Source organism: Rhodococcus sp. 14-2483-1-2 (assembly GCF_002259405.1).
GTDB lineage: Bacteria > Actinomycetota > Actinomycetes > Mycobacteriales > Mycobacteriaceae > Rhodococcoides.
Map to the genome: position 1 here is coordinate 115,343 of NZ_NPFW01000017.1, position 56,354 is coordinate 171,696.

The 56,354-nt window shown below is 65.5% G+C and carries 55 protein-coding genes (2 of these 55 running past the window's edge); 27 read left to right on the forward strand and 28 right to left on the reverse strand.

Features of this window, described 5'->3' with window-relative positions:
* Positions 1–249, reverse strand: the start of a protein-coding gene (gene glpX / locus CH295_RS15935) for a class II fructose-bisphosphatase (RefSeq protein ID WP_094741260.1). The gene continues 792 nt to the left of window position 1, outside the view; 249 of the gene's 1,041 nt are visible here — the first part of the coding sequence; the start codon lies at positions 247–249; its stop codon lies off the left edge, out of view.
* 135 nt (positions 250–384) lie between these two features.
* Here glpX and CH295_RS15940 point away from each other — a divergent pair, with 135 nt between their 5' ends.
* On the forward strand, positions 385–957 hold the full coding sequence (locus CH295_RS15940; protein ID WP_037191411.1) for a DUF4245 domain-containing protein: 573 nt from the start codon (positions 385–387) through the stop codon (positions 955–957).
* On the opposite strand, the gene CH295_RS15945 is transcribed toward CH295_RS15940, so the two are convergent.
* From CH295_RS15945 to CH295_RS15955, 3 genes are read right to left on the reverse strand one after another with little or no spacing between them, the layout of a single operon-like run.
* The gene (locus tag CH295_RS15945; RefSeq protein ID WP_037191413.1) at positions 954–1,175 is read right to left on the reverse strand and encodes an exodeoxyribonuclease VII small subunit; all 222 of its coding nucleotides are present in this window, start codon (positions 1,173–1,175) and stop codon (positions 954–956) included. The genes CH295_RS15940 and CH295_RS15945 overlap by 4 nt on opposite strands.
* A gap of 14 nt (positions 1,176–1,189) precedes the next feature.
* Positions 1,190–2,452: an exodeoxyribonuclease VII large subunit gene (xseA, locus tag CH295_RS15950; RefSeq protein WP_052047730.1), complete on the reverse strand. Its 1,263-nt coding sequence runs from the start codon at positions 2,450–2,452 to the stop codon at positions 1,190–1,192.
* The gene (locus CH295_RS15955; RefSeq protein ID WP_037191417.1) at positions 2,449–3,051 is read right to left on the reverse strand and encodes a lipid droplet-associated protein; all 603 of its coding nucleotides are present in this window, start codon (positions 3,049–3,051) and stop codon (positions 2,449–2,451) included. Before CH295_RS15955 ends, xseA begins: the two co-directional genes overlap by 4 nt.
* Positions 3,052–3,172: 121 nt before the next feature.
* Between CH295_RS15955 and CH295_RS15960 the strand changes: the two genes are divergently transcribed.
* Positions 3,173–4,180, forward strand: coding sequence for a 4-hydroxy-3-methylbut-2-enyl diphosphate reductase (locus CH295_RS15960; RefSeq protein ID WP_037191419.1), 1,008 nt, complete (start codon positions 3,173–3,175; stop codon positions 4,178–4,180).
* Positions 4,181–4,267: 87 nt separating this feature from the next.
* On the opposite strand, the gene CH295_RS15965 is transcribed toward CH295_RS15960, so the two are convergent.
* Both CH295_RS15965 and CH295_RS15970 read right to left on the reverse strand, forming a co-directional pair.
* Complete coding sequence (locus CH295_RS15965; protein ID WP_037191420.1) at positions 4,268–5,389, reverse strand: DUF6542 domain-containing protein; 1,122 nt, start codon at positions 5,387–5,389, stop codon at positions 4,268–4,270.
* Positions 5,390–5,409: 20 nt separating this feature from the next.
* A complete protein-coding gene (locus CH295_RS15970) occupies positions 5,410–6,576 on the reverse strand; it encodes a DNA recombination protein RmuC (RefSeq protein WP_094741261.1) in 1,167 nt (388 codons plus the stop codon).
* A 122-nt stretch (positions 6,577–6,698) separates the two neighbouring features.
* Between CH295_RS15970 and CH295_RS15975 the strand changes: the two genes are divergently transcribed.
* A complete protein-coding gene (locus tag CH295_RS15975; protein ID WP_094741262.1) occupies positions 6,699–7,889 on the forward strand; it encodes an exonuclease SbcCD subunit D in 1,191 nt (396 codons plus the stop codon).
* Positions 7,886–10,894: an AAA family ATPase gene (locus CH295_RS15980; RefSeq protein WP_094741263.1), complete on the forward strand. Its 3,009-nt coding sequence runs from the start codon at positions 7,886–7,888 to the stop codon at positions 10,892–10,894. Before CH295_RS15975 ends, CH295_RS15980 begins: the two co-directional genes overlap by 4 nt.
* Here CH295_RS15980 and CH295_RS15985 read toward each other — a convergent pair.
* The 6 genes from CH295_RS15985 to CH295_RS16010 all read right to left on the reverse strand — a co-directional run bounded on the left by CH295_RS15985 (position 10,876) and on the right by CH295_RS16010 (position 17,477).
* Positions 10,876–12,162 carry an AI-2E family transporter gene (locus tag CH295_RS15985; protein WP_094741264.1) on the reverse strand — a complete coding sequence of 429 codons (1,287 nt, stop codon included), beginning with the start codon at positions 12,160–12,162 and terminating at the stop codon, positions 10,876–10,878. The genes CH295_RS15980 and CH295_RS15985 overlap by 19 nt on opposite strands.
* 51 nt (positions 12,163–12,213) lie before the next feature.
* The gene (locus CH295_RS15990; RefSeq protein ID WP_094633909.1) at positions 12,214–12,711 is read right to left on the reverse strand and encodes a methylated-DNA--[protein]-cysteine S-methyltransferase; all 498 of its coding nucleotides are present in this window, start codon (positions 12,709–12,711) and stop codon (positions 12,214–12,216) included.
* Positions 12,708–14,174, reverse strand: coding sequence for a DNA-3-methyladenine glycosylase 2 family protein (locus CH295_RS15995; RefSeq protein ID WP_037191429.1), 1,467 nt, complete (start codon positions 14,172–14,174; stop codon positions 12,708–12,710). Before CH295_RS15995 ends, CH295_RS15990 begins: the two co-directional genes overlap by 4 nt.
* 57 nt (positions 14,175–14,231) lie before the next feature.
* On the reverse strand, positions 14,232–14,402 hold the full coding sequence (locus tag CH295_RS16000) for a YbdD/YjiX family protein (RefSeq protein ID WP_072692145.1): 171 nt from the start codon (positions 14,400–14,402) through the stop codon (positions 14,232–14,234).
* Positions 14,403–16,676 carry a carbon starvation CstA family protein gene (locus CH295_RS16005; RefSeq protein ID WP_037191430.1) on the reverse strand — a complete coding sequence of 758 codons (2,274 nt, stop codon included), beginning with the start codon at positions 16,674–16,676 and terminating at the stop codon, positions 14,403–14,405. It lies immediately after the preceding gene.
* 159 nt (positions 16,677–16,835) lie between these two features.
* Complete coding sequence (locus CH295_RS16010; protein WP_094741265.1) at positions 16,836–17,477, reverse strand: TetR/AcrR family transcriptional regulator; 642 nt, start codon at positions 17,475–17,477, stop codon at positions 16,836–16,838.
* A gap of 104 nt (positions 17,478–17,581) precedes the next feature.
* On the opposite strand from CH295_RS16010, the gene CH295_RS16015 reads away from it, so the two are divergent.
* Positions 17,582–19,012 (forward strand): MFS transporter, encoded by a 1,431-nt coding sequence (locus CH295_RS16015; RefSeq protein ID WP_094741266.1) that lies wholly within the window; start codon positions 17,582–17,584, stop codon positions 19,010–19,012.
* A gap of 4 nt (positions 19,013–19,016) precedes the next feature.
* Here CH295_RS16015 and CH295_RS16020 read toward each other — a convergent pair whose 3' ends face one another.
* Positions 19,017–20,198: an ROK family transcriptional regulator gene (locus CH295_RS16020; RefSeq protein ID WP_094741267.1), complete on the reverse strand. Its 1,182-nt coding sequence runs from the start codon at positions 20,196–20,198 to the stop codon at positions 19,017–19,019.
* 142 nt (positions 20,199–20,340) lie between these two features.
* Here CH295_RS16020 and edd point away from each other — a divergent pair, with 142 nt between their 5' ends.
* From edd to CH295_RS16055, 7 genes are all read left to right on the forward strand, one after another.
* Complete coding sequence (gene edd / locus CH295_RS16025) at positions 20,341–22,164, forward strand: phosphogluconate dehydratase (RefSeq protein ID WP_094741268.1); 1,824 nt, start codon at positions 20,341–20,343, stop codon at positions 22,162–22,164.
* A 30-nt stretch (positions 22,165–22,194) separates the two neighbouring features.
* Entirely contained in the window at positions 22,195–22,812 is a 618-nt protein-coding gene (gene eda / locus CH295_RS16030) for a bifunctional 4-hydroxy-2-oxoglutarate aldolase/2-dehydro-3-deoxy-phosphogluconate aldolase (RefSeq protein ID WP_094741269.1), read from the forward strand.
* Between the two features lie 79 nt (positions 22,813–22,891).
* Entirely contained in the window at positions 22,892–23,221 is a 330-nt protein-coding gene (locus tag CH295_RS16035; protein WP_094741270.1) for a CD225/dispanin family protein, read from the forward strand.
* 48 nt (positions 23,222–23,269) lie between these two features.
* Positions 23,270–23,605, forward strand: coding sequence for an LLM class oxidoreductase (locus CH295_RS16040; RefSeq protein ID WP_094741271.1), 336 nt, complete (start codon positions 23,270–23,272; stop codon positions 23,603–23,605).
* A 12-nt stretch (positions 23,606–23,617) separates the two neighbouring features.
* Positions 23,618–24,697, forward strand: coding sequence for a redox-regulated ATPase YchF (gene ychF / locus CH295_RS16045; RefSeq protein ID WP_037191439.1), 1,080 nt, complete (start codon positions 23,618–23,620; stop codon positions 24,695–24,697).
* Between the two features lie 215 nt (positions 24,698–24,912).
* On the forward strand, positions 24,913–25,266 hold the full coding sequence (locus CH295_RS16050; RefSeq protein WP_094741272.1) for a DUF1801 domain-containing protein: 354 nt from the start codon (positions 24,913–24,915) through the stop codon (positions 25,264–25,266).
* Positions 25,267–25,438: 172 nt separating this feature from the next.
* Complete coding sequence (locus tag CH295_RS16055; protein WP_094741273.1) at positions 25,439–26,056, forward strand: class I SAM-dependent methyltransferase; 618 nt, start codon at positions 25,439–25,441, stop codon at positions 26,054–26,056.
* 25 nt (positions 26,057–26,081) lie between these two features.
* Here CH295_RS16055 and CH295_RS16060 read toward each other — a convergent pair whose 3' ends face one another.
* The 5 genes from CH295_RS16060 to CH295_RS16085 form a co-directional block, all read right to left on the reverse strand.
* The gene (locus CH295_RS16060; protein ID WP_094741274.1) at positions 26,082–27,089 is read right to left on the reverse strand and encodes a polysaccharide pyruvyl transferase family protein; all 1,008 of its coding nucleotides are present in this window, start codon (positions 27,087–27,089) and stop codon (positions 26,082–26,084) included.
* Positions 27,086–27,988 carry a glycosyltransferase family 2 protein gene (locus tag CH295_RS16065; protein ID WP_094741275.1) on the reverse strand — a complete coding sequence of 301 codons (903 nt, stop codon included), beginning with the start codon at positions 27,986–27,988 and terminating at the stop codon, positions 27,086–27,088. Before CH295_RS16065 ends, CH295_RS16060 begins: the two co-directional genes overlap by 4 nt.
* Positions 27,989–28,055: 67 nt before the next feature.
* Positions 28,056–29,228: a winged helix DNA-binding domain-containing protein gene (locus tag CH295_RS16070; RefSeq protein ID WP_094741276.1), complete on the reverse strand. Its 1,173-nt coding sequence runs from the start codon at positions 29,226–29,228 to the stop codon at positions 28,056–28,058.
* Positions 29,229–29,232: 4 nt separating this feature from the next.
* On the reverse strand, positions 29,233–30,000 hold the full coding sequence (locus tag CH295_RS16075; RefSeq protein WP_094741277.1) for a metallophosphoesterase family protein: 768 nt from the start codon (positions 29,998–30,000) through the stop codon (positions 29,233–29,235).
* Positions 30,001–30,266: 266 nt separating this feature from the next.
* Positions 30,267–31,640: an FAD-binding oxidoreductase gene (locus CH295_RS16085; RefSeq protein WP_094741279.1), complete on the reverse strand. Its 1,374-nt coding sequence runs from the start codon at positions 31,638–31,640 to the stop codon at positions 30,267–30,269.
* A gap of 70 nt (positions 31,641–31,710) precedes the next feature.
* Here CH295_RS16085 and CH295_RS16090 point away from each other — a divergent pair, with 70 nt between their 5' ends.
* Both CH295_RS16090 and CH295_RS16095 read left to right on the forward strand, forming a co-directional pair.
* Positions 31,711–33,459 (forward strand): helix-turn-helix domain-containing protein, encoded by a 1,749-nt coding sequence (locus CH295_RS16090; RefSeq protein ID WP_094741280.1) that lies wholly within the window; start codon positions 31,711–31,713, stop codon positions 33,457–33,459.
* A 37-nt stretch (positions 33,460–33,496) separates the two neighbouring features.
* Positions 33,497–34,036, forward strand: a complete 540-nt coding sequence (locus tag CH295_RS16095; protein ID WP_094741281.1) for a hypothetical protein — start codon at positions 33,497–33,499, stop codon at positions 34,034–34,036.
* A 6-nt stretch (positions 34,037–34,042) separates the two neighbouring features.
* Here CH295_RS16095 and CH295_RS16100 read toward each other — a convergent pair whose 3' ends face one another.
* A complete protein-coding gene (locus CH295_RS16100; protein ID WP_037191454.1) occupies positions 34,043–35,002 on the reverse strand; it encodes an SDR family NAD(P)-dependent oxidoreductase in 960 nt (319 codons plus the stop codon).
* A 71-nt stretch (positions 35,003–35,073) separates the two neighbouring features.
* Here CH295_RS16100 and CH295_RS16105 point away from each other — a divergent pair, with 71 nt between their 5' ends.
* The 4 genes from CH295_RS16105 to CH295_RS16120 all read left to right on the forward strand — a co-directional run bounded on the left by CH295_RS16105 (position 35,074) and on the right by CH295_RS16120 (position 38,876).
* Complete coding sequence (locus tag CH295_RS16105) at positions 35,074–36,987, forward strand: alpha-amylase family protein (RefSeq protein ID WP_094741282.1); 1,914 nt, start codon at positions 35,074–35,076, stop codon at positions 36,985–36,987.
* A gap of 74 nt (positions 36,988–37,061) precedes the next feature.
* Positions 37,062–38,018: an alpha/beta hydrolase gene (locus CH295_RS16110; protein WP_037191458.1), complete on the forward strand. Its 957-nt coding sequence runs from the start codon at positions 37,062–37,064 to the stop codon at positions 38,016–38,018.
* 17 nt (positions 38,019–38,035) lie between these two features.
* Complete coding sequence (locus CH295_RS16115) at positions 38,036–38,395, forward strand: VOC family protein (protein WP_037191459.1); 360 nt, start codon at positions 38,036–38,038, stop codon at positions 38,393–38,395.
* 10 nt (positions 38,396–38,405) lie between these two features.
* A complete protein-coding gene (locus tag CH295_RS16120) occupies positions 38,406–38,876 on the forward strand; it encodes an SRPBCC family protein (RefSeq protein WP_094741283.1) in 471 nt (156 codons plus the stop codon).
* Here the strand turns inward: CH295_RS16120 and CH295_RS16125 are convergent.
* Positions 38,842–39,723 (reverse strand): alpha/beta hydrolase family protein, encoded by an 882-nt coding sequence (locus CH295_RS16125; protein WP_094741284.1) that lies wholly within the window; start codon positions 39,721–39,723, stop codon positions 38,842–38,844. The two genes, CH295_RS16120 and CH295_RS16125, sit on opposite strands and share 35 nt — an antisense overlap.
* Before the next feature lie 75 nt (positions 39,724–39,798).
* A complete protein-coding gene (locus tag CH295_RS16130) occupies positions 39,799–41,166 on the reverse strand; it encodes a WS/DGAT domain-containing protein (protein WP_094741285.1) in 1,368 nt (455 codons plus the stop codon).
* A 193-nt stretch (positions 41,167–41,359) separates the two neighbouring features.
* On the opposite strand from CH295_RS16130, the gene CH295_RS16135 reads away from it, so the two are divergent.
* The gene (locus tag CH295_RS16135; RefSeq protein WP_141217037.1) at positions 41,360–42,712 is read left to right on the forward strand and encodes a sialidase family protein; all 1,353 of its coding nucleotides are present in this window, start codon (positions 41,360–41,362) and stop codon (positions 42,710–42,712) included.
* Positions 42,713–42,769: 57 nt separating this feature from the next.
* Here the strand turns inward: CH295_RS16135 and CH295_RS16140 are convergent, their stop codons facing one another.
* Entirely contained in the window at positions 42,770–43,591 is an 822-nt protein-coding gene (locus tag CH295_RS16140) for a hypothetical protein (protein WP_037191464.1), read from the reverse strand.
* A gap of 133 nt (positions 43,592–43,724) precedes the next feature.
* The gene (locus CH295_RS16145; RefSeq protein WP_037191665.1) at positions 43,725–44,303 is read right to left on the reverse strand and encodes a TerD family protein; all 579 of its coding nucleotides are present in this window, start codon (positions 44,301–44,303) and stop codon (positions 43,725–43,727) included.
* Positions 44,304–44,529: 226 nt separating this feature from the next.
* On the opposite strand from CH295_RS16145, the gene CH295_RS16150 reads away from it, so the two are divergent.
* Complete coding sequence (locus tag CH295_RS16150) at positions 44,530–45,279, forward strand: DUF1906 domain-containing protein (protein WP_094741286.1); 750 nt, start codon at positions 44,530–44,532, stop codon at positions 45,277–45,279.
* Between the two features lie 160 nt (positions 45,280–45,439).
* Here CH295_RS16150 and CH295_RS16155 read toward each other — a convergent pair whose 3' ends face one another.
* Positions 45,440–46,300 (reverse strand): Rv1157c family protein, encoded by an 861-nt coding sequence (locus CH295_RS16155; protein WP_052047746.1) that lies wholly within the window; start codon positions 46,298–46,300, stop codon positions 45,440–45,442.
* Positions 46,301–46,603: 303 nt separating this feature from the next.
* Here CH295_RS16155 and CH295_RS16160 point away from each other — a divergent pair, with 303 nt between their 5' ends.
* A complete protein-coding gene (locus CH295_RS16160; RefSeq protein ID WP_094741287.1) occupies positions 46,604–47,824 on the forward strand; it encodes a mannosyltransferase in 1,221 nt (406 codons plus the stop codon).
* Here CH295_RS16160 and CH295_RS16165 read toward each other — a convergent pair.
* Entirely contained in the window at positions 47,766–48,050 is a 285-nt protein-coding gene (locus CH295_RS16165) for a 4a-hydroxytetrahydrobiopterin dehydratase (RefSeq protein ID WP_094741288.1), read from the reverse strand. The genes CH295_RS16160 and CH295_RS16165 overlap by 59 nt on opposite strands.
* Positions 48,051–48,064: 14 nt before the next feature.
* Here CH295_RS16165 and CH295_RS16170 point away from each other — a divergent pair, with 14 nt between their 5' ends.
* Complete coding sequence (locus tag CH295_RS16170) at positions 48,065–48,478, forward strand: (deoxy)nucleoside triphosphate pyrophosphohydrolase (RefSeq protein ID WP_094741289.1); 414 nt, start codon at positions 48,065–48,067, stop codon at positions 48,476–48,478.
* On the opposite strand, the gene CH295_RS27830 is transcribed toward CH295_RS16170, so the two are convergent.
* On the reverse strand, positions 48,456–48,632 hold the full coding sequence (locus tag CH295_RS27830; protein WP_094633883.1) for a hypothetical protein: 177 nt from the start codon (positions 48,630–48,632) through the stop codon (positions 48,456–48,458). The genes CH295_RS16170 and CH295_RS27830 overlap by 23 nt on opposite strands.
* A gap of 175 nt (positions 48,633–48,807) precedes the next feature.
* Between CH295_RS27830 and typA the strand changes: the two genes are divergently transcribed.
* The 5 genes from typA (at position 48,808) to CH295_RS16195 (ending at position 54,356) form a co-directional block, all read left to right on the forward strand.
* Positions 48,808–50,745 (forward strand): translational GTPase TypA, encoded by a 1,938-nt coding sequence (gene typA / locus CH295_RS16180; RefSeq protein ID WP_037191470.1) that lies wholly within the window; start codon positions 48,808–48,810, stop codon positions 50,743–50,745.
* Between the two features lie 106 nt (positions 50,746–50,851).
* A complete protein-coding gene (locus CH295_RS16185) occupies positions 50,852–52,633 on the forward strand; it encodes an ABC transporter family substrate-binding protein (RefSeq protein WP_037191471.1) in 1,782 nt (593 codons plus the stop codon).
* A 77-nt stretch (positions 52,634–52,710) separates the two neighbouring features.
* Positions 52,711–53,634, forward strand: a complete 924-nt coding sequence (gene mshB / locus CH295_RS16190; protein WP_502694508.1) for an N-acetyl-1-D-myo-inositol-2-amino-2-deoxy-alpha-D-glucopyranoside deacetylase — start codon at positions 52,711–52,713, stop codon at positions 53,632–53,634.
* Between the two features lie 44 nt (positions 53,635–53,678).
* On the forward strand, positions 53,679–53,837 hold the full coding sequence (locus CH295_RS27835; protein ID WP_170945935.1) for a hypothetical protein: 159 nt from the start codon (positions 53,679–53,681) through the stop codon (positions 53,835–53,837).
* A gap of 66 nt (positions 53,838–53,903) precedes the next feature.
* Positions 53,904–54,356: a hypothetical protein gene (locus CH295_RS16195; protein ID WP_037191473.1), complete on the forward strand. Its 453-nt coding sequence runs from the start codon at positions 53,904–53,906 to the stop codon at positions 54,354–54,356.
* Here CH295_RS16195 and CH295_RS16200 read toward each other — a convergent pair.
* Together CH295_RS16200 and CH295_RS16205 are read right to left on the reverse strand one after the other, a co-directional pair.
* Complete coding sequence (locus CH295_RS16200; RefSeq protein WP_094741290.1) at positions 54,283–54,978, reverse strand: uracil-DNA glycosylase; 696 nt, start codon at positions 54,976–54,978, stop codon at positions 54,283–54,285. The genes CH295_RS16195 and CH295_RS16200 overlap by 74 nt on opposite strands.
* Position 54,979: 1 nt before the next feature.
* Positions 54,980–56,354: the 3' portion of a PH domain-containing protein gene (locus CH295_RS16205; protein ID WP_094741367.1), read on the reverse strand. It continues 74 nt past the right edge of the window; the window shows 1,375 of its 1,449 coding nt (coding positions 75–1,449); its start codon lies off the right edge, out of view; it ends in the stop codon at positions 54,980–54,982.

Sequence of the window (56,354 nt, forward strand, 5' to 3'; positions counted from 1 at the left end):
CTGTTCGCCGTTGTAGAGCATCGGCGCTTCGTCCTTCTCGCCCTCGCCGATGACGACGACGCCGCGCATCGAGACCGAGCTGACCAACTGACGCATGGCGTCGACTGCTGCTCCGTCGCCACCTTCCTTGTCGCCGCGACCGACCCAGCGACCCGAGGCGAGCGCACCGGCCTCGGTGACGCGTACGAGTTCGAGTGCGAGGTTGCGATCTGGCGCCATGGCGCGAGTGGACTCGGTGCTGGCCGTCATCGGTTTGTAGCCTCCTGGTTGGTGGGGTGTTACCCAGGCGCGATTATCTCACTTCTGTGATGCCCGCGGTGGGGTCGGGTCGTCTGTGAGGCACGCGCCGATCGAGCACTGCTGCGCAGAGGGGATACTGGTGGGGTGGCAAACAGCAAACCTCGGATTCTCAACAACAGCCGCGACATGGTGTGGTCGCTCATTCCGCTGGTCATCGCGTGTTTGTTGATTGCGGGCATCGCCAGTCAGTGCTCGCTGAGCCCCGGCGGGCCCCAGCAGGGCCCCATCCCCAACTTCGACATCGACACCGCATTGCAGTACGACGCGTCGGAAATCGGCTTTCCGGTGCGTAATCCGGCTGTTCCCGAGGATTGGACGCCCAACTCGGGCAGTCGCCCGACGATCGCAGGCGACAACGGCGGACCGGTGTCGACTGTCGGATACATCACCGGATCGGGTGCGTATCTGCAGCTGACCCAGACCAGCGCCGTCGAGGAAGTGTTGGTTCCCTTCGTGGCCGGCGACGAGACGGTGTACGCGTCGGGCGCGCAGAACGTGTCGGGTCGAGACTGGGTCGTCTACGGCGAGGAAGGCTCGCGGAAGTACTGGGTCTCGGACTTCGGCGATGTGCGAATCCTGCTGGGCGGTACCGCGAACGATGGGGACTTCACCACGCTCGCCGAGTCCCTCGAGGTCACCGAACCGCTCGCGCCCTAACTGTCCTTCTCGGTGCTCGCGAGCGCGGTCTCGATCCGCTTGCGGGCACCGGCGAGCTGTTCCTCGCAGCGAGTGGCCAGCTGCTCTCCCCGCTCCCACAGGGCCAGGGAGGCGTCGAGATCGAGCCCGCCCTGCTCGAGGATCTTCACCACGCCCACCAGTTCGTCGCGGGCCTCTTCGTAGCCCAGTTCCGATACCGGCTTGTCGTTCTCGCTCATCCGTACTCCTTCTGTCATTTGACTCGCCCCATGACTGCGGCGGTGACGGCACCGTCGGCCACGCGCACTCTGATCTGTGTACCCGGTGGCGCGTCCTCGACCGAACGCAGAACCTCGGGATCCGAACCCGCGACTACCCGCTGTACGACGGCATAGCCCCGAGCAAGTGTGGCAGCAGGCCCCAGCGTCGACAGCCTGGCCCGCAGATGTTCGACGAGCGTGTCCTGGGTGGTGAGTTCGCGTTGCACGTCGCGTCGGGCCGCGTCGAGCAGCCGTCGAACCTCCTCGCGCCGTTGCTCGAGCGAGGCCAGTGGGTCGGCCAGCACCGGCCGGTGTCGGAGCATGTCCAGGCCGCGTGCCTCGCGCTCGACCCAATTGCGGAGCGCTGCAGCGCTTCTCGACTTCAGTTCCGAGACCAGAGCTTGTTCGGCGACGGCGTCGGGCACCACGAGTTTGGCGGCATCGGTGGGGGTTGCGGCCCGCAGGTCCGCTACGTGGTCGCTCAGTGGGCTGTCGGGCTCGTGGCCGATCGCACTGACGATCGGCGTGGTGGCGCGAGAGATGGCGCGGCACAGGGCCTCGTCCGAGAACGGCAGCAGATCCTCGACGCTACCGCCGCCGCGGGCCAGGATGATGACGTCGACGCTGGGGTCGTCGTTCAGTTCCTTCAGCGCGTCCAGAATCGCCGGCACCGATTGTGGGCCCTGGACCGGGGTGTTGCGGACCTCGAATCGGACCGCGGGCCAACGTCTCTGCGCGACGGTCAGTACGTCCTTCTCCGCCGCGCTGGCGCGCGCGGTGATCAGGCCGATGGTGCCCGGCAGGAACGGCAGCGGACGTTTGAGGCGTGGGTCGAACAACCCCTCGGCGGCGAGCAGGGCTCTGAGTCGTTCGATGCGAGCCAGCAGCTCGCCGACCCCCACCGCACGAATGTCCGTGGCGCGCAGCGAGATCGTTCCCCTACCGGTGAAGAACGACAGCTTTCCGTAGAGGATGACGCGCGCACCCTCGGTCAGCGGAACGGGTGAACGCTCGAGCAACTGCGGCGAACACGTGACCGACAGCGACATGTCGGCCGACGGATCACGCAGCGTCAGAAAGGCAGTCCTGGTGCCGGGGCGAGCATTGATCTGGGTGAGCTGCCCTTCCACCCAGATGGAGCCGAGCTTGTCGATCCAGCCGGCAACCTTCATGGCGACGGTACGCACCGGCCATGGCTGTTCGGCGGTGCTCGCGCCTGGCTGGGTGGGACCGGACTGGGGTGGGGGAGTGCTCACTTGGCCTTGGCGGTGGTGATGCGGTTGGCGAGCATCGTCTGGAAGGGCGCGCGGGAGAGCGTGTCGTTCTCGTAGTCGAGCAGGGTTTCGAGGTCCTCGATCGAGAGCGTGCGCAGTCGGGCGCGCAGCTGTGCAAGGGCAAGGGTGTCGAAGTCGATCATCTCGACGATCTCGGGCTTGTCGGCGGATCGAGCGCGCTTGGCCGAGGTGTCCTGGACCGGCTCGTCCAGCGGAGGCGTCGAGTACAGAGCGAAGCGACCGTTCGCCGCGACCGGCTCGGCCACGGGGGCGTCGGGGACATCGACGTCGTCGGTGATCACGGGGGCGAGGAAGGTGTTCTCGTCTTCGTCCTCGTCGAAGCTGGCCCAGGAGGGCTGCTCCTCGGTCGGGGTGCCGATGACCGGCAGGCTCGCGATGACCAGATCGCCCTTGATGGCCAACGCCGTCACCTGCTGCTGGAATCGCATGCTGCGCGCCAGTGCCTCGCTGACGACCGTCATCGGCAGCATCAGGGCGGAACCGGGAAGCTTGCGAGCCTCTTCCACGACGGTCACGGCGACGCCTGCAGCCACACGCGCTGCAAAGGGGACTCGAGTCATGTGCACCAGACTGCCCGAAACGGTGAACTTTGGGTAGCCGACAGGCTGTACGACCCTCTTCAGCCGGGGCTGGAGGACGTGGAAAGAGGCGGGCGAGCTCGGTGCACGTATCCTGGGAAGTATGTCTTCGGCTGTTCCACTGAATCTTGGTATTGCACAGTCCGCCGGTGCGGGTAAGTCCGCCTACGCCGGGGGTAAGCGAGTGCTGCTCGCGGAGCCGCGGGGCTATTGCGCGGGCGTCGATCGCGCGGTCGAGACCGTCGAGAAAGCGCTGGAACAGCACGGCGCGCCGGTGTACGTGCGCAAGGAGATCGTGCACAACCGGCATGTGGTCGAGACGCTGTCCGATCGCGGCGCGGTGTTCGTCGAGGAGACCGACGAGGTTCCCGAGGGATCGCTGCTGGTGTTCTCCGCGCACGGCGTCTCACCCGCCGTGCACACCTCCGCGGCCGAGCGAAACCTGCGCACCATCGACGCCACCTGCCCGTTGGTGACCAAGGTGCACCAGGAAGCCAAGCGCTTCGCCCGAGACGACTACGACATCCTGCTCATCGGTCACGAGGGCCACGAGGAGGTCGAGGGCACTGCAGGCGAGGCTCCCGAACACATTCAGCTGGTGGACGGCCCGGATTCGGTCGACAGCGTCACCGTCCGAGACGAGAACAAGGTCATCTGGCTGTCCCAGACCACGCTGAGCGTCGACGAGACGATGACTACGGTCGCCAAACTGCGTGAGCGCTTCCCGACGCTTCAGGACCCGCCGAGCGACGACATCTGCTACGCCACGCAGAACCGTCAGGTCGCGGTGAAGGCGATGGCCCCGGAATGCGATCTGGTGATCGTCGTCGGGTCCAAGAACTCCTCGAACTCGGTGCGGTTGGTGGAGGTCGCACTGGGCGCGGGTGCACGGGCGAGCTACCTCGTCGACTACGCCAAGGAAATCGACCTGGCCTGGCTCGACGGAGTCGAGACGATCGGCATCACCTCGGGTGCATCCGTACCGGAGATCCTGGTGCAGGGCGTCATCGAACTGTTCGCCGAGCACGGCTACGCAGACGTACAGCCGGTCACGACCGCAAACGAGACTCTGGTGTTCTCCTTGCCCCGCGAGCTGCGCCCAGCTCGCTAGCAGCGAGGTCGGCAACGAATTAAGCCCCGTACCGGGATTCCTGCGCAGGAGCAGGAATACCGATACGGGGCGTTTCTCGTGTTCGGGCTAGTCGCTGTGACGGTCGCGGTAGCGAACCTTCGGCACCGGATGCGGGGGAATGTCGTCCCGGTGCGGGGTTGGTAGCGAATGACTGCCCTGGCCGCTACCGGCGGTGGAGTCGGCGGCAGTGGAACCGCTCGCGGGGGCGCTCGTCCGAGGAGTCACGACGGGCCTGGCTCCGGTGTTGTACGGATCGGCGACCTCGCGAGGAGCGTGTACCCGGTCCGATCGCTCGCGACGAGGTTCGGTCGAGTACCGGGACTGTGCTTCTCGCGGCACCTGCCGAGACTGTGCCTGCGGATACTGCGTTCGCGAGTAGTCGGGCTTCTGGTACTCGGGCTTGTAATCGTGCCGGGGGGAGTCGGTGGCGGCGTATCGAGTCTGTGGTGCCGGTGCCGACGCAGCCGATCGCCGGGGGCTCGCGGTGGGATCCGCTGCAGTACGCGAGCCGGGGCGAGGGGTCGAACTCGCGCGAGGGTCGGTATCGGGACGCGGACGAGAATCGGTGCTTCGGCGACCGACGTACGGCCCGGGCACGATGTCGGTGGCCTCGGCCGCGGAGTCGGTGCTGCGATCGACTGCGGCTGCCCGCCTGCGGGATCGTTCGGGGCGCTCTGCCTGTGCCCGACGCTGTGCTCTGGTGGGCTTGTCGTCGCTGGGCTTCGGGCTGCGTCGAACAGCAGGGGCGTGCGTGTTCTGACGCTTGAGCACGATGCGCAGTACTCCGAGTCCGACGGCGACCAGGGTGCCGAGCAACATCAGCGGAAAGCGGTTGACCAGCGGAATGGCAACGTTGAGGATGATGTCCTTGAGGCTGGTGCCGGCGTTGTCGGTGAAGTACTGGTACGACAGCGGCACGGCCACGAACAGGATCAGCGGGGCCTGCACCATCGCCGTGAACAGACCGCGGAAGCGGACGAGAAGGACGCCGGCGATGCAGCCGAGGACGTACATGAACGCGAACGCACCGGTCAGCTCGGTACCGCGTGCGGCATCGATCAGAAATCCGAGAAAAGTCAGTCCCGCGGCGATCGCGACGGCACCCCATGCAGGAACGCCGGGCAGGGTCGCGAGGATGGATCGGTGATCCAGCGGTACCCCGGAGCGGGCACGTTGGGAGGTAGACACCCCCCGAGGTTAGCCGTTGTTCAGCCGACTGCATCGCTGACATGACCGAAGTCGTGACGGTAGCGGGACGAATCGGACAGTTTGGGTCGCTCGTCCACTCGGGCGATGTCCACCGGCTCGGCGTCGAACAGCTCGAGCTCGTGCAGCTTTCTCGCCGTCACGCTCACCCTGGTATCGACGGACCCGACGGTGGAATTGAACGACTCCACGGCCTTGCCGAGGTGGGCACCGAGCTTGTCCAGGTGCGTCGAGACGACACCGATTCGCGTGTACAGCTCGCGTCCCAGTTGCTGGATGCGCGCAGCGTCCTCGGCCAGTGACTCCTGCTTCCACGTGTAGGCGACGGTCCGTAGCAACGCGACCAGGGTGGTCGGGGTGGCCAGGATCACGTTCCGACCGAAGGCGTACTCGAGCAGGCCTGTGTCCGACGTCAGAGCCGCGTCGAGAAACGGGTCGCCGGGAACGAACAGCACGACGAATTCCGGTGTCGGCTCGAATGCCTGCCAGTACGCCTTGTCGGCCAATTGGTCGATGTGGGTCCGTAGTTGCTTGGCGTGGCGTCGCAGATTCTTCTCCCGCGCGCCGAGATCCTCGTCCTGAGCGGCATCGAGGTACGCCGCGAACGGCACTTTGGCATCGACCACTATCTGCCGACCGCCGGCGAGACGGACGATCATGTCGGGTCTGATGCCGTCCTTGCTGACCTGCGTGTCGAAATCGCAGTGCTTGACCATGCCCGCCAGCTCGACGACACGTTCGAGCTGGATCTCGCCCCACCGGCCGCGGATCTGCGGTGCGCGCAGTGCCGTGACCAGCTGACCGGTCTGGGTGGACAGATGCATCGACGCTCGATGCATACCGGTGACCTGCTCGGACAGTCCCGCGTATGCCCGGATGCGGTTGTGCTCGACCTGCCGCACGTGCTCGGAGAGAGCGTCGACGGCATCGTGCAACGGCTCGACCAGGTGTGAGACCTGCTGGCCGATGACGGTCGAATTGCGCCGCGCGGAATCCTCGTTGACCGCACTCAGTGACTGCCGAAGCATGCCCTCGTGCTCGCGCATCGCGGCCAGTTGGGCTTCGGCTCGGACCGCACGATCGCCCATCCGCGAGGCGTGCAACAACCAGCCGACGACCGCGCCGATACCGAGAGCGACGAGCAGGCCGAACGCGGTGAGAATGTTCATGGAGCAGATGATGCAGGACGGTACCGACAACTTCGGTGCGCGAAGCCTGTGGACCGAGCTCACGTCCGACAGGCCGAGGCACCTCGGGGAGTTTGTCGGTGGTTCCCGATAGCGTCGAACGCATGAGAATCCTGCACACCTCGGACTGGCACATCGGTCGCACCTTTCACGGTGTCGACCTGTTGGCCGATCAGGGCGCTGTGCTTGGGTCCATCGCGGAACTGGTTGCGGCACAATCGATCGACGTGGTGGTGGTGCCGGGCGACATCTACGACCGCGCTGTTCCCAGCGCCGACGCCGTCCTGGTCTGCAATCGCGGGCTGGAGGCGATCAGAGCGGCCGGTGCGGTGATCGTCGCGACGTCGGGAAACCACGATTCACCCGCGCGGCTGGGCGCAGGCGCTGCTTTCGCCTCGGCAGGAGGGCTGCATCTGATGACGCGGGTGGGCGACGTCGCCACTCCGGTCGTCATCGAGGACGAGCACGGCTCCGTTGCGTTCTACGGCATTCCGTACCTCGAGCCCGAAACCACTCGCCTCGAACTCGACGTTCCCACTGCGCGTACTCATGCCGAGGTGCTCGATGCCGCGATGGATCGGGTACGGGGCGACCTCGCGACGAGAAGTGAAGCAGGGCAACATGTTCGCTCGGTCGTGCTCGCCCACGCTTTCATCGTCGGCGGTGAGGCGACCGGATCGGAGCGATCGATTTCCTCCGGCGGCATCGAAACTGCACCGGCGTCGGCGTTCGACGGTGTCGATTACGTGGCGCTCGGACATCTGCATTCGCCTCAGATCCTCACCGACCGGGTTCGGTACTCCGGTTCCCCCCTGCCGTATTCGTTCGGTGAGCGGTCGCATCGCAAGGCGGTATGGATTCTCGATCTCGACGCGGACGGGCTTCGCAGTGTCGAGCGCGTCGATCTGCCGGTGGTGCGCGGACTCGCCCGCATCGAAGGCACGGTAGAGGAATTGACAACGGACACAGCGTATTGCGAGTTCGAGGATCATTACGTCTCCGCCGTGCTCACCGACGAGGTACGTCCGGTGGACGCAATGCGCGCGCTGCAGCAGCGTTTCCCGCACGCGATCCATCTGGAATGGCGTCGCCCCGAGGGATCCGGCGAGCTTCGCTACCGCGACCGTGTGCGCGGCCGTAGCGATCTCGACATCGCCACCTCGTTCGTGACGGACATGCGCAGCGTGCCGACGGCAGCGGAGTCCGCGCTCCTGGCTCGCGCTCTGGCCACCGTGCAACGCGAGACCGAGGCCACCCGCGGGACGGCCACCACCGCCGACCGCGGTGCTGCATGAGGCTGCATTCGCTCGAGATCACCGCCTTCGGCCCCTTCGCGGGCACCGAGACGGTGGACTTCGACGCACTGGGGGCCGACGGGCTCTTCCTGTTGCACGGTCAGACCGGAGCCGGCAAGACGACGGTGCTCGACGCCGTGGCGTTCGCGCTGTACGGAACTGTGCCCGGAGCTCGTCGGGAGGGCAAGCGCCTGCTGTCCGATCACGCAGCCAAGGGTGCGGTGCCACAGGTCACGTTGGAGGCGACACTCGGTGGGCGGCGCATCAGAATAGTACGCAGTCCGGAGTTCCTGCGGCCCAAGCTCCGCAGCACGGGCACCACCAAGCAACACGCCAAGGCCAGTCTCAACTGGCTCGACGGCCGAGGACAGAACCTCACCCGGCTCAGCGAGATCGGCGACGCCGTCAACGCGCTGCTCGGGATGAGTGCCGATCAGTTCTTCCAGGTGGTGCTGTTGCCGCAGGGTGAGTTCGCGCGATTCCTCCGAGCCGACAGCGACGAACGCGGCAATCTGCTCGAAAGGCTTTTCGACACAGGCCGATTCGGTGATGTCGAAGAGTGGTTCGCGCAGCGCCGTCGGGAGCTCGCCGCCGAGCTCGCCGACGCCCACCACGCCATCGACATCATGCTCGGCCGGGTGTCGCAGGCGTCGGGAGTGCCCGAGCCCGAGGGCGAGGACAGCGAGCAGCCCGACCCGCTCGAATGGGCGGCCGACGTCCTCGACGATGCCCGGCAGAATCGGACCCTCGCACAAGGTCGGGCGGTACTGATCGACGCGGCAGCTCGGCGTGCGTCGGCAGCTCTGGCGAAGGCCACCACCGTTCTCGATCTGCAGCGGCGACGTACTCTCGCCGAGGGTCAGCTCGCGCAGTACCGGGAGGGCGAGACGGCACGAGCAGCACGCCGAAGCGAGCTCGCCGATTCCGCGGCCGCAGGGCCGATCGCGGCCACTGCCGCAGACCTCCGCCTGGCACGCCTGGCCACCGACGCCGCCACCTCCGCACTCGCGGCGGCGGAGCGTGCGCTACCGACGACGGCGGAGGGACAACGCTTCCACGCCGCGCTGCACTGGCCACCCGCGCCGGCGGATCCGTCGGCCGAGCGCACGGTCGTTGCACAGTTCGTGCGTGACTGGACCACCGATGTCGCGCGGTTGCAGTCCCTGCTCGGTCTCGCCCGTGAAGCCGACCGACTCGACGGCACCCTCGCCGATTATCGTGCGCAGCAGCGCACTACCGCAGCGGCGATCGAACGCACCGTGCAATTGCAGGCCTCGATGCCCGAGCAGATCGCCGCGGTCGAATCACGGATGGCACGAGCCGCCTCGGCTGCGGCAGAGTTGCCCGGCCTCGAGGAGCGCTGCAGTCGCGCCCGCGTGGCAGCCGAGTCTGCACTCGAACTGGTACGCAAGCGAGCGACTCTGGCCGAGGCCGAACGTGCCCGAGACACCGCTGGAGCAGCCCACAACACGGCCCGGTCGCACCTGCTCGACCTCCGTGAGCGACGCATCGACGGGATGGCTGCCGAGTTGGCGGCGCGTCTGGAAGCGGGCGAGCCCTGTGTCGTGTGCGGATCGGAGGTGCACCCGCATCCCGCTGCACCGTCGACGTCGACGGTGACCAGGGCACAGGAAGACAAGGCCGCCGCTGCAGAACGCAAGGCCGCCGCTGCGCTCGATCACGCGGTCGCGGTTGTCGCTCGAGCGCAACGGGACGTGGATCTGCTGCACGACCGCACCGGTGGGGCCTCCGCTGCGGAGTTGACCCAGATGCTCGATGCCGCGACCGCCGCACTGCGGGACGCCCGCGCGCGTGCCGCCGATGTCGAACCGGCAACCGCGGAACTCGATCGCCTGCGGAGCGAATCGGACGCGCTGACGGTCACGCTCCACGACCTGGTCGCCTCGCGTGGTGCCGTGGACGAGCGCATCTCGGCCACCGAGGAATCGCTGGCGAAGATGCGTGCGTCGGTGGCCGAGGAAGTGAACGAGGGCGCGTCGCTGGCAGACCGAATCTCGGAGCGGGAGGCCCTGATCGACGGTGCCCGGCGAATTCAGGAGGCGCGCATCGCCTGGCTCGACGCCACTGCACGGGCCGATGCACTGGCAGCCGAACTGGACCGACGGGTGGAGGCGTCGAGCTTCGAGTCCGTCGATGCTGCGGCCGGGGCAGTGCTGGCCGCCGACCGCGTCGAGCAGATCGAGACCGAGCTGCGCACCGCCGAGGAGGCGCGTGCGCATGCGGAGCACGTGTTGCGCGAGCCCGCCATCGTCGACGTGGCCGGTCGGCCGCCGGTGGATCTGGGTCCGTTGGAGCAGGCGTGCGCCGAGCTGGAGGACGCGGTCCGGGCGGCCGCCGCGGCGGTGGCGGAATGTCGAAGGCGCGCAGACGATCTGGAACGGCTGATCGCCGAACTGTTCACCGCGGCCCAGGCCATCGCGCCACAACGTGCCGAATTCGACGAGCTCGCCAACCTCGCGGACGTGGTGGCAGGCCGGGGGCAGAATGCTCGCAAGATGTCGTTGCGCTCGTACGTCCTCGCGTCGCGCCTCGAGGACGTCGCCGAGTCCGCCTCCGCGCGGCTGCGTCGAATGTCCTCGGGGCGCTACGAATTCGTGCACTCCGACGAGGCCGGCGTCCGCGGCAAGCGGGGCGGTCTCGGACTGGACATTCGGGACGACTACACCGGCGTCGTGCGCTCGGCCAAGACACTGTCGGGCGGTGAGGCGTTCCTCGCGTCGCTCTCGCTCGCGTTGGGCCTCGCCGATGTCGTGGCCGCCGAATCCGGCGGTGTCGTCCTCGACACCATGTTCATCGACGAAGGATTCGGCACGCTCGACGCCGACACCCTCGAATCGGTGATGGCGGTTCTCGACGAACTACGTGCAGGCGGACGCGTCGTCGGCGTCGTCAGTCACGTCGACGAGATGCGTCAGCGCATTCCCAGCCGCCTCCACGTCAAGCGTGAGCGCACCGGTTCGACGCTTCAGGTCGTTGCGTCCTGACCTGAAGCCTGCTTGTCCGACTTCGACTCGTCCTCGTCGTCGAGGCCGGCCTGTTCGTCGGTCAGTCCCTCGGGCGGCGGGATTTCGTCTTCGAGTTCGTCCTGATCCGGTTCGTTCGAGCGCGCGTCGATCTGCTCGGACAGGTACCTGATCAGCACGGCGGCAACCGCGGCAGCCGGGACGGCGAGGAACGCGCCGATGATGCCGAACAACGAGCTGCCGGCCGTCACGGCGAGCAGCACGATCGCCGGATGCAGGTTCATGCTGCGACTCTGCAGAATGGGCTGCAGCACATTGCCTTCCAACTGCTGCACCGCGACGATGATGGCGAGCACGATCAGCGCCGTGGTGAGCCCGTTCGCGACCAGGGCCACGAGGACGGCGAGTGCGCCCGCGACGAACGCGCCGACGATCGGAATGAAGCCACCGATGAACGTCAGGGTCGCCAGTACCAGGGCCAGCGGAACGCCGAGAATGACCAGTCCGAGACCGATGAAAAATGCATCGATGAAACTGACGATGGCCTGAGTTCGGATGAATCCGCCGAGGGTCCCCCACATCCGCGAGAGCACCTCGCCCAGATGGGTTCCGGCGCGGCCGCCGGAGAACCCGTGCAGCCACGGCAGGAACTTCGGTCCGTCCTTGACGAAGAAGAACGTCAGCACCAACACCAGCGCCAGGGTGACCAGCAGCGAGCCTGCGGCGGATACGCCGGTGAACACGCCGGTGGCGATGACCTCGCCGCTGTCCTGTAGACGCGACACGATCGCCGACACGGCCGAGTCGATCTGGTCGTCGCCGATGTTCAGCGGCGGTCCCTTCAACCAGTCCTGTACCTGCGCGATACCGCCCGATGCCTGGTCGACCAACTCCGGTGCCTGCTCGGCGACCGACGGAACGATCAAGGTGATGATGCCGCCGATGACGACGAAGAACACCACGAGCGATACCGACGCGGCCAGGGCGGGCGGAGATCCCAGACGCATCATCAGCTTCGCCGGCGGCCACAGCACTGTCGCGACGATCACGGCGAGCAGGACCGGCAGCAGGATCACCCAGAGGTGCCCGATCAGCCAGCCCAACACCCACGCCCCGGCTGCGATCGAGATGAGGATCAGCGACCACTTGGCCAGCCACAGGCCGCCGACCCCGATGAGGTCACCACGATCACTGCCGGACGTCTTGGACTTCGACGTACTACCGGGCACTGCCGATTCGGTCACTGTGGCTTCCTCACATTCGGCGGATGGCGGATCGTGAAGAACCATAACGTCTCGGCCTGCCCAGCTGTGTGCCACCGCCGTCCAAGGCGAGGCCGGTCAGGCCGCCTCGTGTGCCAACAGCCATTCCTTGACGGGCAGTCCCCAGCGGAAACCGCCGAGAGCCCCGCCGATTCGAACCACCCGGTGGCACGGCACGAACAGCGCGGCAGCGTTGCGAGCGCATGCCGACGCAGCACCGCGGATGGCTGCCGGTCTGCCGGACAGTTCGGCGAACTGGGAGTAGGTCACCGGCGCACCGGGTTCGACGGTGCGCAGGACGCCCCAGGCATGCATGAGAAATTCGCCGGATCGTTGCGCGACGGCAACGGAGTCGATGACGGTCAGCTCACCGCGGTGATAGTTCTCGACGGCGCGCGTCACATCGCCGAGATCGGCCGCGGTGCGCACGCTGTCGGGTCGCATCGTCGGGTGGATCAGGACGCGGAGTTCTTCGACGTCGGCGGTCCAGCCGGACGCGAGCACGCGCTGATCGGCGTCGACGATGGTGCTGAACGGCCCGATCGGGGTGTCCTGGGTGGCGGCGGTGGCTGTCATGGCTGTCTTCTTTCCAGTGCGGTGACCCACAGGTGCATCGAGACGTACGAACGCCACGGAGCCCAGCGGGCGGAATCGTTCAACGAGATGCCGAGTGCCTGAGCACCTTGGCGGACGACGAGATCGGTATCGAGCAGAACATCGGGATCACCGAGCAGGCGCATCACGACGTACCGGGCGGTCCAGGGTCCGATTCCTTTGAGCGCGAGCAGTTCTCGCTCCAGTTCCGGCCCTTCCCGCGCGGGATGCAGCACGACGGTTCCCGACGCGATGGCGTCGGCGACGCGGATGACGGTCTGCACACGGGCGGCCGGTCCGGTGAGTACCTCGTGGCCCCGTTCGGCAATCACGGCCGGTTCGGGAAACAATCTGGTGACGGTGTCGTTGCCGAGATCGACCGGTGCACCGAGAGCGTCGACGAGCCGGGCGGTGTGGGTGGCCGCAGCCTTCAGCGAGATCTGCTGCCCGATCACCGTGCGCAGCAACATCTCTGCGCCGTCGACCACTCCGAGGGCGCGGATGCCCGGGTGGGCGTCGACGCTCGGTGCCAACTGCGGGTCCGAGCGCAGTGCGTCGTCGACGGCGAGTGGGTCGGCGTCGAGATCGAGCAGGTGGCGGATTCGGGCGACGGCAGGGGCCAGGTCTCTCATGTCCTGCAATGTCACTGCCGCGCTGACGAATCCGTCCATCACCCGTAGTGCCACGAGTCCGGCTGCGTGCGGCAGTCGCAGGGATCGCACGTATTCGCCGTCCTCGGCGAAGAACTCGATGCCCTCGACCACGTGGCCCCGAAGGAACCACTCGATCCAGCCGCGGTCCAGCGGCGGTCGGTACGGCAATCGCAGAGTGACGGTTCCGCCCGCGGTCGGCACGGCGGTGCGGTGTGCTTCTCGACGCAATGTCGACGGGTCGACTGCGAAGACTTCCTTGATGGTGTCGTTGAATTGCCGGACGCTGGAGAAGCCGGCCGCGAAGGCGATGTCGGCCATCGACATGTCGGTGGTCTGAATCAGCGTGCGGGCGGTGTGAGCGCGGTGCGCGCGGGCCAGGGCGAGCGGTCCTGCACCGACCTCGGCCGTGAGCACGCGGGTCAGCTGCCGGGTCGAGTAGCCGAGGGTGCTGGCGAGGCCGTCGACGCCACCGCGTTCGACGGCTCCGTCGGAGATCAGTCGCATGGCGCGAGAACTGAGGTCCGAGTGGATGTTCCAGCGTGGGGAACCGGGGGTGGCGTCGGGCTGGCAGCGGCGGCAGGCGCGGTAGCCGGATTGTTGGGCCGCCGCTGCGGTGGCCAGAAACGAGACGTTGCCCGGCTTGGGGGTGCGGGCCGGGCAGGAGGGCCGGCAGTAGATGCCGGTGGTGGAGACGGCGGTGAAGAACTGGCCGTCGAACCGTGCGTCGCGCGAGGAGACCGCGCGATAACACCGATCGAAGTCCAGTTCTTGCACCTGCCGTTCGCTGCTCATGCACCTACTGTGTCAGCGCGGACGCGTCGGTGCTAGCGGAAATCGGACATCACCGTGTCAGCAGCAGCGTGCCCCCGGGTTTCGGTCCGCCTCCGCGTGCCGGTCCTTCCAGTACTGCCGCACGGTCGGTGGTTCCTGGCCCGGGTGGTGGCGGGCCAGATGGGCGACGTAGCGGTCGTAATCGTGGTCGCCCATCACCGAGGTGATCCACCACCACAGGCCCCGCATCTAGTGCGCCGATCCGGGGCGACGGACGGTGCCCGCCTCGATCAGCTCGTCCCATTCGGCCTGGATCTTCTTCTCGGCCGGGGTGAGAACGAAACCGGTGGGGCCGAAGATCTTCGACGGCACCTCGGGCTCCTCGTTGTCGGGCAGGGTATCTCCTCGAACTGCCTTGATGCACACCCACACTCCGGCGAACACGACGACCAGGACGAGCACCGCGAAGATGATCGACAGCGTGCCCTGAATGAAGGTGTTGCGGATGACGGCGTCGATGGCCTCGGGTGTCTTGGCGCTGCCGAATTCGGTGAGCCCCTGCGCCTTGGCGTCGCGGAACTGCGAGTGCTGAGTCCAGTAGCCGATGGCCGGGACGGAGGAGAAGATCTTCTGGTACGACGCCGTCATGGTGACGATGAGGTCCCACGCCAGCGGAACCCCGGGAATCCAGGCCCACTTGTAGAGGCCACGCTTGACGACGATGACCATCACCACCGTCAACGCGATGGCGGCGAGAAGCTGGTTGGCGATACCGAACAGCGGGAACAGGGTGTTGATGCCGCCCAGCGGGTCGGTGACGCCCATGAGAAGGATTGCGCCCCAGGCTGCGACCACGATCAGCGAGCAGATCCAGGCACCGGGGCGCCACGACGGATCCTTGAACTTCTTGGCCGAGGCTCCGGGCAGGTTGCCGATGCTGTCGGAGAGCATGAAGCGTGCGACGCGGGTGCCTGCGTCGACCGTGGTGAGGATGAACAGTGCCTCGAACATGATCGCGAAGTGGTACCAGAACGACTTGAGTGATTCGCCGCCGAACACCTGGTGCAGTACCTCGGACATGCCGAACGCGAGTGTCGGTGCGCCGCCGGTGCGGGAGATGATCGATTCCTCACCCACATCGGTTGCGGCCTGGCTCAGTTCGGCGGGGGTGATGTCGCCGCCGCTCAGTCCCAGTCCGTTGACGTAGGTCGCTGCGGTCTCGGGAGTGCCGCCGGTCAGGGTGGCGGGGGCATTCAGTGCGAAGTAGATGTGCTGATCGAGGACACATGCGGTGATCAGAGCCATGATGGCGACGAACGACTCGGTGAGCATGCCGCCGTAGCCGATCATGCGCATCTGCTTTTCCTTCTCGAGCAACTTCGGCGTGGTGCCGGAGGAGATCAGAGCGTGGAAGCCGGACAGTGCACCGCAGGCGATGGTGATGAACAGGAACGGGAACAGCGATCCCGCGAACGCCGGTCCGTTGCCTTCGGTGGCGAAGGTTGTCATCGCAGGCATCTGGATTTCGGGGCGTGCGATGAGAATGCCGACGGCCAGCAGAGCGATGGTGCCGACCTTCATGAACGTCGACAGGTAGTCGCGAGGTGCCAGCAGCAACCACACCGGCAGGATGCAGGCGAGCAGGCCGTAGCCGATCAGCAGCCACGCGACGGTCACCTTGGAGAGGGTGAACCAATCGGTGCCCCAGTCGGTTTCGGCAACCCAGCCGCCGGCGACGATGGCGAGCAGGAGCAGTACGACGCCGATGAGCGAGACCTCGGTGACGTTGCCCGGTCGCAGGAAGCGCAGGTAGACGCCCATGAAGAGTGCGATCGGAATGGTCAGTGCAATGGAGAAGACGCCCCACGGGCTTTCGGCGAGTGCGTTGACGACGACGAGCGCGAGCACCGCGATGAGGATGATCATGATGACGAACACCGCGACCAGAGCGGCGGTGCCGCCGACGACGCCGAGTTCGTCGCGGGCCATCTGGCCGAGGCTGCGGCCGTGCCGACGCGTCGAGATCCACAGCACCAGGAAGTCCTGTACGGCACCGGCGAACACGACGCCGATGATGATCCACATGGTGCCGGGCAGGTAGCCCATCTGAGCGGCGAGGACGGGTCCGACGAGCGGGCCTGCTCCGGCGATCGCGGCGAAGTGGTGGCCGAACAGCACCCGACGGTCCGTCGGCATGTAGTCCTTGCCGTTTTCCAGGATCTCGGCCGGTGTCGCTCTGTCGTCGCGTGGGAAGACGATCTTGCGTTCGATCAGCCTGGCGTAGAAGCGAAAAGCGAAGATGTACGTACACACCGCGGCGATGACGAACCAGACGGCGTTGGGGTTCTCTCCGCGGACGATTGCGATGATCGTCCACGCGACACCGCCGAGTAGGCCGATGGCAACGAGCATCAGACGCTTGATCGGCGTCATGGGATGAGAGTCGACGACCCCGACGGGTGGGAGGTCGGGGTCGGTCTTCAGCAATTCGACGTGTGGATCGTCGGGCGCTTTCAATGACATGTGTGGGGTCTCCATGCTCGCAGTTTGTGACTGCGATCACCCTATGTGCGCGGCGGGTGTGCGTCCTCGAATCGGCACATCGTCGTGCGCCCGGCGGTCGCTGGAGTGCGACGAACGGGATGCGGTGATTCGAAGCCGCCTCGTCTTCTGCGTGCCGGATCAGCGGTCGAGCGCCGAGGCGGCAATGGTTCCGTCGATCTGGGCGGTGATCGCGGCTCGCAGGTCGAATGCCGCGGAATGATCCGCCCATCGCGGCAGCAGGCCGGCAACGGTCGGTGCAACCGTTGCGACGGCAGTGGGGTCGACCTTCTCGAACCACGAGCGTTCGTCGTCGGGGCGTCTGTCGAGCTCGGCCTGCCACATCAGTTCTGAGGTCGCGAGGTACCACGTCGACCGCCAGAGCGACAGTGCTCGCAGCTCGGTCATGCCGGTTTCGAGCGCCGCGGCAAGAAAGCGATCGGCCAGCGCGAGAGCAGGTGTGCCGACGGTTGTTCCGGTCCGGAGGATGGGCACGATCCACGAGATGGATGAGAGTTGCCGGTGCATGTCCATGACGATCTCGACCATGCGTTCGCGCGGCGACCCCGTGGGTGTGGCCCATTCGATCTCGTTCGCGATGTCGGTGAGTACCAATGACAGGAGTTCGGATTTGTTGGCCACGTGGTAGTAGAGCGTCATCGGCTTGGATCCGAGTTCGAGTGCGAGGCGTCGCATGCTCAGCCCTGCGACACCGTCGCGTTCGAGCATCCTGCGTGCTGCCGAGACGATGGCTGCCCGGTCGACGGTGCTGTTCGCGGGCATCGGTTCACCTGCTTGTCGTAGCTCTTGTAGTTCAGGGGTGAGCCTACTACCGTCTCGTACGCGTACGAACTTTCGTACGCGTACGACATTGGAAAGGCTCGATCATGACCGATCCTGGAGTGCCTGCGGGCGCCGTGATTCGGGTGGGCGCTCTGTCGACCACCATTTTCATGGTTCAGTTCCTGGTTGCGCTCGACGTATCGCTGGTGAACATTGCACTCCCCGACATTGCCTACGACCTGGGGTTCGGTGATTCGGCGTTGCAGTGGGTGGTCAGCGCTTATCTGCTGACGTTCGCCGGGTTCATGCTGTTGGGCGGTCGCCTCGGTGACGTCGTCGGCCGACGACGAGTCGTGCTCGTGGGCTCGACGCTGTTCGGGGCGGCGAGCGTCTTGGGCGGCCTCGCGTGGAACGCGCCGTTGTTGTTGATTGCACGGGCAGTGCAGGGACTTGCCGGTGCTCTGCTCGCCCCTGCTGCTCTGGCGTTGGTGACCGAGGTCCCGGAGGGGCGGCAACGTCGCCGCGCATTGGGGCTGTGGAGCGCTGCGGGAGCCGGCGGCGGGGCGGTCGGCGTCGTGCTCAGCGGGCTGCTCACTCACGCATTCGGCTGGCGTGCAGTGATGTTCGTCAATGTGCCGATCGTGATCGTCGGCCTTGCCGCCGCGTATCGGCTTCCGAGCCACAGACTTACGCTTACCGATCGACGCCTCGATTTCGCTGGTGCGTGCCTGGCGACGTTGGGGGTCGGGTCGCTCGTGTACGCCGCCTCGTCAGCAGCAGATTCCGGGTGGACAGCGGCGTCGGTTGTCGCCGGATTCGTGTGCGCTGCCGTCTTTCTGTTCCTGTTCGTTTTTGTCGAATCGCGTGTGGTGCAACCGTTGATGCCGCTGCGTTTGTTCAGGGTTCGCAGTGTCGTGGGAGCGAACGTCTTCGGTTTCATGTTGTGCGCAGGACAACTCGCCGCGTTCTACTTCGTGTCGTTGTACATACAGAAGGTCTGGGGCGTTGCGTCCGACGTCGCCGGGTTCATGTTCCTTCCCTTTTGCTTCTTCGTGGTGGTCGGAATCGCCTCGGCGAGCAAGGTGTCGGCTGCGATCGGACCGCGTTTCACTCTCGCGGTGTTCGGTGTCGTCGGGGCGATGGGACTCGCAGGCTTCGCGCTGATGCCGCCCCAGGTCGCCTTCTGGACCGGTGTCGTGCTGCCATCGGCTCTGGGAGGCATCGGCATCGGCGGTTCGATGGTGGTCCAGGGCGCGGCTGCCATCGAGGGAGTGGAGCCGGGTGATGCGGGAATCGCCTCCGGCGTACTCAATGCGGCGCGGCAATTGGGAGGCACTCTTGGACTGGCCGTGTTGGTCACGATTGCAGCCACGGCCACTGCGTCGTCGACCGCATCGTCCGAGGCGCTGAAGGCCGGAGCCGGTTACAGCACCGGGTTGGCCGTCGCGGCGGGTCTGTTGATCGTCGGTTCGGTGCTTGCCGTGCTCATCGTGCCGTCGCACGCCCCGGCGCGAGCCGAAACTCGGTCCAGATGATCCGTCAGCTACCGAGAGCCTCGTCGACGGCCCGGGCGCTGAGCACCTGATCCAACACCAGCGCTGCGCTGCCGATGACACCCGACAGGTCGCCGTGGGTGGTGGCCTGGATGGTCAGTGCTTTGGTGGCCAGTGCGGTGGCGTTGCCGTAGACGGTCTCGCGCAGTCCTGCGACGAAGATGTCGTAGGCGTTCGCCATGTCGCCGCCGATGATGAGTACCTCGGGGTTGAGCAGGTTGACGGCCCCGGCCAGGGTTTCGCCGATGTGGCGTCCGCTGTCGCGGATGAGTCTGCGCGCTTCGGGGTCGCCGCTGACCGCGAGGTCGACGACGCCGCGCACGTGGCCGACTTCGCGGCCCTGCTCGTTCAGTGCGCGCACCAGAGCCCAGCCACCCGCGATGGCCTCGAGGCAGCCGCTGTCGCCGCACCTGCACGCGACCCCTGCGGCGGCTGCGGTCTTGGTGTGGCCGAATTCGCCTGCAGCGCCCAATGATCCGCGCTGCAGTGCGCCGCCGGCGACGATCCCGGCACCGAGACCCGTCGAGGCCTTGACCAACAGGGCGTTCTGGAAGCGATCTCGATTGTCGCGGCGTTCGGCGAGGACCATCGCGTTGGCGTCGTTGTCGAGAAACACCGGAGCCGACGTGGTGTCGGCGAAGAACGGTGCGAGCGGCACCCCGTCCCAGCCGTGCATGATCGGCGAGTCCAGGCTGCACCCGCGCGCGGTGTCGGCGGTGCCGGGGATGGACAGCCCGACCCCGAGGATGCGATGTCCGGTTCGGTGCGAATCCTCCAGAAGTACCTGCAGTCGCTTGGTGATCTGCGGCATCAGCTCGTCCGGTCCGACGCCGATCTCCTGGTCGACGGTGTCGCTCGCGAGCAATTCACCGCCGAGGGTGAAGACGCCCAGTTGGGAGCGGCTGCGTCCGATCGCGGCGGCGAGCACGACACCGGCGTCGATGTCGAAGGACAGTCTCGCCGGGGGCCTACCGCCGGTCGACTGAGTGTCCTCGGTTTCGATGACCAAGCCGAGCTCGGTGAGCGCGGCGACGCGGGAGGCAACGGCCGATCGGGAGAGGCCGGTGATCCGTCCGAGTTCCGCGCGGGTTTCGGCGTCTCTGTCGCGCACGAGAGCGAAGATCTCACCTGCCGTCGCAGGTGGAGCGGTCAGGCGCGGCATGGACATAGACGCCATTCAACCAACTGGCAACTTTTACGGCAACAGCCTAAGAAGTGTCACTTATGACTTCGAAAAGCATAAGTTGGGTTGCTGATGGACCTAACCGGCTCTAGGCTGGGTCGTGAGAGACCGAACATCGGAGATACTCATGGACACACTTCATCCGGTCCTGCGTCAGGTCACCGACCGCATCGCAGACCGCAGCCAGTCCGACCGCACCACATATCTCGCTCGAATCGCTGCTGCCGGGGATCAGGGCCCGGCCCGTGGCCGACTCGCCTGCGCCAACATCGCCCACGGCTTCGCGGCCTCCGGTAAGGCCGACAAGCAGGCGCTGCGCGGCATGGTCAAACCCAACATCGCGATCGTCTCCGCCTACAACGACATGCTCTCGGCGCACAAGCCGTTCGAGACGTACCCGGCCGTGTTGAAGAAGTCGGTCATCGACGCCGGCGGCATCGCACAGTTCGCCGGTGGCGTCCCCGCCATGTGCGACGGCATCACCCAGGGCCGCGACGGCATGCAGCTGTCTCTGTTCAGTCGGGACATCATCGCGATGTCGACGGCAATTGCGTTGTCCCACGACATGTTCGACGCCACCTTGATGCTCGGGGTGTGCGACAAGATCGTCCCCGGAATGCTCATCGGCGCACTGAGTTTCGGTCATCTGCCCGCGGTGTTCGTGCCCGCCGGTCCGATGACCTCCGGACTTCCCAACGGGGAGAAGGCAAAAGCGCGCCAGCTCTACGCCGAGGGCAAGGTGGGTCGCGAGGCTCTGCTGGACGCCGAGGCCGCGTCGTATCACGGCAGTGGCACGTGCACGTTCTTCGGAACGGCCAATTCCAACCAGCTGCTCATGGAGGTCATGGGCCTGCACCTGCCGGGATCGTCGTTCGTCAACCCAGGAACCGCGATGCGCGACGCGTTGACCCGCGAGGCCGCCCACGTCGTCACCGGTCTGACGTCGCTCGGTGACAATTACACGCCGGTGGGGGAGGTCGTCGACGTCAAGTCGATCGTCAACGGCTGCGTTGCACTGCTGGCCACCGGTGGTTCGACCAATCACACGATGCACCTCGTTGCCATCGCGAAGGCCGCCGGAATTACGTTGACCTGGCAGGACCTGTCCGATCTGTCGGCCGTTGTGCCGCTGATGGCCCGGATCTACCCCAACGGCAAAGCCGACGTGAACCACTTCCACGCGGCCGGTGGACTCGGGTTCGTCATCGGGTCACTGCTCGACGCCGGATTGATGCACGAGGATGTGAAAACCGTTGCCGGGCAGGGCCTGCGGCGCTACACACAGGAACCGAAGCTCGACGGCGACGGGGTGATGTGGCAGGACGGTACCCGGATGAGCCACGACGACACCGTGTTACGTGGCGCGAACGAGCCGTTCAGCGCCGACGGCGGACTGAAGATGCTGACCGGTCCGATCGGAAAGTGCGTCATCAAGACTTCTGCACTGGCACCCGAACACCGCGTGGTCACCGGACCGGCGCGAGTCTTCGACGATCAAGCCGACTTCCTCGAGGCATTCGACGCAGGGCTTCTCGACGGCGACTTCGTTGCCGTGCTGCGTTATCAGGGCCCGAAGGCCAACGGTATGCCCGAGTTGCACAAGCTGACCCCGGCTCTCGGAATCCTGCAGGACAAGGGACGTTCCGTAGCGCTGATCACGGACGGTCGGATGTCCGGTGCCTCCGGAAAAGTGGCTGCGGCAATCCACCTGACGCCCGAGGCGGCGAGCGGGGGACCGATCGCGAAAATTCTCGACGGTGACATGATCACCCTCGACTCTCTCGACGGCACATTGTCGATCGATGTTCCGCTCGACGAGTTCGAGGCTCGACCGGTCGCCGGACGAGTCCTGGACAAGGACGAATGGTCGAGCACCGGTCGTGATCTGTTCTCGGGCATGCGTGCGCTCGTCGGTCCTGCCGACGAGGGCGCAATGTTCGTCATGCGCTGAGTCCCTGTAACTCCAGAAGAAGGTAAGAACGTGACTGCATCTCTGCTCGACCGCGTACCCGTCATCCCCGTCGTTGTCATCGAGAACCTCGATCATGCCGTTCCGATCGCCCGCGCCCTGGTGGCCGGCGGAGTGCCCGTCATCGAGCTGACGTTGCGAACTCCGGTGGCCCTCGACGCCATCGAGCGCATCGCCGCCGAGGTCCCCGACATCCTCGTCGGTGCCGGCACCATCATCACTCCCGGCCAGGCCAAGCAGGCCGCGGACGCGGGCGCTCAGTTCCTGGTGTCGCCGGGCTGCACGCCTTCCCTGACGAAGGCCATGCGAGATACCGGATTACCGCATCTGCCCGGTGCCGCAACGGTATCCGAGGTGCTCACCCTCCTCGAAGCCGGCTATACCGAGCTCAAGTTCTTCCCCGCCGAGGCGTCGGGTGGTGCGAATTTCTTGAAGTCGATCCACTCGCCGATCCCGGCCGCACGCTTCTGCCCGACGGGTGGCATCTCGACCGCCAATGCGTCGGCATACCTGGCTCTGCCGAATGTCGGATGCGTCGGGGGATCGTGGCTCACTCCGGCCGCGGCTGTCGCAGAACAAGATTGGGATGCCATCGTCGCTCTCGCGACAGCTACGGCCGAACTGGTCTGAGATTCCCGTCTCCGGCGATGGAACCCAACGGGTCGGTGCAGCGTCCAACCAGCTGTCCGTCATCGAACAATCGGGGGAAATGATCATGTCGAATCCGTACGAGCAGTCGGAGTTCCAGCAGACCCAGCAGCCCTATCCGGCAGCGCAGCCCTATGTGCAGGCACCGACTCTGCCGTCGTCCAATGCGGGATGGGCCGTGGTCGCCATCATCTTCTTCTGGCCGTTGGCCATCCCGGCGTTCAATCACGCACTGAAGGTGCACCCGCTGTGGATGATGGGTGACGCTCAGGGCGCGCTCTATTCGTCGAATCGTGCCGGGTTCTTCGGGAAACTGTCGCTGGGGATATTCGTCGTCCTCATAGTTCTGTACTTCGCCTTCATTGCACTGGTCGTCGCCAACTCGTACTAGGTCCCGACCCTTGACCTCGACATAACTCGAGGTTCTAGCGTCGCGGGCATGGACACACTCGGCCTCGGCAGACTCGGCATTTCCATCGACGTATCGCCGTCGCATCTCGACGACGTACGCACGTTGGAGCCGCTGAGCTTTCTCGCCGCAGTCCCTGGTTGTCGGCAGAACTTCTTGCGTAAGGGATTCACAGAGGCCGACGTCGACCAGCTCAGCGACCGATTGGTCGACGGCCTGGTGGTGTGGGGGAGTGTCGGCGACATCGCCGATCGGGTGGCGGAGCACCACGAGGCGGGAGCGGATCACGTCGTTCTTGCGCCGCTCGGCGCGTCGAGCATCGCTGCTGGCCGGGCACTGTCCGAGCTGGTGGTGTCGTCAAAGTAGACTCCATAGACCGTGAGCCTCACCCTCGGAATCGTCGGACTGCCCAACGTCGGCAAGTCCACCCTCTTCAATGCACTGACCAACAACGATGTGCTGGCCGCGAACTATCCGTTCGCCACCATCGAGCCCAACGTCGGTGTGGTCGCGCTGCCGGATCCTCGGCTCGGGAAGCTGGCCGAGGTGTTCGGTTCGGAGAAGCTCGTGCCTGCGCTGGTGTCGTTCGTCGATATCGCCGGCATCGTCAAGGGTGCGTCCGAGGGCGCAGGTCTGGGCAACAAGTTCCTCGCCAACATTCGTGAGGCCGACGCCATTTGTCAGGTCGTTCGTGTCTTCGCCGACGACGACGTGGTCCACGTCGACGGTCGCGTCGATCCGACCGCCGATATCGAGGTCATCGAAACCGAACTCGCGATCGCAGATCTGCAGACGCTGGAGAAGGCCATCCCGCGCCTCGAGAAAGAGGTGCGGATCAAGAAGGATCGCAAGCCTGCACTCGACGCGGCGCTGGCAGCGCAGGCTGTGCTGAACGACGGCAAGACGCTGTTCTCGGCCAAGGCGAAGCTGGACTTCGAGCTGCTAGGTGAATTCCAGCTGCTCACCACCAAGCCGTTCCTCTACGTCTTCAACGCCGACGAGTCGGTGCTCACCGACGATGCGAAGATCGGCGAACTCGCGCGCCTCGTCGCTCCCGCCGACGCGGTGTTCCTCGACGCGAAGATCGAGTCCGAGCTGCTCGAACTCGACAAGGAATCGGCAGCGGAACTGCTCGAATCCGTCGGACAGACCGAGCCCGGTCTCGACGCGTTGGCTCGCGCCGGCTTCCACACCCTGGGCCTGCAGACCTACCTCACCGCAGGCCCGAAAGAGGCTCGCGCGTGGACCATTCATCGGGGTGACACCGCGCCCCAGGCAGCGGGCGTCATTCACACCGACTTCGAGCGCGGCTTCATTAAGGCCGAAATCGTGTCCTTCGACGACCTGGTTGCCGCAGGTTCCATGGCCTCGGCCAAGGCCGCGGGCAAGGTGCGCATCGAGGGCAAGGACTACGTCATGTCCGACGGCGATGTGGTGGAGTTCCGCTTCAACGTCTGATCGACGAATCCGTAGAATCGGTGGCGCAGTACGACTGAGTGTCGGATATTCTTACCGCGGTGGTACGCGCCACCGACTGCGCTTCCACGTGGCAACCACGTGAAACATCGAGGAGAGGCCTGACCAGCTCAGGACATGTCCGGATGGGGTGCGGCGCAGTAATGCGCCATCTTCATTCCGCCGATGCCCGACATCGGTTGACGAAAGGACATGACATGTCGTCGAAGGACGAAAAGAACCTGACTCAGGTGATCGAAAAGATCTCGAAGATGGACGAACCGCGGCGTTCGGTCATGCAGCGTGTGCACGACATCATCGTGTCCGCGGCCCCCACATTGAAGCCGCGAATCTGGTACGGAATGCCCGCCTACGCGAAGTCGGCGAGCACGCCGGGACTTGTGACGCTGCGCAACGACGATCGATTGAATCTGGCCATCACAGAGAAGGCGGCATTCCGTGCTGCCGGTGGCGCGGACGGGCAGTTGATGCCTGCGGCGTGGTATTTCGAGACTGTGGACGACGCTACGGCGCAGCGTATCGCCGAGATTGTTCGTTCTGTCGTCTACTGAGCGAGCACGCTCGGTAGACCGAGGGTCCCGGCGGGACAACGAGGCTCACGGGACCCTCGCCATGACGGAAGATCCAACAGGTTCGTGGTGGCGTGTTCTGCGAGTGGGCGTCGTCGTCTGCGCCGGCCACCGATGCTGACTACGCTCCGAATCAGACGATAGGAGAACGTAGATGGGTCTGCAGGAACTCGAAGCGTTGGTACACCAGACAGCCACTGCTGGGGAACCTTTCGAGCGTGGAGCCGATGAGGCGGAGCAGGCATACTTGTCTTCGCTTGCGGCACGGCCGAGTACCAAGCTGATCTGTGAGGTCGGGTTCAATGCCGGCTTCTCGAGTTGGGCGTTCCTCGACGCATCGCCCGATACGACCGTCGTGTCCTTCGACCTGGCCGCCTACGCCTACAGCGACGCCGCGAAAGCCCATATCGACGAACACTTTCCGGGCCGCCACACCTTGATTCAGGGTGACTCGCACACCACCATCGCGGCCTATGCGCAGGAGCATCCGGACATGCGGTTCGACGTCATCTTCATCGACGGTGACCACTCGGTGGAGGGTGCTCGCGCAGACCTCGACGATCTACGTGCGCTCGCTACCGCAGAATCGGTCGTGATCATGGACGACATCACCCCGTGGCTCTGGTTCGGCGAAGGCCCCACTCAGGCGTGGCAGGAAGCGATCGACACGGGTCGGATTCTGCACACGCAGTACTTCCGCGACGGAGAACCTGTCGACGCGGTGACACCTCCGGCCGCTCGCGCCTGGGCCGAGGGCCGCTACCCCTTCTGAAGCTCCGCGTGGTGTCGACCAGCGTTCATCTACGACTATCGGACACAGCCTGCCGAACCAACTCGGCGGCCTCGTCGGTGGTCGATGCGAAGTGGACGTTGTCGAAGCGGTGCAGGTAGGCGTCGTAGATGCCGGATACCTTCTTGTTCGCGTTGTCCATCGCCACGACCCGCTTGCCCATCATTGCGGCCAGCACGGCAGCGTGCAGTCGATCGGTGAGGACAACGGGCGCAAGGTTCAGGATGCGTTGGGCCACACGAAGGTTGAGCTTCGCTGTCTGCTCGTACGAGCGAAGAAGAGCGGGGTAGAGCAGCCGATTCGCCCTGGGGAAATGTTGCGCGATCAGAGTCGGCAGCATCACCGCCGTCGAGATCGCCAGATCCGTTCCGCGCAGGCCCCAATCGTATTGCACGGACGACGCGTCGATCTTCACCGATTCGTGGCCGAGGCTTTCCGAATCGGCGCGCAGGAGCTTCACGACGTCCACTGCAGAGCCTTCGGCGCTTCGAGCGACGTCGGCACCGAAAGCCATGTCCGGACAGTATTCGACGCGGTTGCCCGGGAAATGGGCGAGCGCCAATTCGTACGAACGCCTTTCACGCAGCATGAGGGTCAGATCCGGGTGCTCCGCGTACAGCGCCGCGGTCCTCGTAAGGGCGTCGGTGTCGGCAAAGTCGATGCTCTGGGGAAGGCAGACGATCTTGTTCCGAGGAAACCGCGCAACGATCGACTCACGAAATTTCTGGTCGATCGGCCAGCGGTCACCGAAATTCCCCCCGCCTTGCAGAAACAGGGTCCCGTCACCGATTCGTTCTTCGAGAAGAGCATCGTTGTGGGTGAACGGATCCGACACGTAGTCGACGTGTACGTTCAGCCGCTTCAAGTACTCGACCTCACCGGCGTAGATGAGTGAGTCACCGGCATTGTAATGATTCGGAAAGTCCAAGTGAGCCACACGATCTCCCGGTGCCGCGTGAGGCCGCAGGACTGCGAGAGTCTCCTCGCGGATCGCATCGATGGTCTCGCGTGTCATCGGAGGCTCGGTCGCTGTCGTCGGCCGAGCGTCGTCACTCGAATCCGCAGTGCGCCGTAGTGGATCCCGATGTAGTGAGCCCACAAACCGACGGGCATCGGTCTCAGTATCTTCGGTAACCACGGATTACGAACTGTCGCAAGATAAAGGATCGACACCGCATGTACGGGGATCCTCACGAACGACGACGGATGCGGGCAGCCCGATGCACGGTGCTTCGTCGACAGTAGGTACGACGTGTGTCCGTAGGCGCGGCCTTGCACGAACGATCGGCGGACAGTCGTTCTGATACGGTAAGCGACCAACGCATCGGCGGCATGTCCGAGCGTCAATCCCGCTTGCTGAATCCTCCACGAATAGTCGACGTCCTCGGCACCGCCGATGAGGTTTTCGTCGAAGTCTCCGACCTTCTCGAAAACCTCCCGCCACATCGCGAAGTTGCTGCCCGGTGCGTACGGCAGGTAGGCAGTGGGGAACAGAGCGCCGGGCGGCGGGACATTTCGCCATGCCGCCACGTCCCCCGTATTGAGGGATTCGATCTCGAGCGCGCCGCCCACCGCGTCGACACTGTCGAGTGCGCGCACCATTGCAGTCAGCCACGTCGGATGAGCGACGTCGTCGTGGTCGACGACGGCAACGATGTCACCGCGTGCGGCTTTCACTCCGACGTTTCTGGCGTACGAGACTCCACGCTTGGCGGAGGCGTCGACCCTACGAATCGACAGAGGCAGAGAGAGTTCTTCGAGGTGTGCGCGCAGGCCGTCGGTCGAGCCGTTGTCGCTGACAATGAGCTCGACATCGCCCGTGTAGTCCTGTCCGGCGATGGCTTCGAGCTGCTCATCCAGATCGGGCAAACCGTTGTACACGGGGAGGACGATGGAAACCAGACTGATCGGCACGGTCTGACCCTACCGCGAATTCGGGCGCCGTTCGGTCGCATGCCCCCGCTGCCCAGGCAGATATCGGCTACGTCTTCCCACGCAGTTCTTTCTCCAGCGGTGTCGGGAAGGATGGGACCACCGGGGTGCCGTCGAGCAGAATAGTGAGTCGTTCTGCCTCGGCTGCAACGGCTTTCGACACCGTCGATCCGACGCCCTCCAGGAACTCGGTCACCACCTCTCCGGAACCGGTCACCGCCCAACCGCCGACGATGCGACCCCCGGACCAGATGGTCGGGCCGATGTTGCCGAAGGTGTCGAACAGCGGTGCCTTGTGTTCGCCGAGATACCAGGCGCGGTGCTTCCATCCCATCGGCGTGGGATCGAGCGCAGGTAGCAGCATGACGCTCGTGCCGGAAGGCTTCTCGAAAACAGTGCTGGACAACATGATTCCATCACCTTCGGTCAGTTCGACGGCCACGGTGTCCAGGCCCGAGACCGCCCCACGAGTCTGCGTCTTGTTCCAGCCCGTCCACCACTGCAGATCGTCGAGGGTCGCAGGTCCGAATACCTCGAGCCACCGTCGAGCAAGGTCCGTTCTGGCCTCGGTCTCGTCGAGTTCGGGAATCCCGTCCGGCCACCAGTGATCGATCGGTGCCCACGCGTGCCGTCGGGATGTCCACGCGCCCCGCGGTTCCACGCGCACCAATTTTCCCTCGGCGGCCATCATCACCAGCACCTCGGAGGTGACGTACCGCTTGACGTCGTACACCTTGTCGGTGGTCGGTAGCAGCGCTGTCTTGAGGCCTGCAACTGCAGAGGACAGTTCTGCACCGGTGGCAGTTCCCATCGATCGCAACGCCGAGTCGGTCTCGGCTTCGGTTGCGGAGAGCCAAGATTCGACGTCGTCGATCACCGGCTCGGTGGGCAGTGTGGAGACCTGCTTGATCAGGCGCGCCCGCATGGTGCGCGCAACCCCGAGGCTCGCCGCAGCGTGAATCATCGGAACGTCGTCGTGAGCGACGACGAACATCGTGCGCCGCATCGCCATCAACCGCACCAGGCTCCGGCGCTCGTACATCGCATCACGAACATCCGAGAGTCCCAGTGTTCGAGCGCGGGCGAGCGCCGACAGATACACCGTCGCCGGATCGGTGGCATGCAACGCGAGGAGTGACGACACCACCGCTTCGGTGGTCGATGCACGGGCGAAGTGCTGCGCGACGAGCCGGTGTCGGCGCTGAGCGTCGGTGATCTTCACGCGATCAGTGTGACGGCATTTGTGGCGCAGGGCCGACAAATCCGGTGAGAAGAGCGTCGGCGATGTCGCTCATCCCGTGCGCGCGGGCATCGGCGGCTGCACCGACGTGGTCGTACTCGACCAGCTCGAACGAGACTGTCCAGCTGCCACGGCCGTGATCGTCGAGTACCGCGTAGCGCGCATGCGGAGAGCCGGATTCCATGACGTGCGGGTGGGGCTGATCGTCGTCGTACGCGGGCACGCCGACGCTCCCCGGATTGACCACGAGTGTGCCGCTGGGGAGAGTCCATTGTCGCTGCAGGTGGGTATGGCCGCAGGCTATGACAGCTCTGTCGGTGAAACCTGCTGCTCTGTCGAGAATTTCGGCTTCGGTTGCCTCGCGAGAGCCGTCGGGGTCCACCGAGTGCAGAAAATACTGCTGATCATCGGTGGGCGTTCCGTGCACTGCGAGGATTCCGCAATCCAGCTCGAGTGAGAACGGCAGCGAGGCCAGCCACTGTCGATGCTCGTCGTCGAGTCGATCATGGGCGTGCCGATCCCAACTGTCCATGGAATCGGGAGCCTGCTCGAGCAGATAGCGGTCGTGGTTGCCTGCGATCGTTGGCATGTCCAAGGCCATGAGTCGATCCGCAGTTCGACGCGGATGCAGGCCGCCGGAGAGCAGATCGCCGAGATTGATCACCGAGTCGACGTGATGGCGTTCGATGTCCTCGAGCACGGCGTCGAGCGCCGCGATGTTGCCGTGAATGTCGGCTATCAGAGCTACTCGCACGACCACAGAATCGCAGCGTGGGCAGTCGACTGCAACACTGCGGCCCGTGGCAAGTGCTGGAGACTTCACCCTCAGGCTTCCGTCTTCGGTGGGTGGTTTCTCCGTAGACCGTCGCTCGGGTCGTCCATAACGTGGTGGCTGACCGAGCCGTGGCTGGCCATAGGCGTCGTGGTTGCGGTTCTTGTGCTGGTCAACGGACTGCCTAGCCTGCTGGTGACCGTGCTGCACAACGGCAATCTGCGATCACAACCACAGGGCTGAAACCGTTACGGCGCGAACACCTTGCCGGGGTTCAGGATTCCGTGCGGGTCGAGCGCCTTCTTCACCGCGCGGTGCATGTCCAACACCACCGGATCGAGTTCTTGCGTGAGGCCGTCCATCTTGAGCAGCCCGACTCCGTGCTCGCCGGTGACGGTGCCACCGAGTTCCAGTGCAGCGTCGATGATCTCGGCGAAGGCAGCCTGGGCCCGCTCGCGAGCCGGAAGGTCGTCGTGTGGAGTGATGAGCAACGGGTGCAGGTTTCCGTCGCCTGCGTGGGCGATGTTGGCGATCGTCGTCTCGTAGCGCAGGCCGATCTGCTCGATGCGTGAGAGCATCTCGGGCACATGTTTCTTCGGCACGCAGACGTCCTCGGTCAATACCGGCCCCAGGCGCTCCATCGCCGGATACGCCAACCGCCGGGCCGCGAACAGCGCGTCGGCCTCCTCCTGATCGGTCGAGACCGCAGACCACGTGGCCCCGGCCTCGTCGAAGCACGAGAGCATCTTCTCGGCTTCCTGGTCTCCGATGAGTCCTGGATCGTCGATCCGCCCGAGCAGCACCACATTCGCCTCCACCGACAGTCCCATGTTCTTCCAGGCATCGACGGCGATGAGGCACTGCTTGTCGATCAGCTCCAACGCGGAGGGAGTCAATCCGGCGGCGGCCACCGCGGCGACGGCACGTCCGGCGTCGACGATCGAATCGAAGTAGCCGGCAACGGTCCGCTGCGGATCCTGGAGCGGGCGCAGCTTGAGTGTCACCTCGGTGATGATGCCGAGAGTGCCCTCCGATCCGACCATCAGACCTGCAAGATCGTATCCGGCCACGCCTTTGGCGGTTTTGCGTCCGAGCCTCACCAGCTCTCCGGTTCCGGTGACCACCTGCATGCCCATGACGTAATCACGGGTGACGCCGTACTTCACGCAGCACAGTCCACCGGCGTTGGTGGCGACGTTGCCACCGATGGTCGACCACGGTGCGCTGGCCGGATCCGGTGGGTACCAGAGACCCTGTTCGGCGACCGCTGCCCGCAAGTGGTCGTTGACCACCCCTGGTTCTACGACGGCGTAGCGCTCGAGCGGGTCGATCTCCTTGATCGCGTCCATGCCGTCGAGAGCGAGGACGACGCATCCCTCGGTGGCGTTCGCGCCGCCGGACAGTCCGGTGCCCGCCCCGCGAGTGACGACGGGTGCGCCGTGAGCGAGGCATGCACGGACGACACTCTGAACTTCCTCGGCGGTGCGGGGGCGCACGACGGCAACAGGCATCGCAAACGGGGCCCATTCCGCCTCGTCGTGCTGGTACGACGTGATGACGTCGGGATCGGCAACGACGCGGTCCGCGGGGAGAGAGTCCGACAACTGTTCGACGAGCGACATGACTCGACTCTAGCTGTGACCTGCATCTCGGCCAATGTAGGTTTTCTCTATGTCGCCTGCGAAGTCATGGATGGAACTGCTGCTCGACGACGCGTCCGTCGACGAGTTGGAAGCCCATCGCCGGGACCTTCCCGGTGCCGAGGCGCATGCGGCACTACGGCTGCGCACCCTGCTCGATCAACGCAAACAGCGCAGCACCGAGCTGTCGGCGCTCAACGACATCGCGGTGCGTCTGACGACGGTGCGAGACAACCGGATTCTGTTGCAGGAAGTGGTGGACCAGGCGCGCAGACTGCTCGGCGTGGATCTGGCCTACATGGGTTCGGTCTACGGGGACGAGTTCGTCATCGAGGTCACCAGTGGTGCACTGACACCGAAGCTCGTGGGCATCAGGCTCGCGCAGGACGAGGGTCTCGTCGGCCTCATCGTGCGCGGAGCCTCGCCGTCGTGGACCCCCGACTACCAGAGCGAACCGGCGTTTCGGCATATCACCGGGGCAGACAGCGCGGCGCGGTCGGAGAACATGCGCGGCTTGCTGGGCGTACCGCTGCGGGTGGGCGACCGGGTGATCGGCGCATTGTTCGCGTGCAAGCGGCAGGAGCGTGACTTCGCAGACAGTGAGATCGCTCTGCTGTCGGCACTGGCCGCACACGCGGCCATCGCCATCGAGAACGTGCGGGCGATCGACAAGCTCGAAAAACTCAACGCCGAATTATCCCTTCGCACCGCTGAATTGGAGCAGACCCTGCAGTGGGACCGCACGTTGACTCAGGTCGTCCTCCGCGGAGGCGGTGTGCGGAGTCTGGTTCGGGAGGTGGCGACGGCCACCGGACGCCCGGCGCACTTCCTGGCCGACGGCGCGTCGGTACCGGCTGCGTTGGAAGGCCGGTCCGTCCAGGTCGAAGCCATGGTCGAACGGTGCAGAGCAGGCGCGGACACTGCCGTCGACGGAGACATGACAGCTCGTCGGGTGGTGGCAGCCGGCAACTTTCTGGGGGTGTTGATCTCCGTCGGACGCGACGGCAATCAGACTCACTTACTTCTCGATCGAGCTGTACCGGCCATCGCACTGTCGCTCGCAGAGGAGCGTGCGGCAGCAGAATCCGCACGCCGGGCACAGGATGCATTCTTGCTCGACCTACTCCTCCATCCCACCTCGTCACCGGATGACGAACGCAGGCAGTTCCACCGTGCCGGACTGGCGCCGGACGTGACGTACTGCGTCGCGGTTGCGCAGGGAGACGCGTCGAGACCTGAGTTGGAGTCCATCGCACTGCCGCCGGGTTCTGTTGTGGCAGAGCAAGGATCGAGGGTTCTGCTGGTGGTTCCTGCCCGAGAGTCGGCTGCTGTACGCCGTATGCTCGTCACCCGTGCGACCGTGGGAATCTCCGAGCCCGCACGAGGTGCCGACGCTCTGGCGACGGCGTTCCGAGAAGCGCAACAAACAGTGGACGTACTGACGACTCTCGGCAGGGATGGCGACGTGTCCTCGGCACGCGGCCTGGGGATCTATCGAATCCTACTGAGCCACATGGCCCGTGAGCATTTGGACGAACTCACCGAGGACAAGCTCGGGCCGCTGCTCGCCGAGCAGAACAAGCGCGGGGTGCCGCTGATGGAGACGTTGTCGACGTATCTGGCTCACGGCCGCCACCATTCGGCTACCGCGTCGAGCTTGGGGGTGCACGTCAACACGCTCTACCAACGGCTCGAAGCCATCGACCGGCTTATCGGTACGCAGTGGCGTGACCCGGACGATGCTCTCGATCTCCAGGTGCTCATGCGCCTGCGACGATCGGCCGACCTGCTGGGTCTGTGATCCGAGCGAATCGGTGCTCGTCGGATAGCGTCGGGGGATGGCAGTCGACTTCTCGTGGTCTCAATTTCTGTGGATAGTCTTCGTTTTCGTCGGTGTGCCGTCGACACTCTGGGCTCTCTTGCTGTGGGCCAAGTTCTCGAGACGCCGAGAGACTGCGGGGACCGGCCCGCTGGGCTTGTGGGCCACCGGATCGATAGCTGTCGCATCGGGTTTCGCTGCGTGTGCAGGCTGGTTGAGCTGGTCTGCCGATCAACGGGGCGAGTTCCGTGGACCTGGGCTCCCTGCCCCGAACGCGTTCCCGTCATGGCAGGTGGCCGCGTGCGGTGCGACGGTGGTGTTGTTGTGCCTGCTGGCGGCGCATCTGTCACGATGGCCGAAGACCGGCGGGCACGTCGCTGCGTTGGGCACGACGGCGGGGTTCTCGACGGCGTTCTGCATCGAAGCGAGCACCGATGCCACCGGGCAGTCGGGTGTGGGTGTCATTCTGTGCATGATCGGCTGGGGAACCAGCTTGACCCTGCTGGTGCTCGTTCGGAACGCGGTAGGTGGGCTGAAGCGGCCGACAGCCGATCGGTGAATCGAGTCAGAGCTCGACGCCCGTTGCTTCGACCACGCTCGCCCACAGTGCATCTCGCACGCGAGGTGAATCTCCACGCCACGACGGGTAGTGCGTCGGACGCGGGGCCCGGTCGTGCCAGAACGTACCGGTACTGGTCAATGCCTGGTCGGATGCGACGAGCCAGACGATGGTGTCGGCCCCGTCGTGCGCGCTGCGAAGAATCGGCTTCATCACCGAACCGAACAGTGGCATCGACCCGGTGACCCCGGGAGTGGCCGCCCAGCCGGGGTGCATGCTGTGCACCACCGGATCGTCTTCGAGCGAAAAGCGTTCGGCCAGTTGCTCTGTCACGACCACCTGCATACGTTTGGTCCTGGCGTATGCCGTCATACCGGAGTATCTGCCGTTCTCGAACTCGAAGTCGGCCGACTGCAACGGCACCGGGTACATGCCGCCGCTCGAGACGAACACGACCCGCGATCCGGCGTCGAACAGCTCGCGCAGTCCCACCGTCAGCGCGACCGGTCCGAGAACATGGGTGGCGAAAGCGGATTCGTGCCCCTGCGCGGACAGCTGCCGCTCGTCCGGCATCACCCCGGCGCAATGCACGAGCGCGTGCACCGACGTGAGTTCGGACGCCAGCGCCGCGGCCAAGGCGGCCACCGAGTCGAGGTTGCTGATATCGCACTCACGCACCACCAGGGAGGCGTCGGGAACCTCGGCTCGGATGGCGGCGGCCGCGGACTCCAGCCGATCGGCAGACCTGCCGACCAGGTGCACCCGTGCCCCGAGCCGCGCAAGTTCCTTCGCAGTGGCAGCTCCCAGACCGGACGACGCACCGGTCACCACCATGTCGATGGGGGAGGGGAACGGCGTCGGATCCGCGGCCCAGAATCGTCGCCGCACCGTGGCGCCGATGCGGGAGTATCCGGGAACGACTGCTCGGTCGAGGATCGTGTCCAGCGTGCGGGTCAGCAATGACATGCCGCTCTGATACCCCGCGGTAACCGGATGTATGCGCGTCCGCACGCCGGGGTCGATGCCAGAATGAGTGCATGGTTCACCCCGCCGTCTCCGACGTCACCCGCGAGATCCTCGCCGAACTTCCCGCACACCGACGCGAGACGTTCGAGTTGCGTCTCGAGCAGTGGTTTCCCGATCTGCACGACGCGGTCACGGCCGTCTACCCCGATCCCGACGCCGTGGCGGCGACCCTGGTGGAGATCGCTGCGCGCGCCTACGCCGCCCGCCCGGAGGATCTGCACCGGCTCGATCAGCGCCGTTTGCTCGAACCGGACTGGTTTCAGCAGCCGGACATGTTCGGCTACGCCTGTTACGTCGACCGGTACGGACAGACGCTGCGCGGGGTGGGCGAACGGCTCGACCATCTGACCGATCTGGGTGTCACCTACCTGCACCTGATGCCGCTGCTGCAACCGCGGCCCGGCGACAACGACGGCGGATACGCGGTGATGGACTACCGAGCGGTGCGCGAGGATCTCGGTACCAACGAGGACCTGCGGGCGCTCGCGGAGACACTACGTGGACGCGGCATCAGTCTTGTGGTCGACCTGGTACTCAATCACGTTGCTCGCGAACACGAATGGGCCGAGAAGGCGCGCTCGGGTGATCCGAAGTACCGAGACTACTTCCTGATCTATCCCCATCGCACCACCCCGGACTCGTACGAGCGCACTCTCCCCGAGGTGTTTCCCGACTTCGCGCCCGGCAGCTTCACGTTCGACGACACACTCGGCGAGTGGGTGTGGACGACGTTCAACGAATGGCAGTGGGATCTGAACTGGGCCAATCCCGCTGTGCTGCAGGAGTTCGCGAGCATCGTGCTGCACCTGGCCAATCTCGGGGTCGAAGTGCTTCGCCTCGATGCGATCGCATTTCTGTGGAAACGGCTCGGTACCAACTGCCAGAACCAACCCGAGGTGCATGCGGTCACCCAGGCCCTGCGCGCCACCGCTCGACTCGCTGCTCCGGCCACGTTGTTCAAGGCCGAGGCGATCGTCGGACCCCGCGATCTGCTGCCGTACCTGGGTCAGGGGCGGCATACCGGACGGGTCTCGGACATCGCGTACCACAACTCGCTGATGGTGCAGGTGTGGTCGATGTTGGCAACGGGCAGTACAGCTTTGGCGCGTCACGCGTTGGCATCTTTGCCCCCGACACCGCCGAGCGGCACCTGGGTGACATACGTTCGCTGTCACGACGACATCGGCTGGGCCATCGACGACGGCGACGCGGCGTCTCTCGGACTCTCGGGCGCAGGGCATCGCCACTTCTTGGCCGACTGGTATTCCGGGGAATTCGACGGCTCGTGGGTCGAAGGCCTGGTGTTCCAGTACAACCCGGACACCGGCGACCGCCGGATCAGCGGAACCGCGGCAGCACTGACCGGTCTCGGCCCGTCCCGCTTGGATCCCGACGGCGGATTCGGGCGAATCTTCCTGGCGCACGCCATCATTGCCGGATGGGGCGGAATTCCGGTGGTGTGGAGCGGCGACGAGCTCGGCTCCCCGGGAGATCCGAACTGGGCCCAGGAACCAGCTCATGCCGAGGACAACCGGTGGGTGCACCGGCCGCGGGTGACCGACGCCGATCGCGCCGGCCGATTCCAGCAGGGGAGCGACGCGCAACGAGTGTTCGACGGCATCGCGCGGATTGCGAAGGTACGCGCCGGACTGCCGATGTTGCACGCCGAGGCGCCGGTGGACGTGCAGAGCGAGTCGGACGACGGTCTGCTCGTGGTGCGCAGGCGGCATCCCAGCGGCACTCTCGTCGCGCTCTACAACGTCACGGCCGAACACCGGTCGTTCCCGCACGCGCAGCTGATCGAACTCGGAATTCCGGCCCCGGTCGAGGTTCTCTCGCAGCACGATCTGCAGGTCGACGACACCGGCTCGGTGTGGTTGCCGCCGTACGCGGCGTGGTGGATCGTCGACAACCCGCTGCGCTAGAAGAGGCGATGCCGTGACCGGGCTGTTACCCTCCCCGAGACGGTCGGCCGGATACGAACAAGGGGACAATCTCGATGCTGCATGCTCGGATACGAAGTCTGGTGCTCGCTGTGGTGGCGGTGTTGGTCGCCACGATGGCAACGGTGCTGATGGGGACCGGTGTGGCGAAGGCCGACTCCGAGCTCGTCTACGTCTACTCGCCGTCGATGGACAAGAACATCCCCGTCAAGGTGCTCAAAGCTGCAGGCGGCGGCCCCGCACCCACTCTGTACCTGCTCGACGGCCTGCGTGCGCCCGAGAACGACAACGGCTGGCTCATCGAGACCGACGTCGAGAGCTTCTTCGCCGACAAGCACGTCAACGTGGCCATCCCGTTCGGCGGCGGCGGCACGTTCTACTCCGACTGGCAGCGCGACGACCCCAAGCTCGGACGGGTGAAGTGGGAAACGTTCCTCACCCAGGAGCTGCCTCCGTTCATGGCCGATCGGTTCGGCAGCGACAACGTCAACAACGCGGTGGCCGGACTGTCGATGAGCGGAACCTCGGCTCTGAACCTGGCCGCCCACCACCCCGACTTCTACAAGGCCGTCGCATCGTTCAGCGGTTACCCGACGGCCAGTAGCCCCGGGTTCGCGCAGGGCATCGCGGTCGCCGTCGGCGAGATGGGCGGCAACGCTCGCAACATGTGGGGTACCTGGCCGTCCGCGGACTGGATCCGCAACGATCCGTCCCTCAACGTCGGTGCGTTGCGCAACACGGCAGTCTTCGTCTCCTCGGGGAGCGGCTCACCGGCCACGGACCCTGTGTTCAATCCGGCCAGTAGCAGCTTCGACCCCGTCAAGTTCGCACAGATGGTGCCGCTCGAGACTGCAGCGGGAATGAGCAGTCGGGCATTCGTCCCCCTCCTCCAGGCAGTGGGCGGGCGTCCCAACGTCAAGATCACCGGCACCGGTGTGCACTGGTGGAACCACTGGGAGCAGCACCTGCACGAGGCGTGGTTCGAGACAATCGCTCCTGCTGTCGGCGGCTGACAGCTACTCTGTCCGCCATGACGCCACCGCGGATCACCGTCGACTACACGGTGCTCGATTGCCCGGATCCCGCTGCACTCGGCCGGTTCTACAGCACCATCCTCGGATGGGAGCCCGTCCGCGACGACGGGGACTGGGTGGTGGTGCACGGCCCGGGCGAACTGCGGCTCGCCTTTCAGAAGGCACCGGACTTCACCCCCATCGACTGGCCGAGCGAGGGCATCAAGATTCACCTCGACCTGGTGGTGGACGACATGGAACAGGCCAGGGACTTCGTCGTCGACGCCGGGGCCGAACTCATCGACCACGCGCAGCCCTCGTTCTGGGTGTATCGCGATCCCGCGGGGCACATCTTCTGCCTGTGCAAAAGAGAATGAAGGAACCGTCATGGTCAGCGAAGCCCACCCGGTACTCGTCGAGCGATCGGCCCTCGTCCGGGCGGACACCGCCACCGTGCACGCTCTGATCGACAACTTTCACCACTGGCAGCAGTGGTCGCCCTACGAGGGACTCGACCCTGGTTTGCAGCGCACCTACACCGGCCCCGACGCCGGAGTGGGTGCGTCGTACACGTGGTCGGGTAACCGCAAGGCCGGCGCGGGGACGATGACCATCACCGAATCGATTCCCGAACGAATCGTGCTCGACCTCGCGTTCACCAAGCCGCTGAAGAACCGGAACGTCACGGCGTTCCTGCTCGAGCCCGTCGCCGACGGAACCCGGGTGACCTGGCGCATGTCGGGAAAGCAGAACAAGCTGTTCGCACTGATCGGAAAAGTATTCTCTATGGACAAGCTCGTCGGGCCGGATTTCGAGAAGGGGCTCAGGCAGCTCGCGGCTGTGGCCGAGAAGGCCTGAGCATCTCCTCGCGTCGATCCGCTTGCTCGCCCAACCACCGGGCGAGAACCTGACATCCGGTCGAGTCGTCCTCGTACGGTTCGCGCGCGTATGCGATGTGCCTGCCGCCGCCGGGATTGGCCCATTCGAATCGGTGCCAGCGCAACGACTGCGGTAGATACCCGGCCACTTCGGCGGCTGCGGTGCGGAGGCGTCGAACATCCTTCGCCCACTGCGAGGGCCGAAGGCGGGTTCGGGTCGCGTTCTGGAAGCTATTGCTGCGCAGTAAAATCCACAGTTCACGCAACCAGATCTTCGGGGTCCGAAACGACATCCATCGGGTGAGGTCCGCGATGTCACGGATCAGGCTGTCGTCGCTGGCGTTGCAGATCATGTCGGACTTCAGACCGATCCACTTCACCGGAATCGACTCGGGCAGAGCCGGACCCGCACCGGCGACGCCACGTCCGGTGCATCCGTCGACGGCACCGACCGGCTGCTGAGGATCCGATATCAGACCAGCGGCAACGATGCGGCTGCCGTCGATCGTTCCGTCGTGCACCAGACCGAGCACCTCGCGGACGACGGTCGCTCCCTGGGAGTACCCGATCAGGGCGATCGGTCCGCTGGTGCCCTCGACGGCGCGGCGCAGGCGTCTGACGCCGATGTCTGCGCTGTGTCGAAAGCACAGCCCGCCGAATGCGACCGGACCGTACGACGCCGGATAGCCGACCCACCGGCCGACGAAGCGGTCGTCGAGCTCGCCCACGACGCAGGCCAGCAGGCCCGTCACCCGCGTCCGGTGGTCGGACGGATGTGATTCTCCGGTACCTCCGACGGCGAGTACGGTGACCTTCTCCTGGCTCATGGCTGTCAGTCTGGTGGGCGAACCTGAGCCGGACGCCCGACAAATACTGAGAACTGTCTGGCAGTTCGGTCCGGGTCAGGCCAGAGCAGTGCGTACGTCGTCGAGGGCGTCGCGGAGGAGTGCCTCGTACAGATCCGGGTCGGGTACGGCCGCGCTGTTGGACGTGATGCCGACGGTGACGGTATCGCCGATGCCGTGAACTCCGTGGGTCAGGCTCATGGCAGGGGACAGAGCTGGGAAACCTGCGGTGAATCGGACGGAGCCGCCGCCGAACGTGAGGTCTGCGGCACCGCGCGAGACACTGGACACGACGGTGTTCCCGGTGACCGCCGGAGGGGCAGCGGTCGGATCGAACTGCGCGACGCCCCATTCGGCGAGAAAAGCCGGCACGTGGGCTTCGACGTCGTCCTGTGATGCGCGGGCTGCCTGCGACAGCGGATGATCCGCGCGAACTCGGCGCGCGGCCAGATCGGCGGCGACGAGTCGGCTGCGAGTACGGATGTCCGGTTCGGCGGGAAACAGTCCGACGCCGACGTTTCCGAAATTGTTTCGCGCGTCGGCCCGCGCATCCCTGGCGACGGTGACCTCGGCGGCCAGATCCGCTGGATCGTCGAGAAAGCGTTGGAGCGCAACAGACAGTGCGGTCAGCACGAACGTGGTGACGGTGGTACCGACGGACTGCAGGTCGGCCTTGCGGAGCACGATGGTCCGCACGGACGTCCGTCCGGTGGGGGCGACGTCGAGCGCGGTCAGAGGGCGCGAATGTGTGGGCGGCGGAATCTCACCCGAGTCGGTGCCTCGTTCGAGGCTCAGCGCGTCGCGTCGGGCACGGACGCCGCCGCGAACCATCTGTGCCAGTCGCAGCGGAAGAGCCGCAGCGGCAACCATCGAGGAAGCCAGCTCTGATACCGGAGGGAGTTCTTCCGGGGCCGAAGCCGGTGGGAGTGGATGCGTGCCGAACAGGTCACGGGCAGTGCGAGCGGCCAATGTCCCGTCGGCCGCCGCGTGCGAAAGCTGTAGCACGGCAACGAGGGCCGTGCCGCCGGGAGCGTCGGCGATGTTCGGATACAGGTGTAGGCGCCACACCGAAACTCGGGGGTCGACCTGACGCTCGAACGAGGCTGCGATCGCATCGAGGCACTCCGACCAGGTGATCGTCGTCCGGTGGACGGAGATCGTGTCGGACCGCGGACCCGCCTCGGTCCAGCGCGGGTAGTCGAGGCCGCATGCCACGTCGGTGATGCGTCGACGCAGGACCTCCATGCGGCTGCTGCGCTCGTACAGTCGTGCCACCTCGGCGTCGACGTTCGCGGACCCGCTGTCGAAGCAATACAGCAGAAACTGGTCGCTCGGAATCTTCGACGCCATCCAGTACGCGCGAGCATCGGCCGGATGCAGGCGCGTCGATCCGGGGCGTCGGTGGTCGGCTCGAGCGCGGGGCACGCGTCGAGCCTATGCGGCCCACTACGAATCGAGATTTTCCATACTGACCGGTCCTGTTCTGTGAAGTGTCACCAGGACGGGCCGAGGACTTCTTCGATTGCCTGGAGGTCTACCGGCGGCATCGACGCTAGCCTGATCCAATGCATCGACCAGCACTGTGGGCGCAACGCTGCGGCACCTCATGGCGGGTGTCGTGACGCCCAGAGTTGCGTCGGGCTATCGGGCGGGACTGCGTTCCTCGACCAACGCCGCTGCATCGGCCGACTTCGTCACCGACATCTCCTACACCGAGTACGGCTCCGCGGCCTGCACCCTCGGGGTCGCCGCGGACAACACCGTCTTCGTCGCGCCCGCGTACACCGTCGACGGTGTCGGTGTACTGCGCTCCTCCGACTTCGGAAAGTCATGGCGTGCATCGGTTCCCGAGGGTGTGCAACAGAGTCGCAATCGTCCGTATCTGTACTTCGACGACGTCGACGAGCGACTGTTCCTGCACGCCGGCCGTTTCGACGCGGTGCCGCCCCATCCGCTGAGAACGGGCTTCACCCTCGGAGTCAGTGACGATCGGGGCGAAACCTGGCGCACGCGAAAAGTGGCATCGAAAGCCAGGGCGGACGCCAAAGTATTTGCTGGACCGAGTATTTCACGGGAGGGAAGGGTTACGTACCTCTCTGCGCCGACGCCGTTCGCAGTGCGGGTGCGGCCACTGATCAACGTCACCCGTCAGGTCATCTGGCGGTCCTTCGACGGCGGTGTGAAGTGGGAGGTGGCCGGTGGTTTCGACATCGACTCGAAGAACATCCCCGGGTTACCGAGCCGGGAGTACGTTGCCTTCGGTAAGGGCGTCGTCGGTCCGGACGGCACGGTCTACATCGGTGGCCGCTACGGTCGACGGTTCGCGGTGGCGGTCAGTCGCGACGAGGGCCTGACGTGGGACGTTCGGATGGTTCCGGGGTCGGCGTTGGCGAAGTACCACAACGCTGTGCATTTTCTGCTGCTCGGTTCGCGTTACCTGCTGCCGGAGTCAATGGCCGTCGACGACGACGGAAACGTGTACGCGGTGTGGCCGGACCGCGACGGATTGCTGCATGCCGCCTGGTCCTCGGACGGTGCGGTCAGCTGGTCGAGGCCGGTGGTGGTATCGGCACCAGGAGTGCGCGACGCTCGCTTCGGTGCGATCACCGCCACCGGGTCCGGGCGGGTGGGTATCGCGTACTACGGACGTGAGAAGGGTCGTGCGTTCCACGGCTTCATCGCGCAGTGCCGCGACTTCCGTACCGGCGGCCCGGTGTTCGTCGGTGGAAAGTACAACGAACCCGATGCACCGTTGTTTCCGTACGGGTTCTGCAGTGTCGTACCGGGTTTCGGGTTGGGGCGCTCGCTCAACGAGATCGTTCGCGTGCATTTCGCCCCCAACGGTGACCTCGTGACCGGCGCCGCGATGCAGATGCGGGGAAGAAACAGGCAACGCCCCTGGGCGGCGCGATCGGAACACACCGAGATGCAGGCGGTCCTGGGACGGCTGGGCCGAGTCGTCAGAGCGTAAAGGCCGAAAGGCCCTGCAGCAGTGCGCTGCAGGGCCTTTCGTGGTCTTGCGTAACCCCTAGGCGACGTTGATCATGCCGACGGTGGGGAAGAAGAAGCAGCTCTTGTCCGAACCGTCGAGGGCCTTGTGGTTCACGGTGCCGAACACCGCGGCGAGAACGGTTCCCGATCCGGTCTCGACGGGTACGGCGCGGGCACCGGCGGCAGGCAGCGAGTCGATCGCGCCGATGACGAACGGCCGAACGATGTCCTTCGCGGCGTCGGGCACGCCGGAATTGGTGAGGATCGAATCAGCGAGAGTGGTTGCCAAGCCGCCGAAGTCGGCGAATCCGCCCTGCAGGGTGTTGACGTTGAACCAGGCGACCTGCATCCCGGTCTTGTTCTCGGAATCGTTCACGATTCCGGCCGGGACGAATGCGAACATCGTTTCGCCCTTGTCGACTGCATTGAGCTCGGGAATCTCGATGGACGGCAGGAACGGCAACGTGGGGATGGCCGGCGCGGTCAGCTGCGGCCAGGGTCCTGCCGCTCCGCCCGCGACACCGGGAACGATGCCGAGGGGCGAGCTCGCCGTTGCGGAGCAGTTGATCGCTGCGGTGGGGTAGAAGAACGGCGTGATGCCGAAGTCGGTGAGGGCTTTGTTGGCTGCGTTCAGTGCGGCGAACGGATCGACGTTCGCATCCTCGGCGACCGGGGTGCGTGAGTCGGCGATCGCGGTCGCGGCGTCGAGCGAGGCACCGCCCTGTCCCTGCAGTGCGGCGATTGCCTGCGCCAGCGGATCGGCCGGTGCCGGATCCGCTGCCGCGGTGGCGGGAACAGCGAGCAATGCCGCGCAGGAGAGCGCGAGCGCGCCCGCCAAGCGGCCGAGGCGACGAGACATGTGTGACTCCTGTGACTGATGTGGCTTATGTTGCGGTTGCGCTGATATCACCACACATCATCTCGACGTCACAAGCTCAGCCGGAATCCGTTGTCCAATCGAGACGGTGCATTCGAGCCAGTTCGCGGAGAACTCAGCCCACGTCGATCCCGAAGTCGCGCACGATTCCCTCCAGGCCCGATGCATAGCCCTGGCCGATGGCGCGGAACTTCCATTCGGCCCCGCGCCGGTACAGCTCGCCGAACACCATGGCCGTTTCGGTGGAGGCGTCTTCACTGAGGTCGAAGCGGGCGAGTTCGCGCCCGTCGGACTTGTCCACCACGCGGATGAAGGCGTTGACGACCTGACCGAAGTTCTGGCCCAGGGCGTCGGCGTTGTGAATGGACACCGGGAAGACGATGGAGTCGACGTCCGGGGTCAGGGCCACCAGGTCGACATCGATGCTCTCGTCGTCGCCCTCGCCCTCGCCGGTCCGGTTGTCGCCGGTGTGCTCGATGGCACCGTCGGGGGAGCGCAGGTTGTTGTAGAAGACAAAATAGCTGTCGCTCAGTGCCTTCTTCGTGGTGCGAAGTCCGATGGCGCTGGCGTCGAGATCGAAGTCGCCGCCGGTGGTGGCGCGGACATCCCAGCCCAGTCCCACACTGACGGCGGTCAGATTCGGTGCTTCTTTGGTCAGCGAGACATTTCCACCCTTGGCAAGCGTTACGCCCATGTCCATCCACTCCTCAGCGCGTTCGTCCGTGCATCGTCCTCTCCACCATATTCATGTTCGTGATGTCGATGCTCGAGGTGCTCGTGTGAAGCCGGAGGAAAACGTGATGGGTGTGAGCAGTGTGGCTGGCGGTACCGATGGGATTGTGGTGGGATACGACAAACGATGGAAGCTAGCAGTGGTTGTGCGATTTCTCGGGTAGGCGCGCCGCGGCGATCGAACGACAATGGAGATTTCTGTGCAGGTTTCGCGACGTGAACTGTTCAAGTACGCCGCCGCGGGGTCCGCGGCTGCCGTCGGATTGGTTGCGCTGGGCACGGCGACCGCGCACGCCGACGCCGGACTCGGCACACTCGTCGACTATTCGGGTGGGGTGCCGTCTGCCTCGGCGATCAAGCAGGCCGGTCACCTCGGGGCTGTCCGATACGTCTCCGATCGGCGGCCGGACGCGAACTGGATGATCGGCAAGCCGATGCGTAAGTCCGAAGCGGACTCGCTGACCTCCGCCGGGCTGGAGGTGGTCTCGAACTACCAGTTCGGCAAGGGCGCGACGTCGGATTGGCGTGGTGGGTACGCAGCGGGCGTGAAGCATGCCACGCGTGGCCTCGAACTCCACACGGCTGCAGGCGGTCCGGCTGACCGTCCGATCTACGCGTCCATCGACGACAACCCCACCGCAGTGGAGTTCGCAACCTTGATCGCGCCGTACATCCTGGGCTGGCAGTCGGTGATCGGAGCCGAGAACACGGGGATCTACGCCAATTCACCGACCATCGAATTGGCCTCGGTCGCCGGACTCGGCCAGTGGTATTGGCAGCACAATTGGGGAACACCCAAGGGTTTCGTTCATCCCGACGCGCACATTCATCAGATCCGAATCGACAAGGATTTCGTGGGCGGCGTCAAAGTCGACATCAACAATATTCTCAAAGCCGATTACGGGCAGTGGTCGAAATCTGCCACCAACTTTCTCTGAAATACCATCGATGTAATTCATTCGGACAATCTCTGAATGCAGTGCGACATTCGGTGTCTGCCGCTCGCGCACATTCTTTCCGAATTGCCCTGTACCAACAGTTCGCCCCCGGCTTCTCATGGAAGCCGGGGGCGAACTGCGTCGGTGGTGCAGCTACGAGCTACGGAACGTAGACCGTACCGATGGTGGGCAGGAAGGTGCAGCTGCGCGGCGCTGCCGCCGGGTCTTCCTTCGACTGCGTGGTGATCGAACCGGAGACGACCGACAGGACGCGTCCGGGGCCGGTGTCGGCAATCGCGGACAACGTCGCCGGACCGTCGGCGTTGATCATGGCCGCGCCGGTCAGATCCTGGGTACCCGAGCGACGGTTGTCGATGTTGAGCCAGGTCACCGTCAGAGGGGCTGCCTGCTCTGCGGCGATCGGTGCGGTGCCGAGGGCGGTGAAGACGAAGCCGGCCTGGCCTGCACCCGGTCCGGGAGGCGGCAGAGTGGCGGGGCCGGGTACGGCCAGAGCGGTTCCGACGGAATCTGCGGTGTCGGAGATGCACCCCATGCCGAGCGTCGGGTACAGGAACTGGGCGATGACGGGTCCGTCGGCCGGCAGGTCCGGTCCGCCGCCGCCGGAGCCGTCCAGGAACGTGATGACGCGCTCGAGCAGGGCCTTGACCTGGTCCGGCAGCTGCGCCGTCTCGAGCAGCGCGCGGGCCTGACCCAGCAGGTCGGCGGCCGGAGCGGCTCCCACATCGGCGGGTCCGGCTGCGGCACCGAGAATGGCCGGTGCGAACGAGGCGAGTGCTTCCACCTCGGCCAGGTTGGGCATGGGCTCACCGGGAGCGGGAAGGAACTGAGCGATCAGAGCAGCGGGATCGGCCGGTGCTGCGGGCAGATCTGCCGGTGCCATCGGCACCAATGGCTGTGCGGATGCGCTGGTCGGCACGACTAGTGCGGCGGCTGCGGCTACGGCCAAGGCTGTAACTACGCGACGCGTTCCGCGGGTACGAAGCACGGTGATATTCCCCATTCTGATCATGACGCGGGCCCACGGCGACAGCCGGTGCTCGAGGGGTCACTCTATGTAGCGCAATCCCCGATGTACAGCTGTTGTCGATCGAGCCCTCCCCCGTCGCATCTATGCCAGGGCAGTCCATTGGTCACACGCTGCGAATTCTCCGCAGACGCACACGATAACCTGTTACTGAAGTTATCAGTGTGAAAGGTGATACAAATGTTACTCGGCTGCATCCGTGGTTGGGGTGCGTGAGCGGAGCCCTATAAGCTCGACGATCGATACACGGCATCGATACCGAACGGAACCGCACGCACAGTGAACCGACTTGTTCGGCTGGCCCCCGTTCTGCTCGCGGTCTCGGTGATCAGCCGATTCGTCTGGGCCTTCGCGACGCCCAACGGAATGAACCTCGTGGACCTCCACGTCTACGTCGACGGCTCCGCGGCACTGCTCGGCGGCAATCTGTACGACTACACGTATTCGGTACAGACCCCGGACTTCCCGCTCCCGTTCACGTACCCGCCGTTCGCCGCGCTCGTGTTCTTCCCGCTGCACTACCTGCCGTTCACCCTCGTCGGTGTCCTGTGGCAGGCCGCGACCATGATCGCGCTGTTCGCCGTGGTGAGGCTGACGCTGTCGATGGTTCTCGGCGGCGAGCGCGCCGCCGAACCGCGCTGGGTGCGCATCGCACTGTTGTGGACCGCGCTGGGGTTGTGGTCCGAACCCGTGCGCACGACGTTGGACTACGGCCAGGTCAACGTGTTCCTGGTGCTGCTGGCGATTCTCGCGGTACGCAGCAGCAGGTGGTGGGTGGCAGGCGGATTGGTCGGCTTCGCTGCCGGAATCAAGCTGACCCCGGCCATCACCGGTCTGTACTTCCTGGCCACGCGCAGATGGAAGGCCGCGGCGTTCTCGGCAGTGGCCTTTGCGCTCACCGTTGCGGTCAGCTACGCGGCGCTCGGACACCAGGCGGCCACCTACTTCACCACGCTGCTGGGCGATGCCGACCGTATCGGCCCCGTCGGCTCGGTCTGGAATCAGTCCCTGCGCGGAGCGCTCAGCCGAATCGCGGGGGAGGACGTCGGGCAGGGCCCGCTGTGGATCGTCGCCGCCGTCGTCGCGACCGGACTCACGATCGCGGCATGGCGTGCGATCGGACGCGAAGACCACCTGGGCACGCTGGTGATCGTGCAACTCTTCGGCTTGCTGATCTCGCCGATCTCCTGGTCGCATCACTGGATCTGGGTGATTCCGATGGTGATCTGGCTCGTGCACGGGCCGCTGCGCGGCGTCGCCGGGGCGAAGATCGTCGCGGGCTACTGGTTGGTGACGGTGACCGTGGGGGTGCCGTGGCTGCTCAGCTTCTTCCAGGAATCGATCTGGACCATCCCCCGGCCCGCACTCGAGGCGTGGGCCGGTGCTGTCGACGTCGTGGGAGCGGCTCTGTTCCTGGGCTGGGTCGTCTATGCCGGACGCGTCACGAAGGCCCGACCAGTGAGTCGATCCGACGTGCCAGATCCACATCCTTCTGCGTGAGACCGCCGGCAGAGTGCGTGGACAGCGTGAACGTCAGCGTCCGCCACCTGATGTCGATGTCGGGGTGATGGTCCGCCTCCTCCGCGGCGTCGGCCACGCGGTTCACCGCCTCGATCGCGGCCGGAAACGACGCTAGCTCGACGGTGCGAGTCAGCGATTTTCCGAACACGGTCCATTCGGCGAGTCGGGCGTCCTCGATGTCACGGTCGGTCAGCAGTTCGGTCATAGAAAGATGGTGGCATGTCCGGTAGACCCACCGCTGTGGTTGTCGCAGCCGCGTTGACGCACGACGGCAGCCTGCTACTCGCGCAACGAACCCGTCCGCCCGAGTTGGCGGGCCTCTGGGAACTGCCCGGCGGCAAGGTCGAGCCGGGGGAGTCGGAGGACGCGGCTCTGGTGCGCGAGCTGCGTGAGGAACTGGGCGTCGAGTGCTCGATCGGAGCGGCGCTCTCCGGCGACGTCGACCTGCCCGGTGGGCTGGTGCTGCGCGCCTACCGCGCTTCACTCATCTCGGGAATGCCTGCAGCGCTGGAACATTCGGCCCTGCGGTGGGTGGATGCGGCGACGCTGCCGACGATGGATCTGGTCGACGCGGATCGGCTCTGGCTACCCGAACTTCAGCAGATTCTGCTCACTTCGCCCGGGCGGTCTTGAGGCCCTTCTTCAGGTCCTTCTTGGTTGCGCCTGCCGACTCGAGCTTCTTCATTCGCATGATGACCACGGGGCAAGTGATGCACCGAACCTTCTTGCGACAGCATTTTTTCTTGGGCTTCATCCCCGAGACATCTACTGCCTTTATCTTGCCCATGAGCACCAAGACTAATGGGTGGCGCAGGTCACAGACCTGAGGGTGGCGCGGGGTACCGTCGGACTACGGGTAAACTCGATCAGTCGCGAGAACCTCGCGGTGCAGCGCGCTTCTCTAGCGACATAAGCCCGCTAGCGAACAAGAGCCCGCATTCGACTCCAGGAGAATTTTTCGCGTGAGCGCCCCAAGCAGTGCAGACAACATCGACAGCACCACCACTTTTCGCAACGTAGCCATCGTTGCACACGTCGACCATGGCAAGACCACCCTGGTCGACGCCATGCTCCGGCAGTCAGGCGCGTTCGAGGAACGTGCCGAAGCGATCGACCGCGTCATGGACTCGGGTGACCTCGAAAAAGAAAAAGGCATCACGATCCTGGCCAAGAACACGGCCGTTCACAAGCGCAATGCCGACGGCACCATCACCGTCATCAACGTGATCGACACCCCCGGCCACGCCGACTTCGGCGGAGAGGTCGAGCGCGGCCTGTCCATGGTCGACGGCGTCGTCCTTCTCGTCGACGCATCCGAGGGCCCGCTTCCGCAGACCCGCTTCGTCCTGCGCAAGGCGCTCGCCGCCTCGCTCCCGGTGATCCTGGTCGTGAACAAGACCGACCGTCCCGACGCGCGTATCGAAGAAGTCGTCTCGGAGAGCCACGATCTGCTCCTCGACCTCGCGTCCGACCTCGACGACGAAGCGTCCGAGGCAGCCGAGCTCGCCCTCGACCTTCCTGTTCTCTACGCCTCCGGCCGTGAGGGCAAGGCGTCGCGTGTTCAGCCCGAGAACGGCAACGCGCCCGACGCCGAGAACCTCGACGAGCTGTTCGAGGTGCTGCTCAACTACGTCCCCGCTCCCAAGGGCAACGTCGACGCACCGCTGCAGGCGCACGTCACCAACCTCGACGCGTCGGCCTTCCTCGGCCGCCTCGCCCTGGTGCGTATTCACAACGGCCAGCTCTCCAAGGGCCAGACCGTGAGCTGGATGCGCGAGGTCGACGGCGAGCCCGTCGTCCAGAAGGCCAAGATCACCGAGCTGCTCAACACCATCGGCGTCGAGCGCGTCCCCGGTGAGCGCGGCGTCGCAGGCGACATCGTCGCCGTCGCGGGCTTCCCCGACATCATGATCGGCGACACCCTCGCCGATCTGGAGGACCCGGTCGCGCTGCCTCGCATCACCGTCGACCAGCCGGCCATCTCGGTCACCATCGGCACCAACACGAGCCCGCTCGTCGGACGCGTCAGCGGCCACAAGCTCACCTCGCGCATGGTCAAGAGCCGTCTGGACCAGGAGCTCATCGGTAACGTCTCGCTCAAGGTCCTCGACATCGGTCGCCCCGATGCCTGGGAGGTCCAGGGTCGTGGCGAGCTGGCGCTGGCCATCCTCGTCGAGCAGATGCGTCGCGAAGGCTTCGAGCTCACCGTCGGCAAGCCTCAGGTGGTCACCCAGCAGGTCGACGGCAAGCTGCACGAGCCCTTCGAAGAGCTCATGGTCGACACACCGGAGGAGTACCTCGGCGCGGTCACTCAGTTGCTCGCCGCTCGCAAGGGCAAGATGGTGCAGATGACGAACCACGGCGCAGGCTGGGTTCGCATGGAATTCATCGTTCCCTCGCGTGGCCTGATCGGTTTCCGCACCGAGTTCCTCACGGACACGCGCGGCACCGGTATCGCCAACGCCGTCTTCCACGGTTACGCACCGTGGGCCGGTGAGATCCGCGCCCGCCACACCGGTTCGCTCGTCTCGGACCGTCACGGCACCGTGACCCCGTTCGCGATGATCCAGCTGGCCGATCGCGGCACGTTCTTCGTCGAGCCGGGCGCGGACACCTACGAGGGCATGGTCGTGGGCATCAACCCGCGTCAGGAAGACCTCGACATCAACGTCACCCGCGAGAAGAAGCTGACCAACATGCGTCAGTCCTCCGCAGACGTCATGGAGACCCTGGCCAAGCCCAAGAAGCTGGATCTGGAAATGGCCATGGAGTTCTGTGCAGGCGACGAGTGCGTCGAGGTGACCCCCGAGGTCGTCCGCGTCCGCAAGGTGCACCTCGACTCCAACGAGCGCGCCCGTGAGCGTTCGCGTAGCAAGACTCGCGACAAGGCTGCTCTGTAAGACTCACTTCGTGCGGCAGAAGCGACGTGCCACCCTCGCGGTGCGCGTCGCTTCTGTCGCAGAAGGTAGCCGACTACGAAGGAGATCCTCGTTGCGCAAGGTGCTGATGCCGACGGTTCTGGTTTCTGCCATCGCTCTGGTACTCACCGCGTGCACTGCGGATCCGCCGCCCCCGATCGAGAGTGTCGAGACTCCGGTCAGCACGACGATGGTTCCGGCCGAGACCGGTGACCCGGTCGTCGTGGCCATCGACGACGTCGGTATCGGGTTCAACCCACATCTTCAGGCAGATCAGTCGCCCGCCACTGCAGCGGTGAGTTCGCTGGTGCTGCCCAGCCCGTTTCGCCCGGTCCGGAACCCCGACACCGGGGTGACCACCTGGGAGCCGGACCTGTCCTTACTGGTCTCGGCCGAGGTGACGTCGCAGTCGCCGTTCACCATCCGCTATCAGCTGCGCAACGAGGCCCAGTGGTCCGACAGCGCACCGATCGCCGCCGAGGACTTCCGCTACCTGTGGCAGCAGATGATCACGCAGCCCGGTGTCGTCGATCCGGCGGGGTACGCCCTGATCAGCGACGTGGCGTCCTCGGGCGGTGGCAAGACTGTCGACGTGACGCTCTCGTCGCAGTATCCGGCCTGGCAGCGACTGTTCGCCGATCTGGTGCCCTCGCACCTGCTCAAGGACTCACCCGGCGGTTTCCAAGGGGGCCTGACGGACAACGTGCCGGTCTCCGGTTCCCGGTTCAACATCAAGACCGTCGACCGGGGTCGGGACGAGATTCTGCTCGAACGCAACGACCGATTCTGGGACCGACCCGCATCACCCGACCAGATCCTCATCCGCCGCGGGGGAACCTCCGCTCAGCTGGCCGACTCACTGCGGTCCAGTGACGCGCAGATCGCCCAGGTTCGCGGGGGCTCGGCTCTGCGAGCTCAGCTGTCCGCAATTCCCGGAGTGCGAACCGACACCATCAGGCAGTCACGCGTGCTGTCGATGACGGTCAACGGTCGAGCTCCCAACATGTCCGATTCTGCTGTGCGGCAAGGGATATTCGGTCTTCTCGACCCGAATCTTCTGGCCACGGTCGGAGCAGGCGGCGGCGCGACGGATCTTCGGGCGGCGGCGCAGCTGTCCTCGCCGTCGGATCCCGGCTATTCCGCGACCGCTCCTGCCCCCATCGGCAGAACGGCCGCCCTCGATCTGCTCGACCGGGCCGGGTTCGTGCCGACACCCGACGCAGTGGTGACATCCACACCGAACCCGAGCGCAACGACCACCGCCGCGCCGACGACGAGCCCCGACCCGACGAGCACGGGCGCTCCGGCTCCGAGTGTCACCCGCCTCGCGGACGCGACCGGTACCGCGTTGCGGTTCGTGATCGGTGCCGTCGAGAACGACGACATCGCGCTCGCGGTCGCCGGGACCGCCGCCGACGAACTCATCGGCGCGGGCATCGACGCCACCGTCACGCCACTGCCCGCCGACGAGCTGTATTCGACGGCGTTGACCGACGGAACGGTCGACGCGGTGGTCGGATGGACCAGCGCCGGAGTCGACCCTGCGACGGCCCTCGCCTCACGGTTCGGCTGCGTCGACGAACCGGCCGACGGCAGTGGCAACGGCGTCGAGGTGCCGCGCAACCTGTCCGGACTGTGCGTTCCGGAACTGCAACCGACGATCGACAGGGCACTGGTGAGCGGACTCGAGCCGTCCGTGGCCACCGACGACGTCGAGCCCAAGCTGTGGTCGCTGGCGTCGACGTTGCCGATCATGCAGGACTCGTCCGTGGTGGCTGCCGTTCCCGGAATCACCGGCGTCTCGCTGACCGGCCCGGTGGAGGTCGGGATCTTCTCCGACGCAACGCAGTGGATGCGGACACCCCGATGACCGAGCCCGTCGACACGAACGACAACGACACAGCGAGCAGCGGAGCCATGACGAACAAGTCGACGAGCGAGCAGACGATGACGGAGCCTGCCATCACGGAGCCTTCCATGACGGAGCCGCAGCGGTTGCTCCTGGTGCATGCGCATCCGGACGACGAGACCATCACCACCGGCGGCACCATTGCTCACTACGTTCGAGCCGGGGCGGACGTCACGGTGCTCACCTGCTCACTCGGTGAGGAAGGGGAAGTGATCGGTGAGACGTGGGCCGATCTGGTCGTCGACCGTGCCGATCAGCTCGGCGGCTATCGAATTCTGGAATTGCATCGCGCTCTCGCGGCGCTGGGGTGCAACCCGCCTCGGTTCCTCGGTGGAGCCGGTCGTTGGCGAGATTCGGGAATGGCCGGTACGTCTGCTGCCCGCAAGCCGCGTGCGTTCGTCAACGCCGATCGCGACGAGGCTCTCGGAGCGCTCGTCGCGGTGATGCGTGAGCTCCGACCGCAGGTGGTCGTCGGATACGACCCCGAGGGCGGCTACGGCCATCCCGATCATCAGCAGGTGCACTCGTTGGTGACCGAGGCCGTCGAGGTCTGCGGGACGGATTCCCACCCCGGGGCCGGGTCGCCCTGGGAGGTGTCGAAGTTCTACTGGACCGTCACCGGCCATGATCAGTTGCAGGCGGGACTCGCAGCCATCGAGGAGATTCCCGCGCACTGGAGAATGCCCGAGGCCGGCGAGCTACCCAGCGTTCCCGAGAACACGATCACCACCGGCATCGACATCCGCGGTGTACTCGACGCCAAGCGCGACGCACTGCGCGCACACGCCACTCAGGTCACCGTTGCGCCGTCGGGTAGTGAGTACGCACTGTCCAACGACATCGCCCAACCGATACTGCTGGACGAGCAGTACGTGCTCGTCCGCGGCGAACTCTGCCCCGATGAGACGGGCAGGGAGAACGACCTGTTTGCCGGCGTACTAGGCTGTGCTTCGCATCACTGAACGAACCACAGCATGAATCTCATCACAGCAGGGGCGGAACACACATGTACAACTTCGTAGTGCAGGACGCGATCGTGGCGTTCGTCGATTCTCTCAAGCCGCAGTTCGGCGCACAGGCAGATCTGTACCAGTACGTTCTGGGCCAGATCGCCATGGGTGCGAGCAACTTGCTCACCTCGCTGGGATACCCGCCGGTTTCCTGAGGGCCGATGCCCGGTTTCTCGGATGCGATGCACTGAAACAACCCGGGCCAAGGCAGTATTGGGTGCATGATCTCGAAGGCCGCATCCAATACTGTCGCCCTGGTGTCCTGGGCGACCGTCGCAGTACTGGTGTTCGACGGCTTCCTGTCCGGGATTCTGTCGGTCTTCTTCCTTCCGACCTATCTCGGGTCGGTGCAATTCCCCATCAGCGCAGTGCTGGGCGGAATCGCCAACGTCGCCTTGGTCCTGGCCGCACGCAAAGTAGCGGAACGGCCGATCTGGGTGGCGTCACCGCTCTTCGGATGGCTGTTCGCAATCGTGCTGTGCATGCTCGGTGGTCCGGGCAACGACGTTCTTCTCCTCGCCGATTGGCGCACGATGCTCCTCATCGTCGCGGGTGCAGGCCCGGCGGGAGTGTTGCTGTTCATGTTCCGCATGAAGGCGATCACAGCAGGCCTGCATGCCGACCCGCATCCCGCAGCACATCCTCGATCATCGTCGGAGTCAACAGTCCGGTGAAGGTGTTTCGCTGGCTCACGTGATAGCTGGCGAACACGGTGATCGACCCCAGGTCGAGCTCGACTCCGTGCCCGAATTTCGGTGCAGGCCTGGGTATCTCCCATCCGTTGGCCGCCAGCATGGGCAGCAGGGACTGCCAGCCGAAGGCTCCGAGGACCAGCACCGACCGCAGCGTCGGACGCAGCAACCGTAATTCGTCGTCCAGCCAGGGCTTGCATCTGTCGCGCTCGGCAGGAGTCGGCTTGTTCTGCGGCGGAGCGCAGTGCACCGGTGCCGTGATGCGAACTCCGTTCAGTGTCAACCCGTCTCCGATGTGCGTGGCGGTGGGTTGGCTGGCCAGACCGACCGCGTGCATCGCGCGATAGAGAACGTCGCCGCTCCTGTCCCCGGTGAACATCCGACCGGTGCGGTTGGCACCGTGCGCTGCCGGGGCGAGTCCGACGATCGCCATCGATGCATCGGCCGGGCCGAAGCCCGGAACTGCCTTGCCCCAATATGTTTCGTCGGCGAAGGCGGCGCGCTTCTCGGCGGCGACCTGCTCGCGCCACCGCACCAGGCGAGGGCAGGCGCGGCACCCGGACACGGCGAGGTCGAGTTCCTCGATGCTCTGCGGCCGCGTCATCTCAGGTTCGTTGCAGCCAGACGTCCCCGGCTCCGGGGGTGACGGCGTCGATCATCGCCCACGCGTTCTCGATGGGGATGTCGATCACCTCGTAATGTCCGACGCCTGCGGGAGTCGCAGCGACGATGGTCGCCACCCCGGCGCGACGCTGAAAGAACGTCTGCCGCACGGTCCAACCGATGATGCCCGCGGCTTCGAGGCTGTGGCGAGTCCTGTCGAGCGAACCGTGTCGGGTGATGAGCCAACCGGGCAGCACCGCATGGCCGAGGCCGCGGAAGCGATCGTGAGCGAGCCCGAATGCGGCAACGAACAACACCCCGAGTGCGATCCACGCCAGGACCGGGATCGGTGCACCGACGTACTGTGCAACTCCCAGGCCGGCGGCGATGACCAGCAGGGGGAGCACTGCCCGGGTGTAGCGGCGTCGACGCGCTGCGGGTCCGTGCTGGAGCAGAGGACGATCGGCACTACCGTGCAGTCCGGCCTCGCCGAGCACGGTGGTCATCATGCGTAGCGCCTCGGCGCGTGGGGCCTGGGGGAGCAGCAGCGACGATTCTTTCTTCTCGGCGCTGACGCCGGTCATGATGGCGTCCAGCCTGGCACCACCGGCCGCACGCAGCAGCAGCGGTTCGGACAGAGAGGTGCCGCGTAGCCGCTTGCGATCGAGTGTCGACTGGCGAGTGCGCAGCAGTCCGTGGCTGACATGCATGGTGCGTCCCTGGTCCGTCACCGTCAGATTGGCGTAGGTCAGCAGGTAGCGGACGCACGCGAAGACGCTCGACACGACGAGCAGTGCCATCAGCGCCACGACGACGAACATCGCGATTCCGAATCGCTCCGCTGAGTCGATGCTGTTGGAGACCACCGACGATTTCGCCAGTGTCTGCCCGAGTCCGTACTGGAACAGCACGCCGACGGCCGCAGCGATGGTGACGATGCCGGTGATGGAGAACGGCGCGAACCGCACCCACGAGAACTGCCAGTGCGCAATCTCCACGCCGGAATCCGCTGGTGCGCTGGATGTTCCGTCGGTCGTCGGAATCTGTCCCGAGACTCGCTGCAGCAGATCTTCGCGCAGTGCAGGCACCAGTGAGGTGTCGAGGGCGTTGAGCTCGAATGCCTCACCCCTGCCTGCCTGTTGGCCGGTGCCGATGCGCAGGATGGACAGGCCGAGTACGCGATGCAGGACGTTCGCTTCCACGTCGACCGATCGAATTCTGTTGCGCGGAATCGAGAGCACCTTCTTCTGCAACACCCCGGTGCGCAGTTGCACGTGCACCGGGCCGATCCGGTAGCTGGTGGTGAACCACCGCAGAATCGCGAACACCACGACGACCGCGAGCAGGCCGACACTCCAGAAGTGGTTGCCGCTCTGG

Coding starts and splice junctions, on each gene's coding strand:
- CH295_RS15945 (WP_037191413.1), bottom strand. CDS start 1,175: ATGAGCGAGAACGACAAGCCGGTATCGGAACTGGGCTACGAAGAGGCC.
- CH295_RS15955 (WP_037191417.1), bottom strand. CDS start 3,051: ATGACTCGAGTCCCCTTTGCAGCGCGTGTGGCTGCAGGCGTCGCCGTG.
- CH295_RS15960 (WP_037191419.1), top strand. CDS start 3,173: ATGTCTTCGGCTGTTCCACTGAATCTTGGTATTGCACAGTCCGCCGGT.
- CH295_RS15970 (WP_094741261.1), bottom strand. CDS start 6,576: ATGAACATTCTCACCGCGTTCGGCCTGCTCGTCGCTCTCGGTATCGGC.
- CH295_RS15975 (WP_094741262.1), top strand. CDS start 6,699: ATGAGAATCCTGCACACCTCGGACTGGCACATCGGTCGCACCTTTCAC.
- CH295_RS15980 (WP_094741263.1), top strand. CDS start 7,886: ATGAGGCTGCATTCGCTCGAGATCACCGCCTTCGGCCCCTTCGCGGGC.
- CH295_RS15985 (WP_094741264.1), bottom strand. CDS start 12,162: ATGGTTCTTCACGATCCGCCATCCGCCGAATGTGAGGAAGCCACAGTG.
- CH295_RS15990 (WP_094633909.1), bottom strand. CDS start 12,711: ATGACAGCCACCGCCGCCACCCAGGACACCCCGATCGGGCCGTTCAGC.
- CH295_RS15995 (WP_037191429.1), bottom strand. CDS start 14,174: ATGAGCAGCGAACGGCAGGTGCAAGAACTGGACTTCGATCGGTGTTAT.
- CH295_RS16000 (WP_072692145.1), bottom strand. CDS start 14,402: ATGCGGGGCCTGTGGTGGTGGATCACCTCGGTGATGGGCGACCACGAT.
- CH295_RS16005 (WP_037191430.1), bottom strand. CDS start 16,676: ATGTCATTGAAAGCGCCCGACGATCCACACGTCGAATTGCTGAAGACC.
- CH295_RS16010 (WP_094741265.1), bottom strand. CDS start 17,477: ATGCCCGCGAACAGCACCGTCGACCGGGCAGCCATCGTCTCGGCAGCA.
- CH295_RS16015 (WP_094741266.1), top strand. CDS start 17,582: ATGACCGATCCTGGAGTGCCTGCGGGCGCCGTGATTCGGGTGGGCGCT.
- CH295_RS16020 (WP_094741267.1), bottom strand. CDS start 20,198: ATGTCCATGCCGCGCCTGACCGCTCCACCTGCGACGGCAGGTGAGATC.
- edd (WP_094741268.1), top strand. CDS start 20,341: ATGGACACACTTCATCCGGTCCTGCGTCAGGTCACCGACCGCATCGCA.
- CH295_RS16035 (WP_094741270.1), top strand. CDS start 22,892: ATGATCATGTCGAATCCGTACGAGCAGTCGGAGTTCCAGCAGACCCAG.
- CH295_RS16040 (WP_094741271.1), top strand. CDS start 23,270: ATGGACACACTCGGCCTCGGCAGACTCGGCATTTCCATCGACGTATCG.
- CH295_RS16050 (WP_094741272.1), top strand. CDS start 24,913: ATGTCGTCGAAGGACGAAAAGAACCTGACTCAGGTGATCGAAAAGATC.
- CH295_RS16055 (WP_094741273.1), top strand. CDS start 25,439: ATGGGTCTGCAGGAACTCGAAGCGTTGGTACACCAGACAGCCACTGCT.
- CH295_RS16060 (WP_094741274.1), bottom strand. CDS start 27,089: ATGACACGCGAGACCATCGATGCGATCCGCGAGGAGACTCTCGCAGTC.
- CH295_RS16085 (WP_094741279.1), bottom strand. CDS start 31,640: ATGTCGCTCGTCGAACAGTTGTCGGACTCTCTCCCCGCGGACCGCGTC.
- CH295_RS16090 (WP_094741280.1), top strand. CDS start 31,711: ATGGAACTGCTGCTCGACGACGCGTCCGTCGACGAGTTGGAAGCCCAT.
- CH295_RS16095 (WP_094741281.1), top strand. CDS start 33,497: ATGGCAGTCGACTTCTCGTGGTCTCAATTTCTGTGGATAGTCTTCGTT.
- CH295_RS16100 (WP_037191454.1), bottom strand. CDS start 35,002: ATGTCATTGCTGACCCGCACGCTGGACACGATCCTCGACCGAGCAGTC.
- CH295_RS16105 (WP_094741282.1), top strand. CDS start 35,074: ATGGTTCACCCCGCCGTCTCCGACGTCACCCGCGAGATCCTCGCCGAA.
- CH295_RS16110 (WP_037191458.1), top strand. CDS start 37,062: ATGCTGCATGCTCGGATACGAAGTCTGGTGCTCGCTGTGGTGGCGGTG.
- CH295_RS16115 (WP_037191459.1), top strand. CDS start 38,036: ATGACGCCACCGCGGATCACCGTCGACTACACGGTGCTCGATTGCCCG.
- CH295_RS16120 (WP_094741283.1), top strand. CDS start 38,406: ATGGTCAGCGAAGCCCACCCGGTACTCGTCGAGCGATCGGCCCTCGTC.
- CH295_RS16125 (WP_094741284.1), bottom strand. CDS start 39,723: ATGAGCCAGGAGAAGGTCACCGTACTCGCCGTCGGAGGTACCGGAGAA.
- CH295_RS16140 (WP_037191464.1), bottom strand. CDS start 43,591: ATGTCTCGTCGCCTCGGCCGCTTGGCGGGCGCGCTCGCGCTCTCCTGC.
- CH295_RS16145 (WP_037191665.1), bottom strand. CDS start 44,303: ATGGGCGTAACGCTTGCCAAGGGTGGAAATGTCTCGCTGACCAAAGAA.
- CH295_RS16150 (WP_094741286.1), top strand. CDS start 44,530: ATGGAGATTTCTGTGCAGGTTTCGCGACGTGAACTGTTCAAGTACGCC.
- CH295_RS16155 (WP_052047746.1), bottom strand. CDS start 46,300: ATGGGGAATATCACCGTGCTTCGTACCCGCGGAACGCGTCGCGTAGTT.
- CH295_RS16165 (WP_094741288.1), bottom strand. CDS start 48,050: ATGACCGAACTGCTGACCGACCGTGACATCGAGGACGCCCGACTCGCC.
- CH295_RS16170 (WP_094741289.1), top strand. CDS start 48,065: ATGTCCGGTAGACCCACCGCTGTGGTTGTCGCAGCCGCGTTGACGCAC.
- CH295_RS27830 (WP_094633883.1), bottom strand. CDS start 48,632: ATGGGCAAGATAAAGGCAGTAGATGTCTCGGGGATGAAGCCCAAGAAA.
- CH295_RS16185 (WP_037191471.1), top strand. CDS start 50,852: ATGCCGACGGTTCTGGTTTCTGCCATCGCTCTGGTACTCACCGCGTGC.
- mshB (WP_502694508.1), top strand. CDS start 52,711: ATGACGGAGCCTGCCATCACGGAGCCTTCCATGACGGAGCCGCAGCGG.
- CH295_RS27835 (WP_170945935.1), top strand. CDS start 53,679: ATGTACAACTTCGTAGTGCAGGACGCGATCGTGGCGTTCGTCGATTCT.
- CH295_RS16195 (WP_037191473.1), top strand. CDS start 53,904: ATGATCTCGAAGGCCGCATCCAATACTGTCGCCCTGGTGTCCTGGGCG.
- CH295_RS16200 (WP_094741290.1), bottom strand. CDS start 54,978: ATGACGCGGCCGCAGAGCATCGAGGAACTCGACCTCGCCGTGTCCGGG.